Source organism: Spirosoma montaniterrae, assembly GCF_001988955.1.
GTDB classification, from domain to species: domain Bacteria; phylum Bacteroidota; class Bacteroidia; order Cytophagales; family Spirosomataceae; genus Spirosoma; species Spirosoma montaniterrae.
In genome coordinates, this window is record NZ_CP014263.1 from 3,242,206 (window position 1) to 3,299,691 (window position 57,486).

Here is a 57,486-nt window from a genome sequence, read left to right on the forward strand (position 1 = left end):
AACACTGGCGACGTGCGCGACAGGATGATTTTCGGCGTGCCGTTAACCATCTCCACACTTTTGATAACAGCCTTCACGGCCTCACCCTTGCGGTAGCGATCTTTCGGAATCTGCTCGGTGCGGGGCAGGCTCAATTCGTTGCCTTCGGGATCAACCAAAATGATTTCGTGCTTCAGCATCTGATATACTTCAGCACCGATCAAATCGCCAACCTGATCTTTGTATTTCTGGTACAGGAGTTCTTTCTCCATGTCCTTTATCCGCTGAATGAGCGTTTGGCGGGCCGTTTGCACCACACGCCGACCAAAATCTTCCAGCTTCACTTCTTCGGCTACCTGCTCCCCTACTTCAAAGTCGTCCTGAATTTTACGAGCTTCGGCAAGTGGAATTTTGTCATAATCCCAGATGTCTTCTGAGTTATCATCAACGATTTCACGGGTACGCCACATTTCGAGATCACCGCTCTCAGCATTGATGATTACGTCAAAATTCTCGTCGGTGCCGTATTTTTTACGAATCATTGTCCGGAAGACTTCTTCCAGAATAGAGATCATGGTAGGCCGATCAATATTCTTTGACCGGGCGAAATCGGCGAACGATTCGATCAATAATCCACTGGTCATTTTCTTAGTGTGCAGTTTACAGTCATCAGCCGGCAGTCATCAGTCAGTACTTGCAGTGCAGTTCTACACTGTCACTATATACTGAAAACTGGGAACGGCCTGCCGCCTACTGACGATTATTTAAAACTTATTTCTACGGTTGCCTTTTTAATCTGATCGTACCGAATGGGCGTAGGCCCACTCAGCACGGTAATGCCTGCTTCGGCATCTTTTTTCTGTTGAGTTTTCGAACGCGGTTCGGGCACTACCACCAGTACGATCTGCGTGTCATCGACCGATTCGAGCGTACCGCGCAACACGCTGCCATCGGTCAGATTTACAGCCAGTTGCCGGCCTATGTTTCGCACGAACTGGCGCGAAAACGTCAATGGAAAATCAACACCGGGCGACGATACTTCGAGCGTGAATGGCGCATCACCGAAAAAATTGATTTCGTCCATCTCGCTGCCAAGCCGACGGCTGATTTCAGCACACTCGTCAATAGTGATACCTGTATCGCTATCTACCAGTACTGTAACTTTGATGCGCCCACCCCTACGGCCAACTACCTGAATATCAACAATGTAAAATTGCCCATTGTTCAGATACGGCTGAAGGAGTTCGGTTACGCGTGCTTTATCATCCATAACATATAGCTAACAAAAAAGGGAGTGCGACTCCCTTTTTACATCAACGCTACATAGTAATTACCGCACAAAGGTATACATTTCATGACTACTTTGCAAGTACCTAACCGCATGGTTATATGGGCTTTCCGGCCATTAGACCGTACCTTTGCTTTTTCAGCAGATCATTTACCCCGGTCAACCATTCATGAGGTTATGACGATACGGACGCGAATTGGGCTTTTTATTGGTTATTTCTTTCGCTCTCTTTTCTGGTCGTTCAATTTATTACTGGTTCTTTACACAAGTCTGGCTTACTGGCTCTTACAGGAGTTACCGGTCGAACACTGGCTCGCTGGCATGGTTATGATTTCGCTGCCACTAATGTGGGTTATTAATTTTGTCTTCGTAATCTTCTGGCTCATCAGCCGTCCGTGGCGGGGGTGGCTGTCGGGGTTCATTCTTATTATAGGCATATGGCTGTTCGGCCCCCGAACGTTTGTCTGGCACAAAGCCACTGAACCTTCTTCCCAGTATAAGCCAATTCGGGTCTGGAGCTATAATTTACAATCGTTTGGCTTAGACAATCTCGAAGAACGGCGGCAGAGTTCGCCCCGCATTCGCCGAACCATGACGTTTCTGTTGCGACAGGACGCGCCCATTAAATGCTTTCAGGAATTTTATAATTCAACAGCTATTGCCGATTATGATTTGCTTCAGCGGCTAAAACGCAGTGGCTACAGCTATTCGGCCTTGCTACATCCTGAATATGCCCGTGAGAAAGAAGCTCCGGTAGGCGTGGCCATTTTTTCGATTTACCCGATTGTGAGCAGTGGTAGCGAGCCATTTTACGGGGTAAATGGTATTGTTTGGGCAAACATAAAAATTGGCAGCGATACCATTCGGGTCATCAACGTTCACCTTCATTCGATGGGCATTCGGGTGGGGCGCGTTCTTCGGCAGGAAGAAATAGCAGGTGTTAAACAGGAAACGCGCGGTGTGCTGAGTGCGCTCCGAACGGGCTTTATCCAACGTAAAGAACAGGTCAGGCGGGTTGAACACTACATTCGCGAGAGTCCATATCCGGTCATTGTTACCGGCGATTTTAACGATACGCCCTACAGCGTTGTGTACGAGCGGATGCGCCGGACGCTTCCTAACAGTTTTGAAGATGCCGGGCGTGGTTTTGGTTTTACCTATAATCGTGCCCCCGGTTTTATCCGTATCGATCACCAGTTTCACGACCCGAAACTACCCGCGCTCAACTTCGAGACGATCAACTACATCCGCTACTCCGACCATTACCCCATCATGGGAACATACGGGGTAAAATAGAGGGATAAGGTATAAGGAATAGAGTTATAAGGTTGGATAGTATGAGTACATAAAACCTTTCCAACCTTACAACTCTACTCCTTACTCCCCTCCCTACGGATGGGCGTTTACCCACATCTCGCCGTCGGTGAATATTTCTTTTTTCCAGATCGGCACCGTTTGTTTGATCGTGTCGATGATATAGCGGCAGGCGTCGAAGGCGTCGGCGCGGTGAGCAGTAGCAACGCCAATCAACACGGCCATTTCGCCAATCAGCAGCGTACCGGTTCGGTGAATGATTGTGTACCGCAGCAGGGGCCACCGGCGGTTAGCTTCATCGGCGATCTTACGCATTTCGCCAATTGCCATACGGTCGTAGGCTTCATATTCGAGTCGGTCAACAGGGCGGCTTTGCGTGCTGTTGCGAACGATGCCTAAGAAAAGGTCGATAGCACCAGCCTGATCGGTGTGTAAATATTTCAGGGCCGAAGCCACATCAATTGGGTCGGTAGTAAGCGCAATCATTGAATTAGCCGCCACTGACGGGGGGAATTAAAGCGATTTCGTCTTTGCTGTGTACTACTTGATCGGATTCGGCATATTCGCCGTTAACCGCTACTAATATCGAGCGAATACCACTCAGGTCGGGGTATTGCCGATAGAGTTGAGAGAGCAGATCGGCCACGCAGGCACCTTCTGGCAACGGCACCGAAACCGCCGATTGCCCCGTAATGTCGCGGGTAATGCCGAACAGAAGCACAGACGCAGTATCTTTCATAGGTCAAAGTAACGCTATATACGTTTAGCAAGCAATGCCGCCTGGTAGATGTTCTGACATTAAAAAAACCGGACTGTTTAGCAAACAGCCCGGCTCATGCATTATATACTGTTTACTTCGAGTTGTCTAACTTGCGCTCCGTCTTTTTCAGGTTACGCTCGGCCTTATTAAGCGACCGGTTAGTGCCATCCTTCACGTCTTCTTTCGTGTTTTCAGCCGCCCGCGACACTTTCCGACCGGCCCGCTTGGTGCCGTCTTTCACGTCTTCAGCCGTGTTCTCGGCGGCATTTGCCACCTTGCGGCTTGTTTTACGGGTTTCGCGACCGATTTTATCACCAGCCGCGTCGGCAGTGCGTCCCGCCTGACGAACAGTTTCTTTAGCGTTTTCTTTAGTGTCCTGTGCCGATGCGGCAGTCAATGAAAGGGCCAGCGCACAGGCCAGCATCATGATCGTTTTCATAACGTTGTTTTTGTGAATATACTCCAACAACGCCCGCAGCCAGTGGTTTGTTTAAAACGGCTTATTTGTGTTTGAACACTTTCACCTGATACACATAGTCCTGCATCCGCTTGATCTGCTGCTTGCGGGGCAAACGTGTGAGCGTACTTTTCCGGCTCAGCCGCAACGGTTGGCCCTTCAGCGAGTCGGGTGCAATGCCGTTCAACGTTTCGAGCAGATAAGCGGTTTTGATGGCAAAGCTAACGCCCTCCGACGTGGTTTGCTTACCGCTGATAATGCCGATTACGTTTCCTTTTTCATCTAAAAGTGGCCCGCCCGAATTACCAGGATTTACGCCGATAGCAATCTGATAAGCCGTTGAATCGCCCCGGTAGCCAGTGCCCGAACTCAGATAGCCTTCGCCATACACAATTTCTTCGCGCGGATAGCCCAGCGTAAATACCCGTTCGCCCAAATCGGTAGGTCGGGCGTCGAAACCGTAAGGTACAGGAGCCGTAGGCCGGAACGAGGCATCGTCGCAGAGTTGCAGAATAGCCAGATCGTGGGCCTGATCGGTATGTATGATTCGGGCTTTGTAGACCTCCCCTTTGGCACTCTGCACGTACACAGAATCGGCATCGCGAACGATGTGATTATTCGTTACAAAATAACCGTCGGAGGTTAGCAAAAAGCCCGACCCCGACACCTGCGCCGGATTCACGCTCAACGCCCGCCCACGCCCGCTGAAGTCGTTCAGCAATTTCCGCTGCGACGACTTAACGGCCTGAATTTCTTTGCTTAGCAAACTGTATTGCTGCTCCTGCTGCTGATGCCCCTGCTGGTAAGAGCGATACAGAAAAATAGAAGCAAACGTAGTAATGATCGCTGCCGACGCGGCTACGGCCAATGTTGTGCGGTAGGTTCGCCAGAGTGTTTTGATCTGCCCATCCTGCTCGTTCGAGTGGTACATACCCACTTCCTCGCGAACTGCGTTCATATCCAAACCGGCGTGAATAGCGGCCAGCTTCCGGCGAAACCGAATCCGTTCGCCATAAGCCCGCAATGCATGTTCTATGTCTCGCTCGTCTTCCATGTTTCAAAAAAGTTGTAGAGTTGGCTGGTACTTCCTTTCTACTTCACATTCGGTATTCCGAAAAGAACAGTTTCTTTAATCGCATCAGGCACTTGTACTTCTGCGTCTTGGCATTGTCGGCGTTGGTATAGCCAAACTTCTCGGTAATGTCCTGCATGCTTAGATGCCGGATGTAAAAATCTTCGAGCAGGGTTCGGCAAGGTTCGCCAAGCCGCTCGAGCGACTCGCCCATAAGGTCAAACTGCCGGTCACGTTCGTCGTGGTCGGTCAGGTCGTCGCTGATCTGGGCAACGGCGTCGGCATCGGTTGCGGGCGTATCCACGTCGCTAACCATATACCGGCTTTTATGGGCCAACTGCTTCAGCCACAAACGTCTACTCACCGAATAGATGTATGTTTTTAGCTGACAGTGCAGTTCGAGCGAACCTGACCGTACTTTCTCGTACAGCACCACCAACGCTTCCTGATAAATATCTTTGGCATCGTCTTCATTACCGCTATTAGTGGTAACAAGATGTAATATCATCGGGAAATACCGCCGGTACACCTGCGTCAGAGCTTCATCGGAGCCATTGGCCAAACCCGTCAGCAACGCATCGTCGGTCCATACGGGTCGCCTGCTATCGTTCATTACACTGGTTCATTTCTTAATACAAAAACCGCTGAAAACGTAACCCAAAAAAAAATTAAAAATTGTTGGGTTACCTTTTTCTCGATAGGGTATTAACGTTGACATTAATCATTTTTTCACCGCTAAACAAAAACATTCCAAAACTATGAAAGCAATCACGAAATCTGCCTTCTTTTTCATGGCTATGATCGCCCTGGCTACGTCTTGCAGCTCGAAGAAAACCGAAACCGAAACCACGACTACGACCGAATCGACCATGACGGCTGACTCGTCTTCGTCGATGGCTACCGATTCTACGATGGCTACGGATTCGGCTTCGACCATGTCGGCTGATAGCGCGAAGTAATTTTTGCTAAGGCACAACTGCCGGTAGTAATTACCGACAACGCTATAAACGTATTGAAGCCCCGCTAAGCAATTAGCAGGGCTTTTTTATGTAACAACCAAACCGTTCGCTACATTTCACCGCAAGCCGGCACTTAGTCGGTTCATGGCTCCTGACGGTGCAACACGCTCATAAAGAATACTGTACACAGCATTCGTAATTGGCATATCGACGTTGAACCGCTGGTTAATGGCATGAATGCTTTTTACAGCATAATATCCTTCGGCAATCATGTTCATCTCAGCCTGCGCCGACTGAATAGTATAGCCCCGCCCAATGAGCGTGCCAAAGGTGCGGTTGCGGCTAAAGGGCGAATAAGCCGTTACAAGCAAATCGCCGAGATAAGCTGAGCCGCTCAGGTCGCGGTGTTTAGGGTAAATAGCGTCCACAAATCGCCGAATTTCCTGCATAGCGTTCGATACCAGCACCGCCTGAAAATTATCGCCGTAGCCCAGCCCACGCGTAATACCCGACGCCAAAGCCACGATATTTTTCATTACGGCACAGTATTCAACGCCGTATATGTCGTCGCCGGGGGTAGTTTGCACAAACCGGCATCGAAGCAGGTCCGACACGGCCTCAGCGCAGGCGGCATCCTGCGAGGCAATGGTCAGGTACGATTGTTTCTCAAGAGCTACTTCTTCCGCATGGCATGGCCCGGCAATAACGGCTATCTGACTCGGCGATACGTTGTATTGCTCGCTCACCCAATCCGTAACTAATTGATTCGTAGCGGGAATCATACCCTTAATGGCCGATATGATTCGCTTCTCAGCGAAGTGTTCAGGTGTCAAACCCGTGAGGGCATCGGCCACAAAAGCAGCCGGAACAGCCAGCACAATGTAATCTGTATCTTTAACGGCATCGCGGATTTTGGTACAGACTTTTACCTTTTTGGGATTGATCTGTACGTCACTAAGGTAACTGGGATTGTGGTTGAACTGCTTGATATGGGCGGCATCTGTTTCTTTGCGGAGCCACCATTTAATAGCAACGTTGTTTTCAGACAGGATTTTGATGAGCGCGGTGGCCCAGCTTCCCCCGCCGACCATTGTGATGCGCGTTGGTTGAGTTAGTTTCATACCGCCAAATAACGCAAAAAACAGCGTTTGAGTTAACGCTGTTCATTGGCTGTGGGGTATCACTGAAGCATTACAACAACGTCATAACGCCCCTTCCAGCCTGAAAACCCAGGCGCGTTAACAATTCAGATTACTCCTCTTTTTCTTCGTTCTTCTTTTTGGCCTTGTTCGGGTCACGTTTGGTAACGAGGTCGCCATCTTTCAGCTTCTTCGATACGGCAATGAATGGCCCCGAAATAATCTGTTCGCCCGGTTTCAGGCCCGATACGATTTCGATGTTTTCAAAATCGCTGATACCCGTTTTCACTTCGCGTTGCGTGGCTTTGCCGCCTACGTTTATGAAGACGATTTCTTTTGCTTTTTCTTTCTTCTCTGCCTGATCAGCCGGTTTTTCGTCAACTGTGCCGCTCGGACGATCTTCGGTTTCGGGTACGGCTTCTATGTTTTCGCCCCGCGTTGTAACGGCGGCTATTGGCACGGCCATAACGCCCGTTTTGCGGTCAGTGATGATTTCAACAGAGGCTGTCATGCCGGGCTTGAACGGGTATCCCTTCTTGTCTTTCTGCGCCAGTAAATCGCTGTACGAGTTGTTCAGGATTTTCACTTTTACTTCAAACTCGGTCACGGCATCGGTCGATAGCGCGGCTGCCGCACCCGACGAACTTGTGAGACCATTAGCCGTATTGGCAATTTCGTACACAACGCCTTTGAACTTACGCCCGGCTGTGGTGTACGAATCGACCTCAATATCAGCCGTATCGCCGAGATTGACGCGTACAATATCGTTCTCGTTCACATTTACGCGTACCTCCATGTTTTGCAGATTTGCGATACGCATAATTTCTGTACCGGCCATCTGCGACGTACCCACCACGCGTTCGCCCAATTCGACATTGAGTTTCGATACAGTGCCATTAACTGGCGCGTAGATGGTGGTTTTACGCAGGTTTTCGTTGGCATCGCGCAGGTTAGCTTCGGCACTCTGAATACTGAACTGAGCCGCCCGGACGTTGGCCTGAGCCGCTTCAACTTCCTGTTTGGCAACGTTGAAGTTGGCTTCGCTCGTTTCCAGATCAGCCGACGACACCACTTTGTCGGCAAAGAGTTTTTTATTCCGGTCGTAATCTGCTCTGGCCCGAATCAGCCGCGCATTCGACTGTGATACCGACGCCTTCGACTGCTCGTATTGCGCCCGGCTCTGGTTAACGGCGGCTTTGGCCCGCGCCACAACCGACTCATAGTTGTCGGGTCGGATACGTACCAGCAACTGCCCGGCTTTCACCGGATCGCCTTCATTGACATACAGACCAATGATTTCGCCCGATACGTCGGGGCTGATTTTCACTTCTACCTGCGGCTGCACGCGCCCCGACGCACTCACCCGCTCGGTAATGTCGATGCGTTTGACCGAGGCAAAATCGACTTCGGTTGTTTTGGGTTTACCAATCATGCCTGTCTGCTTGGCAGCCACAAGTCCACCTACGAGCAGTATGATTACGCCCCCCAATATCCACCAAATGCGGTTTGATTTCTTCTTCATGGTAATGATTGAATGGTTGACTGGTTGACTGGTTGACTGAGTCTGGCACCCAAATTCAATCAGTCAACCAGTCAGTCATTCATTAAAATGTAAGCGGTTTATTCTGATAAAAGTCTAAAATTTTCGTTCTGAACACGTAATCGTATTTAGCCTGTACCAAACTGGCCCGAGCGCGGTCGAGGTTGGTTTTGGCAATGTTGTAATCAGTTGAATTAAGTGCCCCTGCATTAAACCGGCTTTCGGCGGCTTTGAAAGCCAGGTCCAGTTGTTCTACCTGCACCTGCGTAGCCCGATACCGATTGGCCCCAGCCCGTAAATTGGTATAGGCTGTTTCGATCTGCTGCCGAAGCTGCAAACGAGCGTTGGCCGCTGCAACTTCCGAATTTTGCTGTTGTAGTGTCGCGTTGATAATTCGGTTGCGTACCTGCGACCGGTTGTAGATCGGGATTTGTAGATTGAGTGCTACAGAGCGGTTCATGTTGTTACGCAATTGCTCTGTAAACGTATAATCTTCTGTGCGAAAACCATCCTGCGTGAGAAAAATCTGTTGCGGTACACCGTTGAATACAATCGTCTGCGGAATTTGTATCGTGGTGCCGTCGGCAATACGGCGTTGCTGCCCAAAATTAGAATAAATTGTACTAACACCGGCATTAAGTGTCAATGTTGGTTGCAGGCTGGCGCGGGCTACCTTCACACCAAGCGCATCGCTCTGAACCCGCAAATCGGCGGCTTTCACATCGGGCAAAAAGCCCTGTGCCGTTTCGTACACCTGCTGCGTGGTTGCTCCGTAGTTGTCAAAAGCCGGGTCGGGTACAGGAATCGGCTCAACCTCGAATGTGCCAACAACGCCGTTGATCGGTACGTTCATGGCTTGTAACAGAGCTACTTTCGCCACGTCGATGTTGTTTTGGGCGTTCACAATTGCCAGCTCGTCGTTAGCAATCTGTGCCCGAATATCGAACAGGTTCGATTCGGCTACTGATCCGGCATTTACCAGCCGTTGTGTACGGTCTAACTGCGCCCGCGACACTTCGGCCTGCCGCTGCGCTACCACAAACTGCTCCTGCGCTGTCAGCACGTTGAGGTAGTTCTGCACCACCGTCAGAATCACGTTGTTCTGCGTAGCACCCAGTGCCTGCTGATTCGACTGCCGCAACAAGTCATTTTGCCTGATGGTATTCTGCAACGCCATACCGTTGTAGAGCGTCACCTGCGAATTGAGCTGAAAATTATTTGACAGGATGCTGCGCTCAACGAAGGCGTTGGTTACTGGGTTGACGTTAAATCCGGAACTGAAGTTCTGCGAGGCAAAACCACCCACGTTGGGCAGACGGTTAAGTTTCGACTGCCGGAGTTGTAGCTCACTGCCCTGTAGCTGAATCTGACTCTGCCGAATGGTCAGGTTGTTTTGCAGAGCCACGTCGATGCTTTGCTGAAGACCCAGTTTTTGTGGATTCGGAACGGTTGTACCCGCGCCGGGCGACACAGCCGCTGGCGTATTCTGCGCCTGAAGACTTGTTAGAGTCGCCCCCAGCAGACTACCAATGATTCCGATTCGTAAAAAAAGCAAACGCTGCATGGTCATTCTATTTGATGGTTCAATGTTACGAACTTACCTTCGGTGCGGCTATCGTTTTGGGATAAACGGCGCAAAGCAAGCATGTTTCTGGTCTATAATTCGGATGTTCTCCACGAAGATGCGTTTCGGCTATCGGTTCAGGACCGGGCATTTCAATACGGCGATGGGCTATTTGAAACCATCCGGTACGAGACCAACAAACTCTGGTTCTGGCCCGATCACATCGACCGGCTCACAACCGGCATGGCTGCTCTGCGCATCGATCAGCCCACAGGATTCAGCGCAGAAGCACTCCATCAGTTTGTTAATCAGCTACTTCAGAAAAATAAATTAGTCGACCAGTCCGCCCGCGTAAAAATTCAGGTCTGGCGGCAACCGGGTGGTTTTTACACACCTACGCTGAACCGGGCTAACCTGCTGATTACGACTCAACCCGCTGGTGACTTTTTAATCACTGAAAAGACAAAAATAGGGATTTATGACACGTTTCGTTTAGTAGAATCGCCAATTTCTCGTTATAAAACGTTAAATTCGTTACCATACATTCTTGCCAGTATCTATAAGACAGAAAATGGCTTCGACGACTGTTTGCTACTCGATCAGGCGGGCTACGTTGCCGAGTGTGTAGCGTCTAATGTGTTCTGGCTCCAGAACGACCAACTCTATACGCCCTCGCTCGAAACGGGTTGCGTCAATGGCATACTGCGTCGGCAAGTGCTACGACTTTGGCCTGAAACACAAGAAGTTCTGGCCCGTTCAGAAACGTTGCATGCGGCTCAGGCCATTTTTTGCTGCAACGTCAACGGCATTCAATGGCTCCGGCAACTTGAAGGCATTGGACATTTCCCCAATGAACATCCCACTGCCGAACGCTTGTTTTGGCAACTACTCGAACCGCTCCGGCAACAGGTATAGCGACCACCGGGGTAGGCGTTACAGGGTTGTTGTCAACTGCCCACTGTTTTCTAACCAGCCATCTTTTAACCGAACAATGCGCGAACCATATTCGGCATTGGTTTCGGAGTGTGTTACCTGCACGATTGTGACCCCGTCTTTCTGATTCAGTTCACGGAATAACTCCATAATATCGCGGGCCTGATCGGAGTGCAGATTGCCGGTGGGTTCGTCGGCAAAGATAACGCTGGGTTGGGCCGCCAACGCCCGCGCAATGCCCACCAACTGCTGCTGACCACCCGAAAGCTGGGCCGGGAACAAGTCTTTTTTGGCGACGATATTGAACCGGTCGAGAAGCTCGGCCACGCGGCTTTTGCGTTCCGAACCGCCGACGCCTTTGTAGAGCAGGGGTGTTTCGATATTTTCGTAAACCGTCAGCTCGTCAATCAGGTGATATGCCTGAAATACAAAGCCAATTTGCGTGCGGTGAAGTTCGGTGCGTCGTTTTTCGCTCAATTTCTGCACGGGCTGTTCCTCAAAAAGATACTCGCCCTCCGATGGCTCTTCGAGCAGGCCGAGAATGTGTAGCAGCGTACTTTTGCCCGAACCGCTCGGTCCCATAATCGACACAAACTCGCCCGGCGCAATGTCGAGGTTTATGTTACGCAGTACGTAAGTCCGTCCAAATCCTGCCGGGTAGTATTTGGCGACGTTGCGGAGTTGAATCATAATTAATTAGTTTTGAGATGTCTTACCAAAATTATTGTGTTATGTATGTTCCTGGCAGCACCGACGATTTGATTTTTCATGAAGACATGGCTGTTTATGGGCCAAAGGATCATCAGCGAATCATTTCTAAACTAAACGCCCGGCTCGGCCCCAAATACTATGACGAAAAGAGTATAAGTCTTGAACCTCTGCCCGAAACCATGCTTGACGAAGGGCAGGCCAGTCCAACCCCCGATGTGATTCTCTTCGACAATACGACAAAAACTACTCCGATCATCATTGAAATCTGCCATACTGAGGGTTTAAAAAAAGACATAAGAAAAGTCATACGACTCGTTGATGAAGACGAATACGGCATCGAGGAAGCCTTCGTTTATGACTACAAAACTGAAAAGTGGCTTCGCTATCGCAAAGGTGATGGTGGCCTGATGACCGAATCATCCTTTTCTGACATACTGAACCTTGACCTCAATCCGCTTATTCAATAAGTATTGTTCAACAGCCGTGCCATTGTGATTACTGCCTGATTATCAGTAGCCAATTTACAAGACTAATTTAGTGAGAGTCCGCTACCGGACAGTTTGTTGTTCAAAATCGGACATTTTTAGCCAGACAATGCAACCCGTTCTTAACTTCCTTCATCTTCTTGTACAAAACTAACTTCCTACCCAATGAAAACGCTTGCTTTACTACTTGTTCTGTTCGTATCTCCTTTTACGACCGCCAATGATGACTGGAAAACCGACCGCCCGGTTTCGGGCTTTTCGGGCCTGAGCGTTAGTAGTGGCATTGATGTGTATCTGACCCAGGGTAACTCCGAAAAATTGACCATCGAAGCCAAAGGTTTCGATGAAGACGAAGTGATTTCGGAAGTCCGAAACGGCGTACTGAAACTGTACATCGACCGCCGGGGCATTATGAACTGGAATTTTGGTCGTAATACATACGTAAAAGCGTATCTGACCTTCAAACAGTTAAACAACCTCAGGGCATCGGGCGGGGCCGACGTATTCGGGCAGGGAATGCTATCGTTCCGCGACTTGAACGTAGAAGCATCAGGCGGTTCAGATATTAAACTGAGCCTGAAAGCCAATGAACTGAACGCAGAAGCCTCGGGCGGGGCCGACCTGATTCTCGACGGTTCGGCGCGGTCGCTCAACGCCAGCGGTTCGGGCGGGGCCGATCTGGATGCCCGAAAATTGGTTGTTGAAGTAGGGAACGCCAACTCGTCGGGCGGGTCCGACGTCTATATTCATGCTACTCGTGAACTAAGCATGAAAGCCTCGGGCGGGTCCGACATTCATTATTACGGCCCGGCCAAAGTGCTCGCCAAAAGCGAATCGGGCGGCTCGGATATTACCCGGAGAAATTAATTCATACCGAAAAGTGAAAAGTGAAAAGTGAAAAGTGCGTTCTTCGCAGTGCCATAGCCATTTTTCACTTTTCACTTTTCATTTCGTTTTGACACCTACCATTGGCATTCTGGGCGGGGGGCAGTTGGGCCTGATGCTCCTGCAAGCATCTATCGACTGGAATCTGTGCGTTCACGTACTCGACCCCGACGCCGACGCACCCTGCCGCCACCTTTGTACGCAGTTTACGGTTGGTTCGCTGACCGATTATGATACCGTGTATCGGTTCGGGCGGGCTGTTGACGTGCTGACGATTGAAATTGAGCGCGTCAACGTCGATGCGCTCGAAGCCCTCGAACGCGAAGGCAAGCGCGTGTATCCGCAACCGTCGGTAATTCGGACCATTCAGGATAAGCGGCTGCAAAAACAGTTCTACCGCGCCCACAATCTGCCCACCGCCGATTTCATCCTGACCGACAACCGTGCTGACGTAGCACAGGTGGCTGCCGATTTTTTCCCGGCTTTTCACAAACTCGGTCGAGATGGGTACGATGGGCGGGGCGTTCAGCGTATTCGGTCGGTTGCCGACGCTGAAAAAGCCTTCGACGCGCCGGGCGTACTGGAGCAAGCCGTTGATTTCGAAAAAGAATTAGCTGTAATCGTTGCCCGCAATGAGCGGGGCGAGGTGCAGACCTTCCCAACGGTTGAGATGGTGTTTCACCCCGAACACAACTTAGTCGAGTATTTGTTTGCCCCCGCCGACATTTCACCTACTGTTGAACAACGGGCGCAGGAAATAGCCCGCCAAACTGCCGATGCATTCGGCATTGTGGGTCTGCTGGCCGTTGAATTATTTTTGGATAAACAGGGCAATGTTCTGATTAATGAAGTAGCTCCGCGCCCACACAACAGCGGTCATCATACCATTCGGGCCAACGTAACCTCGCAGTTTGAGCAGCACTGGCGGGCTATTCTGAACCTGCCACTGGGCAACACCAGTGCCTACCAGCCTGCCGCGATGGTGAACCTGCTGGGCGAAGACGGACACACCGGCCCGGCGGTGTATGAGGGGCTGGATACGCTGCTGGCTCTATCGGGCGTCTTCCCGTTTCTCTACGGCAAAGCCATAACAAAACCCTTCCGCAAAATGGGCCACGTTACGGTGATGGATACCGACCTGGAGCGGCTTCGCGAGAAAGTAGCGCAGGTGAAAGCAGGTATTCGCGTCATTACCTGAATGTCTAAAAATTGAAAATCACATCCATTTCGAACGACAAATCAGGGAAAAGGATCGATGTGGCACGGCTTCCTTTCTCGTACACGTCGGTTTCTTCGTACCGCCCGTCGCGCAGGGCATAGGCGTAAATTTCGGCACTTTTCGGTACGACAATCCAGTACTCGCGCACCCCCGCCGATTCATAGAGGTCAAATTTTTCGTTGAAATCCTTCTTTTGCGTAGAGGGCGACGCGATTTCAATTACCCAGTCGGGCGGCCCTACGCAACCTAATTCGTCAATCTTGGCCGGGTCGCAGATGACGCAAATATCGGGTTGCACAACTGTATGAACTTTGTTATTAAATCCCGGCTCATAGTCAGGGTTTGGCAGGCGCACATCGAATGGAGCAACAAAAACTTCGCAGGTTCGCTCCTCAAAATGGTTGAGCAAGTCATGCAACAGTCGCATCCCAATCCGCTGATGGGCCGAGCGGGGCGCAGGCGACATATTGTAAATCTTACCCTTAATAAGTTCGACGCTTTGCTCAAAACGCCATTTCAGGTAGTCGGCGTAGGTGTACGTGCCGTTTGGGTCGAGTTGCGATAAGTCAGTAATCATAACCAAATAACAGGTTGCCAGTCAAAATTACGAAAGAGTTGCCGGAAACAGCTTGCTAATAAAAATATTCATCGTAATATTGCGATATGGGATTAACCAAGACTGAAATTTTCACCGATCATCAGAATCGCGTAGCCGACCTTGCCAAGGCTTTTGCCCACCCGGCGCGGATAGCTATTCTGCAACTGCTCGCCGAGCGAAAAGCCTGTATCTGTGGCGATTTGGTTGATGAGTTACCGCTGGCGCAGGCTACTGTTTCACAGCATCTGAAAGAGTTAAAACGGATTGGTATCATTAAAGGCGATATTGACCCGCCCCGCGTTTGCTACTGCATCAACGAACCTGTCTGGAATGAAGCACGTAGACTGTTCGGGCAAGTGTTCGACGTGTACATAGCTGATAAACAGTGCTGTTAAAAAATTTGCTTTGTTTAATCGTAATATTACAATAAACCAATAAACTCATGACAACATCCGAAGATTTAAAGGCCATCGTGCGGCAGAAATATGGCGAAATTGCTCAACAGACCGACGCACAGGGCGTTGCTGTTGACTGCGGCTGCGGGCCGTCGTCGTGCTGCGGACCAGCAAACACCGATGCGTCGTACAGCATTTTGATGAACGACGAATACAGCACCGTGAACGGCTACGTAGCCGAAGCCGATTTGGGTTTAGGCTGCGGTTTGCCCACCGAATTTGCCCGAATCAAACCCGGCGACGTGGTAGCTGACCTCGGTTCGGGCGCAGGAAACGACTGTTTTGTGGCCCGCGCCGAAACGGGAGAAACCGGACGCGTTATCGGTCTCGACATGACACCCGCCATGATCGACCGCGCCCGACAAAATGCAAAAGCACTTGGTTTTCAGAATGTTGAATTCGTTTACGGCGATATTGAAGACATGCCTCTGCCCGATAATCTTGCCGATGTGGTGGTGAGTAACTGCGTCATGAATCTCGTTCCCGACAAAACCAAAGCGTTTGCTGAGACCTATCGCATTCTGAAACCAGGTGGTCATTTCAGCATTTCCGACATTGTGCTGCTGGGCGAACTACCCGACGGTTTGCAGCGCGACGCCGAACTCTACGCGGGTTGTGTATCGGGAGCTATTCAGCAGGAAGCTTATCTGAGCATTGTGGCCGAAGCAGGTTTTCAGAACATCCTGATTCAGAAACAGAAAGAAATCAATCTGCCGAATGAGTTGCTGCTCAACTACCTGACACTTGACGAATTACGGGCGTATAAACAGGCCAAACGTGGCATTTTCAGCATAACTGTATTCGCGCAAAAGCCTGTCCAATGAAAATTGCCCTTTTCTCCGACATTCATGCCAACTTACCGGCCTTAGAAGCTGTTCTGGCCGACATGGACCGCCGTTGTCCCGATGCCGTGTACTGCCTCGGCGATCTGGTTGGCTACAACGTCTGGCCCAATGAAGTGATTAATACCATTCGTCGGCGGGGCATTCCAACCATCGCCGGCAATTACGACTACGGCATCGGGCGGCACAGCGACGATTGCGGCTGTGCCTATCGCGAAGAAGATGAAAAGGCGATGGGTAAGGTATCTATCAGCTATACGAATTCGGTGGTAGGCCCGAGCGAGCGGCAGTATCTGCGTACACTACCTACGCATATCCGGGTTGAGTTTGAATTGGACAACAATCCTGAACACTTGTGGACCCAGCAAACGCCCTTTTCGCTGCTGTTGGTGCATGGAAGCCCGCGCAAAGTGAATGAATACCTGTTTGCCGACCGTCCCGACCGGAGTTTGGGCCGGGTACTGGAAGGGGCCAACGCCGATATTCTGTGTTTTGGTCACACGCACAAGCCGTATCATAAGGTAGTCAGTGCCGAAGCCGAAGGGCAGGAAACCTACTGGCGTCATGCCATCAATATTGGCTCAGTGGGCAAACCCAAAGATGGCGACCCCCGCGCCTGTTACGTGTTGCTGACGATTGACGAAATGGCCCGGCCTGGATTGGCCGGGCCTGGCTCGAAAGAGGACGTTCAGGTTGAGTTTATTCGGGTTGAGTATGACGTGGAGAAGGCAGCTAAAGCCATTGAGAACAGCGAGTTGCCTAACCCCTATGCCGATATGTTGCGCACAGCCTAAACGTGATTTCTGTTTGGGACGGGTGAGAAGTTGGCCTGTTTTGGTGTTATATTGTTGTACCAAGGTCTCCTCACCCGTTTCATTCACCCGATGCTGCAAAAAACACGGGGCATTGCCCTCAGCTATATTCGTTACCGCGAAACGTCGATTATTTCCCGCGTCTACACCGAAGAATTTGGCCTGCAAAGCTACATCGTCAACGGGGTGCGGTCGGCCAAAAGCAAAAACAACCGCATCGCTCTGTTTCAGCCACTTACGCTGCTCGATATGGTTGTGTACTACAAAAATGACCGCGACTTGCACCGGCTGTCGGAAGTAAAAACGCTGCATCCCTTTCAGAGTCTGCCGTTTGAGGTTGCCAAATCGACTATTGCCATGTTTGTGACAGAGTTGCTGAACAAGGTATTGAAAGAAGAAGCTGGCAGCCCGGTGCTGTTTCGGTTTTTAGTCGATTCAATTTTATTTCTGGAAGAATCCCGCAGCAACTACGAGAACTTCCATCTCGCGTTTTTGCTGAAGCTGTCGTTTTTTCTGGGCTTCGGCCCCGAATCGGCACTTGAGTTTGAGAGCCAGCTTCGCGAGAACTCGTATCCGTTTCTGCCTGATAATCAAACCGAAACGGCCCTGAACACGCTGCTCCGGCAACCACTCGGTACGCCCGCACCGCTCACCCGTGCCGGTCGTAACGAACTACTCGATGCGCTGGTTGTCTACTACCAGATTCACATCGATACCATCGGCGAAGTTAAGTCGTTGCCCGTACTCCGCGAAGTGCTGGGCTAACTTTCGTAAAACTTCACGCCCCGCTCACGCAAAAATGCCTTAATCACGTCCACGTGAACGCATTGACCGACGTTGAGAAACGGATAGTTCGATACACGGCTCCGGCGACCGTTGACCAACACTTCGCGGTCTTCAATGTCGAAACCCAAGTGCAAATGGCGGGTTGCAGACTGCATTCCGTAGATGACGCCGTTGACGTCGAACAGCGGACCGCCACTTTGTCCACGCAAACCGGGCGTACTCATCTCGATAGCCGTAATGCTGTTGTTTTCGCTCAGAAGCCGCGTCACGATACCGTCGATTGGAAAGCGGGGCGAGTTGACACGGCCTTCCGATGTCCACTCAATATCATCGATGGCGGAGTTGTAGCGAAAATTCGTAAACTCAGGAAATGGATAGCCAAGCCGACACAGGCTCCTACCGGCTTTTACGCGGCTGGTGTCTTTGAGAAATGTAGCATAGCCCCGATATAATGCCCGATTGTATCCCTCGAACCGCAGCAGAGCCAAATCCTGCGTGGGGTGCATGTCGATATTCAGTTTCTGAAACTGATCGACGCAGCTTACAAAGTTATTGCGAACCCGAATCAGCGTATCGGGTTTGAGTTTGAATCGTTCTTCGAGCTGACCAATGCGCCGGGCCGCGTCTTTTTCCTGAAGCACCGACCGGCGGGCACCCTGAAAATTTCGGTAGTTCTGGTGAATGTTGTCGGCCTGAGCAATCAGTTCGGCAACGTGTTTGCACGTGATGGCACAGCCCAGTTCATTTACAAAAAACAGCGTGGCACTGCCGGGTATAATTTCATCATGGCCATAAAGCCGGACGATGGAATGTAGAGGACGGGTAAACGAATCAACACGCTCAATAGCGTCGACAAACATAAGATTCAGGGGGTAAGTACAGCAGGTATAATGCATTGCAAATATCGACCCAATGCACGACTTTCCCCACTGTCGGGCGGAACCTGACCAGCTTATTTTCGGGACAGCGAATCGCGAATGCCGAGCGCACCCGGAGCCGTTGAATCGGCGGTTTGGCCGTTGGCATCCTGAATACTGCGCCGGGTAGCCGCCGACGTATCTTCAACCGCGTTCGATTCTGCGCGGGCAGTGCTATCGGTATTAATGCCGTCTGTGCTGCTCTGGTTCTGGGTGAACTTCTGCACAATCAGGGCAATAATCAGCACGGCAATAGCAATCATGGCCCAGCGTAACCAACGCACGTTCTCGCGCTGCCGGTCGCCTTCGGGACTTTTCGGAATATTAGGATTAACAATGGTGCCGCTGAAATTGTCGGCTCCCTGTACCTCAGTTTGTGGCCCGGCGGGCGTAACGAGTTCATCGAAACCGAGCAGGCTGCGCACGCTGTTCAGGTTATCGGGCAGTGCTTTTCGGAATTCGGACGCCTGCCCCAACAATAAAGTTTCGAGATTATGAGCAGTTAATCCCTGCTCCTGTTCCTGACGACCCAGCACACCCATCAGAACAGCCCCTGCCAGATTCATGATCATAGTGACTGATTGCGGCTTTGTTCCACTATAAGTAGCAAGCAATTCAGGAACCCGCTGTGTTTGTTCACCAAAAATGTGTTCAACAAACAAATTTCCGGCGGCTGTCGTCTGGGCCAGCTCAGGCGACCCTGTCAAAACCTGCGTAATGTCGAAAGGAGTTTTGCCGTAATCGTTGGTATCTAAAAAAGCGATTGTCGATGAAGGTCCGCCTGTTGTTTGCATGTGCCGGGTAAGACCGCCCAGCAGCGTGGGTAACGATGCATTTACGGCTTTCAGCGTATTGGCAGGCGATTCGCCCAGCGTTTGGCTGAGTTGATCGATAACAGAAGGAGTAAACTGCTCCCGAAGCAGTGGTAACAAATGAACGGCCATGTCGATAACGTTGAGAAAACAACGTATAAACCGTTCAAAAGGAGAAAGGGTTTAAGGGAGAAAGGGGGTAAGGGTGTAGGGGGTAAAAGGAGTAAGGTTGGAAAGGGATTCTAAATAAGAACACCTTTCCAACCTTACTCCTTTTACCCCCTACACCCTCTCTTTTACAATTGGGGAATCCGCAGCACCTGATCAGGATAGATCAGGTCGGGGTCTTTAAGCATCGGCTTGTTGGCTTCGAATATCACACCGAATTTCATTGCATCGCCGTATACTTCTTTCGCGATTTTCGACAGCGTATCGCCCGATTTGACGGTGTAGAACTTCCCGGCAGGAGTTGGCTCGGCCACATCCAACTGATTGTCTACAGCCGAAACGCCTTCTACGTTACCAACAGCGAGGGCGATTTTCTCGGCGTCTTCCTGCGATTTTACCGAACCCGTCAGCGTAACCGTATCGCCTTTTGTCTTGATGGTCAGCGCGTTGTAGGCAAGACCCAGTTGCTTTACGTGATCGAGCAGGGCCTGCGCCCGGAGCGGCTCAACTTTCTCGGCCTGAACGGGATCAGCCGGAGCTTCCTGTTCTTTTTTGAAAATTTTCTCGCCTACGCCCTTAAAAAATGATAAAAGACCCATTGGTTTCGTTTGATTTTTAGATGGAACATGCATTCGGAAACGGGCAGCAAGTACGCCAACGTTTTCGTTCTATACAACCTAATCTTTGTTAGAGGGGTTTTATTGAACCGAAAACGATTGACAACTTCTTCATATAAACACCCGCCAGTTCTTTCCTTAGACTGTGGTTTCACCAACAGGTATCAGATTCAGTTCATTTTTTTATTGTTAATTTTCTCAATACATGCGATTTGTTCAGTACGCGTTCATCGCGTTTTTATCAAGTTCGGTTTCAGCGTTCGCGCAGGGTTCATTCGAAGGGGGCATCAAAGGCGGGGGTACGTTTACGCACGGTTACACAACTATTCCGGCCATTCCGCTGTCGGCTACGGCATCGACTCCGCAACTAAATAATAAAAGCAATGGCATAGGCACGGGCTATTTGTTCGGCCTGTGGGGCCGCAAAAACTTTGACTCGTTTTACCTTCAGGTCGAACTATCTTACAGTTCTTTCTTATTGAAGCAAAAAACCGACCTGTCTATTACAGCCGAGCAGGCGTTTGTGCTGGCAGGTCAGGTGCGTCCGTCGATTATTCCGGCCCAAACCCCAACGGCGGTGAATATTGTGTCGGAATCAACACTTCGGGCAGTGAACGTACCGATTCTGTTCGGCAAGAAATGGGCTGACGGCAAAATACGGGCATTTGCGGGGCCAAACCTGCTCTTCACAGATAAAGCCATAGTCAACCGCGAGACAACGGCCAGCATTAACAGCCTGTCGGTGTCGGCAACGACTGAAACGAATTTAAAGGAACCAAATCCGCAAAATCCAGCCGAAACCGCGCTGGAAGTAAAACCTTTCACCTATGCCATTGAAGCGGGTGTGGGCTATACGTTCCTGCGTCGGCTCGATCTCGATGTTCGCTATGCCCTGCCGATTGGCGGTATCTACGAGAATACCAACATCACGGGTTATTTAGGCATTGCCACCGTAGCGTTGGGCATAAAACTCTTTTGACGGTCAGGGTTCTGCCACTAAAGCATACCCGGTGCCAGCCTGCCGGAGCCGGTAACGCTTCATTGTGTTACCACCGGTAGGCTCGGCATTGACGTCGCCCGAGCGGTACACAGGATACCGACGACAGAGAATATCCTGTTCTACCCACAGGCTATCGTGTCCCATATAGCCAACGTCGTCGGGAAGCCGCCAGTTTGGGAGCGCAATGTCAGCTTTTCGTTCGGGCAGGAACTGCCATGCATATACGCGTCCAAAAGACCCGGAGCCTGTACTCTGCGAATAAGCATAAACTTCGGGAAACCGATTACCGTCTAAATCCGCTACGTCGGCCCCTACAATTGGCCCTTCCACCCGAGTTTGGAAAGTTGTCAGCAGCAATTGTCCGCGATAGGCCCGTACAGTCAGCACGTGAGCCTTGCCAGTGTCGGGGCTTGTTAGTGTGAAGCTATAGATATTATAGCGTAACGACTTGCTAAAGACAGGACGTGACGAAAGCAGAAACTCTGCGGGTTGTTGAAACAGACGCAGATTACCAGTTGATGGACTTATGTATCCGCTCACGCCTGTAATCAGCAATCCAGTCAACAACCCATACCATGCTTTTCCACTCATTGGTTTCGTGTGCTTGTGCGCCCACTCATAACGACACGAAACAAGAAATAGTTGATAACGGTCAGCTATAGAAAAGCTTCACCAATAGAGGTCAGATTCTGCAATGCGGGCAGCATTTCAATGGCTTTGGGCGTTAATCCGTATTCAACGCGTGGCGGTACTTCTTTGAAGGACTTCTTCTCGACCACGCCTAAATCCACTAAAGCCTTTAGCTCCTGGATCAACACTTTCTCGCTAACATCGGGAATCATCCGACGCAGTTCGCCATACCGACGTGGCTCCGTACCAAGCTGATAAATAATAAACAGGCGCCACTTCCCACAGATAATATCCAATGTTTTTTTAAGTGCCGGATGCGCGTTGTCTGTCAATGACTGAGTTTTTTTGGGTTCGTTCATACCAAGGATGCCCCTAACCAATTGGTGGGCAACTGACTGATTAATAGATTGTTGCGTTAATATGAGCAAATATAAATATTTGTATGATACACAACATACAAATACTATTTACTCTACATTATAGTAAGTAACAGCAAATCAATTAAATGGCTAATAATCAGCCATTATAATGATTGAAAAAAACAAACGTTGCGTTAAATTTGTACTCATACAAGTTACGAATAACGCTATTTCTTATGTAGAAACACTAAAAATAGCTGTATAGCTGATTAAAGTTAGGTAATGGTAAATACCTACCCTAAATCAATACATATTGCCGGTTCGTATTTTTACCCCCAATAGCACCATCTCATTGAAAACACTGCTTGTTATAGCTGGGCCAACAGCCGTTGGTAAAACTGTGTCCTGCATCGAATTAGCTAAACAACTTCGAACAGATGTCGTTTCGGCTGACTCTCGGCAGCTCTACCGCGAATTAACTATCGGCACAGCTAAGCCATCGTTACAGGAAATGGATGGCGTCAGGCATCACTTCATCGATTCGCACAGTATTACAGACCCTGTCAATGCCGGACGATATGAACGCGAGTGCCTTGCGCTGCTTAATACGTTATTCTACGATAAAGACGTAGTTATATTATCAGGTGGCACGGGCCTATACATCAATGCCGTTTGTTTTGGCTTGGATGACATGCCCCCCGTTGACCCGGTTTTGCGACAGCAATTAGTTCAGCGTTGGCAGCAGGAAGGTTTGGAATCACTCCAAAACGAACTGCGTCGGTTAGACCCTGCCTACGCGCAAACGGCTGATCTGCAAAACCCAGTCCGGGTAACGCGGGCACTCGAAGTTTGTCTGGAAACCGGAAAGCCCTATTCGTCGTTTCGGCGTCAACAACCCGCCGAACGCCCATTTCGGTCCGTATTTGTGGCACTCGACCGCCCCCGCAACGAGTTGTATGCCCGCATCGACGCCCGAGTAGATGCCATGCTGACAGCCGGGTTGGTCGAGGAAGTGCGTTCACTGTACAACTATCGACATCTGCCATCTCTGCAAACGGTTGGCTATCAGGAAGTTTTTCCATACATAGATAACGAATACGACTACGACGAGATGGTACGACTGCTCAAACGCAACTCGCGCCGATATGCCAAACGCCAGCTAACCTGGTTTCGGAATCAGGGCGAATACACGTGGGTGAAGCCCGACGAACTAATGACTATCGACTATTGCGCCCGATAGGCAAGAATACCACCCGTCAGGTTCCGAACGTTGGCAAAGCCGTTTTCTTCGAGCAGTTGCTGCGCTCGTGCGCTGCGGGCACCCGACCGGCAATGCACAATAATTTCTTCTTCCTGCAAACCGTCGAGTTCATCGAGCCGGTACGGTAAATCGCCCAATGGAATGAGCGTAGCCCCAATGTTGTCAGCTTCGTATTCATTCGGTTCGCGCACGTCGAACAAATTCAGTTTTTCGCCCTTATCGAGCCGCTCTTTCAATTCCTGTACAGTGATGTCCATATTTCGGTTACAGTTATCCGCCAACGCCGTCGGCAACGAGCGGCTAATTTACGACAGATCGAGTTAATGTTGAATCATTAGCTTCTGTACGGCTGTTTGCTGATTCGTTGACAGTCGAAGTACATAAAGCCCGTCGGGCAACTGGCTGAGGTCGGCGGTATGTTGGCCGCGCGTAGGTTCTATGACCAGCAATAACCGACCGTTCGGGTGAATTACTTCCAGCCGCGTCAGGTCCGGGTCGTCCCAGCGGATCAAGCCGGTGGATGGATTCGGATATGTCCGCAGCACGGGCAACGGTTCGGGTTCGGGAATGGCCGTAACGGGGCCAGCGTCGGTACCGCCCAGAATAGGCCGCAGCATCAGCGCACCCTGAAAATTCAGTTGGCTTGCCCTACCCGCATTCTGTTCCCAGATGGTGCCGCCATTATAAAAAATGGCATTACCAAACGGGCTGTTTTTGTCGAAGCCAATCCGGAACAGTGTTGTGTCGCTGGTGCTAATCTGCTGATAACCCACGTAAAACGTATCTCTCACAGCGATACCCCGGTCGAACAGAAACTCGGTGAATGCATTTCGATACGGCGGGTAGCGCGTGGTAAACGACTTTCGGTGAATTACGGCACCCGGACGCCCCCGGTCATTGCTGTACACGTTCAGAACAAATGCCTGCCCGGTCTGGTCGGTTTTGAACGGGACAACGGCCAGCCGAACGCCGGTCATAACATCGGGTTTGTTGAGAATAAATCGCACGGCCAACTGCTCGCGTGGGCCAACTTGCAATCCATATTCCCACGAGCCATCATCATAGGCATAATAATTGTCCAGCACAGCCACGCCCGAAATCGTATCGTTCTGCCGCAAGTCAACGCCAGGAATGGGTGGATTCTGCTGGTCGGTAGTGGTATTTACGTTAAACGTGTAGCGAAGTTGGGCGCGGGTAGCCGTACCAAATCCAGACACCGGAACCGGGCGGGCCACTTTCCGCTGCGAACTGAGCGATGGAATCAGGGTTGTGGGCGTAACGGGGTCTTGTTGAATGCTGCGGCCCGATACCTCGTCGCGTACCGAAAACTGGAACGTGGTGAAGTTGAAACCGTCTTCAAGGTTGTTGATATCAGTTATGACCGAGTCGGCGGTTTCGGCGGCTGGGTTTACCACGTACTGCGCCAGCGGCATGGCCGTATATCGCTTCAAAAAGGGGCTTACGGCCTGCCGGGCGGCAACGTCCTTCACAAATCGGTCGTTTATGCTACGGCCCCGGTTCAGGTACACGTAATCGACGTTCCAGGTATCGAACGGCCCCGACTCGCGGCCAAAACTCCGAAACCGAAAGGCGAAATTGGCGTGGAAGTATTTCGAATCGCTCACCCGGACAAACGCCTGCGGAAAGTTGTTGTTTACGCGCCCGCCCACCTGAAACCAAACCGTTTGCCAGTTGCCCGCTGCGTCGCGAAACTGCACCGTTAGCGAGTCGCCGGGTTGCCGCACAATAAGCGTAAAACTGCCGGGGGTTGTAGCCGTAGTGCTGCCGGGTGCCCGCAACGTATCAACCACCGGCGGGTCGGGCAGTTCGCCCAGACCTCTGCTTTGCCAGTAAAAGCTCAGATAGATCGAATCGCGGACACTCAGACCAGCCAGATTAATCGGCTGCGACGCAAGCGTGTCGGTATATCCCTGCGCCAGTTGGTTATTTTGGGTATAGGGCAACCCGTTGGCCCGCAGCCCATCGAACGAGGCAATACCGACGGTAGGCTGATTGATGCCCATCGAGTTGTTGATATATACTCCACTACCCGGCACCCACCGAGCGGGGTTCGGCAGGTCTAAGCCGGGTCGCCCCGCGCTGGTCGAGAAGTCATCGAAGAAAGGCAGACGCTGGGGCGTTTGTCCCAGCGCACCAAGTGGAATCAACCCTAACCAAACTACGTACAGCCCAATCCAGCGAAGGATGGGTCGGGCCGCAGTCTGTACTCGTAAAACAATGCTCATAAAACCCAGTGTGCCGACGACGGTTATTCCAGATCCGGCTCTACCGGCCCCACAACCCACAAATCCATTGTTTCGCCAATGCGGATTCGTTCGCCGGAGCGGGCTTCGGGGCGTTGCCGAACCACCGTGCCTACTTCTTTCTCAGGATCATCGACAGAGATAATCGTGCCAACTTTAAGGTTCGATCCCTGAATGGTGAGCCGGGCTTCGTCGAGCGGCTTACCTATAACGTCGGGAATGTCGAACATCATATTACCGAGGCCGTCGCCAATTTCAAGATCAATCTTCGCACCCTTCGGAACGGGGGTTCCGGGAGCGATTTCTTTGCCGTTATACAGTTGCCGCAACACCGAGTTTTTCGCTACGTCGGGTACGTAGGTGCGTTCGCCTTCTTCCAGCCCTACCGACTTGAGCATCAATGCCGCCGAGCGGTCGATCATGTCAACAAGTTTGGGCATGGGCACCATCGGAGCCACGCGTTTAGTGATGGTCACGTAGATTTTGCGCCCTTCCTTCACTTTGGCGTTGGCCTGCGGGTATTGCTGAATAACGGTTAGCGGCTGTGCGCCGGCCACAAACGTACAATCGCTGACCTCGTAGCGCAGGTCGCGGTCGTCTAAAGTGTTTCGCATCTCATCGAGGCTCAGCCGCGTTACGTCAGGTACGGTAATGGTTTGGCCGTGGTTGGTGGTCCAGGGCAGATACAGGAAGAAAAACGCCAGAAACAACGCGACCAGCAAGGCCACAATAATGCCAATATGAATCAGCAAATCAGAAACAGAGCGGGTGCTGATTTTCGCCATCGGTTCGTGAATAAGTGAATGGAGCGCGTCAAATTTACGGACTCAACGATAGCCGCCGAGCATTTTTTTGATGTATTTGCCCACAATATCGAATTCTAAGTTGACAACGTCGCCCACGTTGAGGTCGCGGAAGGTCGTGTACTCGTATGTGTACGGAATTATGGTGACGCGGAAACTATTCGATTCGGAATTAAAAACGGTTAAACTGACGCCATTGATACAAACCGACCCTTTTTCTACTGTTACGTTGCGGTTGGCGGGGTCGGCATCTATGTCGTCGTACTGAAAATCGAACAGCCAGCTTCCGTTCATGTCCTGCACGTTGGTACAAACGCCGGTCTGATCGACGTGGCCCTGCACAATATGCCCATCGAACCGACCATTGGCGGGCATGCAACGTTCGAGGTTGATCCGGTCGCCTACAACAACACCGCCTAAGTTAGTCTTCTTCAGGGTTTCATCGACCGCCGTAACGGTATAAACATCGTTTGACACGCTCGTTACGGTCAGGCAAACACCGTTATGACTCACGCTTTGATCAACTTTCAGCTCAGGCGTCAGCGACGATTCGATGGCGAAGGTCAGGTTTGTGCCTTCAGGAATAATGCCGACGACGCGGCCTGTGGTTTCTATAATTCCAGTGAACATGGGAAAACAGCAGTAAGGGGTAAAAGGGGGAGGGGTAAAAGGGGTAAGGTTGTAGGGAGTAAGGTGTAGGGGGGTAAGGTGTAGGGTGTAAGGTGTAATGTGTAAGGTGTAAGGTGTAAGGTGTAAGGTGTAAGGTTGGAAAGGGGTTGATACACAAAAACCTTTCCAACCTTACACCTTACCACCTTCCCCCCTGCTCCCTACAACAAACAACGAGCTGCCGAAGGGGGTTCGGGGCAGAAGTTTTTGTTCGACTTTAACGATGCGGTAGAGTGTTTCGTTGAGCCAGGGCGCGGGCAAATATACGTCCGATTGCGCGTTGGCTTCGGTTCGCCAGCCCATTTTCAATTGCAGGCTTTGCCACTGCCGCATCAACAGAATCAGGGGCGACAGTGCCAGACTCCAGTACGTTGCCCTCCCGATGCGTAACCCCGCCGGGGGCAAAAGTCGCTCAAAATTGGCTACTACAAACCGTCGGCTACTACCCACGGCCAAATCGTGCTGCCCCCGAAATACATTGAACGCATTATTATTGCTGATGAGCAGGCCACCCGGCTTCAGCCGATGCGCCAAAGCCGACAGGAGCCGGGTCAGAGCCGGATCATCGAAATAGCAGAATACATCGTTGCACACGATGGCATCGTAGTTCGTAGCAGGCTCAAAATCAGTTAGTTGGTTCAGGTCGAGTTGTGAAACGGCCAGCCCCCGCTCGTGGCAAAACGCTACGGCGTCTGCCGACCCGTCGAGACCGCGCAGATGTGTATATCCCTGCCGGTGCAGGTAGTTGAGCAGGCCGCCCGTGCCGCAGCCAAGATCGAGAATTGCTACGTTCCGGTTAGTTCCGAAATGAGTAGTCAACGCTTCAGCTACGCGCTCGTGCAAAATTTTATACCACCACAACCGGCCCTCAAGCCGAAACATTTTTTCGTATTCGTCAACGTTCATAAAGAGTGCCGCAACGGAGTTGAAAGAGCGAAAGAATGAACGAATGAAAGAGTGGCTAACCAGATGGCGTTCACTCTTTCATTCGTTCACTCTTTCGCTCTTTAATTATATAAGGAGGTAGCCCGCTGTAGGCCATAAATAATTTGCCGAGGTATTCGCCCAACACGCCCAGAAACAGCAGGTGCAGGCCCGTAGCAGTCAGTACCGCCCAGCCTACCACCGCCCAGCCGCGCACAACGAACACGCCCGCCAGCCAGCCAATGAGCCAGCCCAGCCCGAACAGCAGACAAAAGCCAAACAGCGCGGCTCCAAAGACCGTGAAACCGCGAATAGGCCAGAGCGAATAGCCAATGAATACGTTAAGAAACAGGGCTACAAGCTTGCGGGCCGTGTAGTTCGACTTGCCTTCCGTGCGGGGATTGTGCGGTACAAGGACGCTGCTAACGTTGCGCGTTACGCGAAAAATCAGCCCGTCGATATATGGATAAGGACCCCGGTACTTGATGATTTCATCGACCACGTCACGCCGAATCAGCTTAAAACTCGACAGATACAGATCGCGCGGTTTGCCAAGCGAATAAGTTGTGAGCGTGTTGACCAAATGGCTACCGAGGTTGCGAAACCAGTGATGTTGTTTCTGCGCGTATCGGCTATAAACAACGTCGGCCTGTTCGCGTTCAGCCGTTTCGAGCAACGTTAGTATAGCTTCGGGTGGGTTCTGGAAATCGTCGTCAATAATCGCAGTAAACTGTCCGTTCGTGTGCGCCAGGCCACACAACACGGCGTTAAATTCACCGAAATTTCGGCGCAGCGAGATGAACTGCACATTGGTATATTGGGCGGCAACAGCCTGACAAACAGCCTCCGAATTGTCGGGACTGCCGTCATTAACGAGCACAATTTCAAACGAATAAGCAGCCAAACAAGCCTGAAGCCGTTCGACCAGCGGCCCAATGGTCGTTTCGCTTTTATAAACCGGTATGACTACGGAAAGAAGCATTAATTGTTTCTATGATAAATTCTGCTTCTGCATCGGTCAGGGTTGGGTTGAGTGGCAGACTCACCACTTCGCGGTGCAGTTGTTCTGATATGGGAAGCGACAGGCTGGCAAATTGCGCATACGCCCGTTGTTGATGGGGCGGAATGGGGTAATGCACGTCAGTACCAATACCGTGCTCGTGCAGGTAGGCCCGTAGCTGGTCGCGCCGGGGGTGCCGGATCACGAACAAATGCCAGGCGTCCTGTTCAATCTGGTCTGCCGGGGGCAAACTGATGTCGGGGTGACGAATGCCGTTTAGGTAAAGCCGCGCCAACGCCCGACGCCGGTTATTTTCGGCATCTAAATGAGGCAGTTTGGCCGATAAAATGGCAGCCTGTAATTCGTCTAAACGGCTGTTGTAGCCAATGTAATCATTGACGTACTTCTGCCCCGAACCATAGTTACGCAACGCCCGAAGTCGTTCGGCCAGTTCGTCGTTATTGGTGGTAATGGCACCAGCATCGCCCAGTGCGCCGAGATTTTTACTGGGGTAAAAACTCCAGCCTGTGGCATCGGCCAGCCCGCCAACGCGGTTACTCTTATACGTAGCACCGTGCGCCTGAGCGGCATCGTCGAGTACCAGCAATGCATGTGCCTGAGCAATGGCCCGAATTGGCTCCATCTCGCAGCATCGGCCATACAGATGTACCGGCAAAATAGCGCGGGTTTGCGGTGTCAGAGCGGCTTCAACGTTCGCGGGGTCGAGCAGGTAGGTTTGCGGGTCAGGCTCAACAAACACAGGATTCAACCCGGACTGCGTAATGCTCAACACCGAAGCGATGTAGGCATTAGACGCCACAATGACCTCGCTCCCTGCCGGAAATGCCCACGCTTTCAGCACCAGCGTAAGAGCCTCCAGACCGTTGGCAACGCCAATACAATGGCCAACCCCGCAATAGGCAGCAAACTGTTTCTCGAATGCGCTGACTTCCTTACCCAGAATATACCACCCCGATTCGAGCACACGTGCTGTGGTCTCCTGAATTGCCTGTTGATGTGGCTTATTGACTTCCCGCAGATTCAGGAATGAAATCATGCTTCAATCAATGACTCGGAAAGCGCGTAGCGACAGTTCGGATAAGGTTCGTGGATATAATCGTCTTTATCGTACAACTGATTCGACACAACCAGCAGAATGGCATTATCGGTAAATTCATCCATCACGTGCCAGTCTTCGGGTTCGAGTAGCAGGCACTGCCGGGGGTTGGTCAGATGATACGTAGTTTCCTCTTTTCCATTATGGCAATAAATGCGACAGCTACCGCTAACACAAATGAGGGCGTTATAGGTATGATGATGTCGATGGCCTGCTCTGGCTTTCTGCCCAGCCTGATATATGTAAAATACGCGCTGGATCGTTCCGGGTAATATATTCTCCAGTACGGTAAGATTTCCATTGTCTGAAGAAAATGTTTTTAGCTCGTAAAGTCGTGCCATATACAAAGTGGAAATTGAGAGTTTTGGATGAGTAGGTGTTCGCTGAGTCAAAGATATTAAAACCGCGTTAAAAAGAAAGTTAGGCCAATAAGAAGTTTTGCGCCCAAATCATTACATTTTTGCAAAGTAACGATTGCTCTTAACTCACCGACTAACAAACTCGTTAGCAGTCAGATGTTTAACCCATCCATCTTTCAGAATGTTCAAAAACAAAGTACTATTACTCAGTTTGCTGGCTGTGTTTTGCGCGGTTCTGTACGTCACGTTTTTCAGCGAAACTGACACGAATACCGTATCAGTAGACCCGCAGCAGTATCGGCAGGAAGTTGAAACGAGCCGGGCTAAAAAGGATGCCTTTTTCAAGACTGGTGCCGACTCACCCCTTACCGATAAAAGCAAGTTTACCGGCCTGCTGTATTTTCCGCCCGATCCGGCTTATCGGGTGCTTGCCCGGCTCGAACCCTTTGCCGACAAAACCCAGAAACTCGTTGTACGCATGACCGACGGCAGCGAAGAAGTATATGAGAAATTCGCCCATGCGGTATTTAGCCTCAATGGCGAGGCCTGCCGTTTATTGATCGTTAAGTTAGGCGGCACCTACTCCATTCTGTTTCGCGATGCTACATCGGGTAAGGAGACTTACGGAGGGGGTCGCTACCTCGAACTCAATCCTGATCAACTTACCGATAGCGGTGCCCTGCTCGACTTCAACACAGCTTACAATCCGTATTGCGCCTACAATCACACGTATGCCTGCCCGCTTCCCCCCGCCGAAAATACGCTTAAGATTGCCGTAAAAGCCGGCGAACGATATGTTGATAAGTGATGAGTGATAAGTGATGAGTGATGAGTTTGCTGACGCCAGTATTGTGCTCCCGCGTCAGCAAACTCATCACTCATCACTCATCACTTATCACTCATCACTCATCGTTCATCACTATCTTTGCGTTTTTAGTTGAAATCGGATAGTATGGAAGTTTCCTATAAATGGCTGCAAGAGTACATTGATTTGCCCGAATCGCCCGAGGAGGTGGGTAAATACCTGACTGGGACGGGGTTGGAAGTGGAAGGAATCGAAAAAATCGACGCGATGCCGGGTGGTCTGGAGGGTGTCGTGATTGGCGAAGTACTCACCTGCACCAAACACCCCGACGCCGATAAACTTAGTTTGACTACAGTCGACGCAGGCACCGGCGAGCCACTCCCGATTGTGTGCGGTGCCCCAAACGTGGCTGCCGGGCAGAAAGTAGTGATCGCGCTGGTTGGTGCCACACTATACCCAACGGATGGAACACCCTTTCAAATAAAGAAGGCCAAAATTCGCGGGGCGGTTTCGGAAGGCATGATTTGCGCCGAAGACGAAATCGGGCTGGGGAAATCGCACGCGGGCATTATGGTACTCGATACCGACGTACCGAACGGAACGCCAGCCGCAACTTATTTTAAGCTTGAGTCTGATTACCGAATTGCTATCGGCCTCACGCCCAACCGCATCGATGCCGCTTCGCACGTTGGAGTAGCCCGCGACCTGAAAGCGGCCCTCAACCGTCCCCTGCGGATTCCTTCGGTTGATGCCTTCACCATAAGCGACACAAGTTTTACGCTCGACGTTCGGGTAGACGACCCGGCGGCCTGCCCACGCTATACGGGCCTGACCATCAGCAATCTAACTGTTGGCGAATCGCCCGATTGGCTGAAACAGCGGCTGTTGGCTATCGGCCTGACACCGATTAATAATGTGGTCGACGCAACAAATTACGTATGCCACGACCTCGGCCAACCCCTACACGCGTTCGACGCCGACAAGATCAGCGGGGGGCAGGTAGTTGTACAAACACTGCCTGAAGGTACGCCGTTTGTAACGCTCGACGGTGTTGAACGCAAACTGACGGCCACTGACCTGATGATCTGTGACGCCGAAAAACCGATGTGCATTGCGGGCGTTTTCGGGGGACAACATTCGGGCGTATCGGCGCAGACCACGCGCATTTTTCTGGAATCAGCTTATTTTTCGGCTACGTCGGTACGCAAAACGGCGCAGCACCACGGTCTCAAAACCGACGCATCGTTCCGGTTCGAGCGTGGCACCGACCCGAATATGCCAGTTTTCGCACTGAAACGGGCGGCTTTGCTCATTCAGGAAGTGGCCGGTGGCACCGTTACATCCGACATTACCGACCTCTACCCCACCCCTGTTGAGCCGTTCCGGGTGACAGTGCGCTACAAAAACATCGACCGGCTTATCGGCATTCAAATCGACCACGCCGAAATCCACCGAATTCTCGAAGCACTCGACATTACCGCCGACGACCGCACCGAACAGGGTTTTACGGCTATTGTGCCGCCCTATCGGGTCGATGTTACGCGGGAAGCCGATGTAATCGAGGAAATTCTGCGGATATACGGTTTAGACAACGTGCCTTTATCGCCCGTTTTGTCGGCAGATTCGCTGTCGGAATTTCCAAAAACCGACCCCGACCAGTGGCACAGCCGCGTTAGTCAGCTTCTGGCCGCTACGGGTTTTTACGAAACGGTAACGCTATCGCTCACGCGCCCGGCTTATCACGATGCCGTTCGGGCCACGCTGCCCGGCTCCGATGTAACGCTGCTCAATCCACTTAGCGACGAGTTGTCGGTGATGCGGCAAACGCTGCTGTTTTCGGCCCTCGAAACACTGGTGTATAATCTGAACCGGCGGCAGAAAGACTTGAAAACGTTTGAAATCGGCAAAACATATCACCGTCGGGAAGCCGAAGACGGGTCGGTGAAATACATCGAGCAAACGCGGCTGGGGCTGGCAATGGTTGGCAACAGGCAGTCGGAAAGCTGGTTGCAGAAAAGTCAGCCTGTGGCGTATCATGACCTGGCAATGGCCGTTCAGGGCGTACTGAACCTGTTCCGGGTTCGAGCCGTTGAAACGCAGCCTGCCGACGCAACGCTGTTTCAGTATGGCCTGACGTATGTGGTGAATAAAAAACCGCTGGTACATTTAGGGCTGGTTCAGCCTAAAATTGCCCGATTGGTCGATTTGAAACAACCCGTTTTCTACGCCGATTTTGACTGGAACGCGCTCATAAAACTAAGCGGTGGCAACGTGCGCTACGAAGAAGTGCCGCGTTTTCCCGACGTTCGGCGCGATCTTTCGCTGGTCTTGGACAACGGTGTTTCATTCGAGCAAATCAGCAGGCTGGCGCATCAGACCGAACGCAAACTGCTGCGGTCGTTAAATGTATTCGACACCTACGAGGGTCAAAATCTGGGAGCGGGTAAAAAGTCGTACTCGGTTAGCTTTACCTTACAGGATGCTACGCAGACGCTGACCGACGCAGTCATCGACAAAACCATGCAGCGGCTCATGGACGCATTTGAGCGCGAACTGGGGGCTGTAATTAGAAAGTAACTTGACTTCCATAGCTGAATGAGTCGTTTTCCGAGTGCCAGTTCAACCCGTTATTCAAACAGGACTATTGTGGTTAGTGAACACCAAATTATCGCGTTGGTTGAGCAACTCGAACACAAAATTGAGTTGCTTAAAGACACGCACGAGGAAGCCAAACAACGCATTACGGCTCTGGAAGAAGAAAACGCCAAACTCAGAAATGAGCTTAAAGAGCAACAGACAAAAGCCAGAGAGTTACGAAAAAAACAAGACAATTCTGAGAAAAATGCACCAAAGTCAGAAGATTTTGGTAAACTTGTACAAAACAATCTGTCTTCGACAGATACGAATGCCGAATTAAAAAGACAACTCGACGAGTATATCCGGGAATTGGAACGGTGTATTGCTCATTTGAGTAGTTTGTCATAAACCCAAATTGGCTCCAGGGGCCACACCCCACCTGAGCCGACCGCAGCGATGGAAGAATTGCCAGTTCGCGTAAAAATCGCCGACCGAACCTACAGGCTCTTCGTAGAGAAGGACTCGGAGACCACTGTGCGCGAAGCCGCTAAACTGATTCAGGAGGAACTGAAACGATATCGGGAAATGGGCATCAGCGACACACAGGAAGCCCTGGCTATGGTTGCCTTCGACTGCTTAGTCACTAAGCTCAGAGGAGAAAAACAAGTGCAACGATTACAACAAATGGTATTTGACAAAATAACTCAATTAGACAAAGTCGTTTCTCCAGTTATTTCGAGTTAGTGTTAGTGAAAAATGAAGAATTGTTGATAGATACATGGAATTGCTTTCACTTTTCACTTTTAACTTTTTTTCGGGCAAACGTATCAGGACAGGTTGACGGATTTATTTGTTCACCTCTAACGATATTCGTCCAATGACCACCACAAGCTGGTTAATGCTCTTTCTTGACAATATTGTCATGCTGGGCATTGGCATATTTGTCGGCAGAAAACTGCTGGCCCGAACGTTTGGCAAACGGCAGCAGGAAGCCGAAGAACAAGCCGCCATCATCCTGAAAAATGCAGAGGCTCAGGCCGAAACGATTAAAAAAGACAGAATGCTTGAGGCTAAAGAGAAGTATCTGAAGCTGAAAGCCGAATTTGAAGAAAGTACAAACCAAAAACGCAACCTGCTGCAACAGAATGAAAATAAACTGAAGCAGCGCGAACAACAACTTAACCAGCAGGCCGAGCAGCAACGCACCCGCGATCAGGAACTGAATCAGCTCCGCAACGAGATCAATCAGCAGAAAAATAGCCTGCAACAACAAATCGACGCCCTCAACAAACGGCGCGAAGACGTTGACCGGCGGCAACAGGAAGCCGACCGGATGCTGGCCGATCAGGTGGCGCAACTCGAAAAAATTGCGGGTCTGTCTGCCGATCAGGCCCGTGAACAACTCATCGACAACCTCAAGGCTGAAGCCGAAACACGGGCATCGTCCTATATCAAGAGTATCGTTGAAGAAGCCAAACTGACTGCCACCAAAGAAGCTAAAAAGGTAGTAATCGAGACCATTCAGCGTACCGCCACCGAACACGCCATCGAAAACTGCGTGTCGGTCTTCAACATTGAATCTGACGATGTAAAAGGTAAAGTAATTGGCCGCGAAGGGCGCAACATCCGCGCGCTCGAAGCCGCAACGGGCGTCGAAATTATTGTAGACGACACGCCCGAAGCCATTATTATTTCGGGATTCGACCCCGTTCGGCGCGAGATTGCCCGGCTCAGTTTGCATCGGCTTGTGCAGGATGGCCGCATTCACCCCGCCCGCATCGAAGAAATCGTGACGAAAACCCGCAAGAACATCGAAGATGAGATTGTGGAGATTGGCGAGCGCACGGTAATCGATCTGGGCATTCACGGGCTGCACCCCGAACTGATTAAGATGGTAGGACGGATGCGCTTCCGGTCGAGTTACGGGCAGAACCTGCTGCAACACAGCCGCGAAGTGGCAAAACTCTGCGCCACGATGGCCGCCGAGCTGGGCCTGAACGCTAAACTTGCCAAACGCGCCGGGTTGCTTCACGACATTGGCAAAGTGTGGCCCGAAGAAGCCGAATTGCCCCACGCCATTCTGGGCATGGAACTGGCGAAGAAATACAAGGAAAACCCCGAGGTTATCAACGCTATAGGTGCGCACCACGACGAAATCGAAATGACAAGCATGATTTCGCCTATCGTGCAGGTTTGCGACGCCGTATCAGGGTCGCGGCCCGGTGCCCGGCGCGAGATGATGGAGTCGTATATCAAACGGCTGAAAGAACTGGAAGAACTGGCGGGCAACTTCCCCGGCGTTACCAAGTGCTACGCCATTCAGGCCGGTCGCGAACTGCGGATTATGGTCGATGCAGACCATGTTTCCGACGAGCGGGCCGCTACGCTCAGCTACGAGATTTCGCAGAAGATCGAGAAAGAAATGCAGTACCCCGGTCAGATTAAAGTAACCGTCATTCGCGAAATGCGGGCCGTTGCCTACGCGAAATAGTTTTTTTTTAAGGGGAACACGGCTAATACGGATGCGTCGGATTTACACAGATTTGTTTTTTATCCGTGTAGATCCGTCGCATCCGTATTAGCCGTGTTCCATCTCTTTCTGTGAACTATGGATTTTCTGACAATTACGTTGCTTTTGCTTGTTGGTGCGGGCGGGGGTGTGGCCGTAGCCAATGCCCTTCGTAAGCGTACCGGCACAACCGATGTACAGCGCGATTCGGTGTTGCTGCTCGAGCGTATCGAAAAAGTGTTTAAAGTCGTAATGGCTGAGGGGTTTTTCTCGGAAATTTATAACTACCAGGATCAGAAGAAGATTCTATACGTGCTGAACGACCCAAAGAAAGCAATGGTCATTGCCAAATCGAAAGTACTGGTTGGCTTCGACTTTGCGAAGGTGCGTTTTCGTACACCCTCAGAAGGTGAGAAACGGCTTGTGATCGAATACTTTCCGGAGCCGGAAGTGCTTTCCATCGATACCGATTACAAGTTCTACGACATTCAATCAGGCTACCTGAACCACTTCAACAGCGAAGATTACACCAAAATTTTAGACGAGGCCAAGCAGTCTATGAACGAGCGGGCGTTACAAAGCGATTTGCCCAAAATTGCCAACAATCAGATTCAGTACATGATGTATCAGTTGGCGTCGTCGATGGGGTGGCATCTGCAACTCCCCGAAGCGCACCAAAAGCAGTTGGAAGCCCTAAAAGAAAAAGCCGAAAATGACAGACGCCTGACGTCGGGGGATGATACTTAGCCAGTTAAAATCGACCATTCCCTCCTTTTTTCAGACTGAGCAATAGATTTTGTTCGTTTGTAGTGCATGAAAAAACTGTACCTGCTTCTTTGTCTCCTGCCTTTCTTCGCTAACAGTCAGGCATTGGAAGAAACCGCCACCGACGCCTGCCGGTCGGCTAAGGTGCGGGCGTTTGGGCGGCTTGCCAGCAACCCACGGGCACGGGTAGCCTACCCCGGCGATGCCGCCATCGACATAACGTATTACGGTCTCGACCTGCGCCTGACCCACACGCCCAACTACCTGCGCGGAGCCGCCACCATTCGATTCAAAAACACGTCGGCCAGTCTGAGCAGCTTTTATTTCGATTGTAATCCACAACTTACTGTCGATTCGGTGGTGAATGCGGGGCGTCGGCTGGCGTTTGTGCGCGGCACCGACCGTGTTACCATCACGCCCACGCAACCGCTCAGCAGCGGACAGACGTTGGCGGTAACGATCTATTATCAGGGCAACCCGGCCAGCCAAAGCGGGTTCGGCAGTTTTGCATTCAGTACACACGGTCCCACCAATACGCCCGTAATCTGGAGCCTGAGCGAACCCTACGGAGCCAGCGACTGGTTTCCGTGCAAAGACACCCCCGCCGACAAAGCCGATTCGTCGGCGGTCAGCATTACGGCAGACAAACAGTTTGTTTCGGTATCCAACGGCGTACTGCTTGGCACCGCCGACAACCCCGACGGCACCCGGACCTATCGCTGGCGCAACAGCTACCCCATTGCTCAGTACCTGATCTCGATTGCCATGACCAATTACGAACGGTACGACACGCCGTTTACGTATGACGGTCAGACGATGCCCGTCGTACATTACATTTACCCCGAAACGCTGCCCAACATCCGTCCCAACCTCGACCGCACCACCGACATGCTGCGGGTGTTTTCTAACCTGTTTGGGCCGTATCCATTTCTGCGCGAAAAATACGGTCATGCCCAGTTTGGCTGGGGCGGTGGCATGGAACACCAGACTATTTCCTCAATGGGTGGCTGGACAACCGGCCTCATTGCGCACGAACTGGCACACCAGTGGTTTGGCAATAAAATTACCTGTCGTGACTGGCAGAGCATTTGGCTCAATGAAGGCTTTGCGTCGTATGCCGAGGCCCTGTACCCCGAAGCCGTGAGCGGCCCAGCGGCTTACTCGGCCACTATGAACAGCTTTCTGAATAGTGCCCGCAATGCCCGTGGCACGCTGTATGTGCAGGATATTACCAGCGTAAACAGTATTTTCAACAGTAATCGCACCTATGCCAAAGGAACTACCGTGCTGCATATGCTGCGGTGGGTATTGGGCGACAATCTGTTTTTTCAAACCCTGCGGGCTTACGCAGCCTCGCCGACGGTAGCTTACGGAACCGCCGTTACGGAAGACTTCCAGGCAATTGCGCAACAGGTTTCGAGTCGAAATCTGGACTATTTTTTTAAACAGTGGATTTTTGGTGAAGGCTATCCCACCTACCGCGCTACGGTTTCGCCCGGTGCATCGGCCAGTACGGTTAGCGTGCGGCTCGAACAGCGCAATACCATAGCCACCAACCCGGCTTCGTTTACTATGCCCGTTCAACTCCGCATTCAGTCGGCAGCGGGCGACACGACCGTAACTGTCCTCAACGACCTCGCCGACCAAACCTTTGTTGTGCCCACGCGCGGCCCAGTAACAGGTGTTGTTGTTGACCCAAACAACCGAATTTTAAAGGCAACGGACCCAACCGTTTTGCCCGGCGTTGTAACGGCCATACCCGAACCCCTTTCGGCCAGCCTGAATGCCTACCCAAATCCAGCCGCCGAAACGCTGACCGTTGAGTTTACAACCAGTTCAGCCGGACCCATTACGCTGTCGCTCAGCAATGTACTGGGTCAGCGGGTTCTGACAAAAGATGAACGTTTACCGGCAGGCAGGCACACGCGCACGCTCACTTTACGCGGACTGTCGGCGGGGCAGTATACGCTGCGGGTCGATACTGAAGCCGGGCCGCAAAGCCGGGTAGTTCTGGTACGCTAACGGCTTTCGTGAGCATGAAAAAATTGCTTGTTATTCTGCTATTCGCAACGAGTACGGCCTTTGCCCAGAGTGAAATAGGCATCAGTGGTTTCAATCACCTGGCATTACAGGTGAAAGATATTCCGGTCAGCGCAGCTTTTTATCGCAACGTAATGGGTCTGAAGCCAGTGCCAGTACCCGATAATCTGAAGGCCATCCGGGCGTGGTTCGATTTGGGCAACGGCCAGATGATTCACCTGCTCAACGGGCGCACCGAACCGATTGTACACGACAAAAACGGCAGCCACATCGCCCTGTTTGTACAGAATATTGGCAACTCGGAAGCTTTTCTGAAGGCAAACAACATTCCGTATCATCGGCAGGTGCGCTTCGATGGCGTTGTTCAGATTTACTTCTCTGACCCCGATGGTTATCTGTTTGAACTAAACGAAAATTCAAAACAAGCCAGCAAACAGTAAAAAAAGGCCGGGTCTCACTGCCCGGCCTTTTTTACTTACTTTTTAATAATCTTCCTTGTTTGCAGTTGCCCATCGGCTTCGGTCTGGATAATGTACAGGCCCGGTGGCTGTGTAGTCAGATCAATCTGGCGGTTGAGACGGGGTTCGGCCTGCGGGTCGTTCCACTGCTCGATTATGTTACCCTGCGGGCCGAGTACACGGCCTCTTGTACGGGCGGGAGTGGGCAGTTCCATCTCGATTTGCGTTGGGCCTTCGGTTGGATTGGGCCGAACGCGCAGTTCAGGTTTGCGCTCCTCAGCTATAAACCGTTCGGGACGGGCTGGTTTGCTCAGTTCAATCCCGGCAGGAGAGGCTGCTACGTTTCGGTCAGCCGAACTAAGCGTCGTTACAACCGCTGTCTCGGCAGCTTTGCGTCCACTTCCGGTGCCAATCCGCAGGCTGGTTTGAGCCGTGCAACCGAGGGGCGTACCCGAGCCAATCGTAACCGAATACAGACCCGCCGAGGTAGCCGCCAATGTGCGCGAAGCCACGCCCGTAACGGTTGCCCCATCTTTTGCCCAGGCAAAGGTTGGATACTGGTAGTTCGAGCAATTGGCAGTCAGCACAACCGACTGCGTTGGCGAAACAGTTGAGCCGGTGGCTGTAATCGAGACAATAGGTGATGCTTTTATAAAGTACAGATTTTCTTTGGAGTACGTTTTCTTACCATCGGCGTCGGTGGCTTCGATGGAGAAATTACCCGAGTAGTCCGTCGTCAGCATATCATTGTTGAGTGCGTAGGTGCCGATGGCCGCAGGCAGTGCGGCTACGGGCGCACCATTGCGGAGCCATCGGTAGGTATACGGAGCCTTACCACCCGACACGGCAGCGGTATACGAAACAGGCGTACCCGCGCAGAGTTCGGCACCGTTGCGAGCACCCAGCGTGGCCGCAACGTTCAGCACCACCGCTTTGTCGTCGTACAGATACGTACCAGTTGCCGAGCATGAATTGGCGTCTGTTACCTTGAGTGTGTACGTGCCGTATCGGGGTGTTGCTACATTGTTGGCTACCTCATCGAGCCAGGCCGTTGCCGGGTAGCGGACACCACTGGCCGCGTTGAAACTGGTAGCCGCTGATGCCTGCGAAATGCCCCCGTCAGCCGCCGTGCGTTCCCACGTTCCGCTATAATAGCCAGAACCACCATTGATTGGATAACCGCCCGTTACAACCGCTACCAGTTCGCGCCGACCGTCAGTGTTCGATAACTTCGGAATCTGCGAAACGGTTGGGTTGCTATAGTACACCTGCCACGTGTCGGAAGCCGTACAGCCGTCGGCGGTGCCACGCAGCGTAAGCGCGTATTGCCCTTGCTGCCGCAGTTTGAGTGAATCTGAAGTGCCGCTTTGCAGGGCGGTGCTGTCGCGTAGCCACGTCTTGTTTTTGTAATAGATACGCGAAATTTCGCCCGCGCCTGAGCCATAACCAACCAACCGCTCCCGCAGCGTCACGACCGAATCTTTGGTGGGACAATAACCGAGGTCTTTAGTGTTGAAATTGGTAGAGGCCCGTGTGCGGCTTTCGTAGGCAATCAGGCACCGGCGGGGTGTGGCTTTCGGGTCGACGGCGATGAGCGGACCGTTCGTTGCGCGTGCAATTATCTTGCCGTTCAGATAACCAAAGAAATTGCCATCGCGCGAGATGTCGGCGAAGTTATTAACATCGGCCACGAACCGGATGCTGTCGGGCGCGGGCGACGAGAGCCGGATAAGAAAACTACCGTTGCTGCCGTATAAATCGTTGCCATTCGCCATCAGGGTGCCAACGCCATACGGAAAGCCATTGGCCTGCCCGATTTGCGTGGTGCCGGCTGCTGTCGAATCTAATCGCCAGACATCAACTTTATAATGAACGTTCTGCTTTTTACTGTCCTTGTTGCCCACGTAGCCAACTAAGTACAGTTTGTCGTCAACGGTAGTAATATTACCACCAAACTCATTCGTATTCAGGTTTTTGATAACCTGTTTGGTGCGGCCATCAGTCATCCAGAGCTGTGTTACACCGATGGGCGTTTTGCGACTGGTAAACATTACCTTGCCGCCCAAACCGGGCCGTTTGCCATCGGGCGTCAACTGCCGCCACGAAAAATAATTCATTCCCTCCTCTAATGCCTGAAGCTTGTTGGTCTGCGCGTTATAGGTATGAACCGCATATCGATTGTAATTCGCACTGGTCGAATCGGCAGCAGCCGTTATGAACAACATTCCGTTTGGCGTCTGTATCCAATTGTTAAACGACTCGGAGCCTTTCTCGTATCGGTTAACATTATTGGCGAATGCGACTGTAGATTCAAACCGCTGTACGCGCTGCACACTGTCAGTTGCAAGATCGACACGCCAGAGTTCATTACTGTTTTTGCCCGATTGCTGATACGGAATTTCATCGTAGGCCCGCAACCAAAGACTGCCCGACGTTTGTCCAATACCATAAACATACTGATAGCGCGTTCCGGTGGCGGGCTTTGCTATCGTGATGGTTTTGAGCGCAGTCACTTTGGCCGTGGCCGAGTCGCGCCGAAAAACCGTGTAGGTATATTGCTTAGCATCGCCCCCTTCGACGGCATACCACAACCCCTGCCGGGTCGCACCCAGCACGTTAATGTATCCTTCCACGCTGGAAATCAATGGTGTAACGCTCTGCCCATTATCCTGCACCAAACTATAATTCCACTTTCCTTTATTGTTGAAGTACGTCTGAATGTAGGTACGCCCGTCTACAACAATGGGTGGGTATCGGTTAGCAACCATATACTTGGTTGTCTGAAAATTCATGTCGCGCGTACCAGCAGCAGTGCCATCGGTTTCAAACACGTAGTCGCGGATGTTGCTCGTCCAGAACAGTAGTTTATTACCTTTAGTGGTGAACGTTGGCGAGTAATATGCCTGATAATTTTCGGAGCCGCCGTTAGTGCCGCCGAAGTAGCCATCCGACAGTATATCGAACTGCGAACCGCTACTCATCGGCCCGGCAATCAGGTCTGAAACCATTTGCGTACCGGCGTCGGTGCCGTTCGATTTCCAGAGTTCGATACCGTTGGTGCCATTATCAGCCCAGAAATAAAGTGTGTTAGTAGCTGTATGCACAAAAGGCCGGAACGCTCGCAACGCATTCTTTACGCGCTGCGCCGAAAAGGTGTAAGTCGTAGTTACGTAATCTCGTCCGAAATAATAAAAGCTGGAATCAGATACAAACGCGCTGGCCCGACCGGGCCGAATGTCTTTCACGAGATTTGTGCCTGCGGGGGTGCCGTTGCTGCGCCAGAGTTCGTAGCCGGTGCGGCCATCGTCGGCAAGGTAGTACATGAATCCGTTCATGATTGCCATACCACCAAAGTTGTTGGGATCGATAACATCGACCGTGCGGGCCGAGAGGGTGTCGGTGCGCTGGGCGGTGGCTGAGGTCAGAGCCAGCAGCCCCAGCAGTCCGGCGAACAGAATACTGCGCCAAACAGGTTGGGAAAGTTGTTTCATGAAGTAGCTGGTGCGGATTAGTTTAAACACCGTTACGAATATAGATAAACATCAATTTTGCCGCACTTGGTAAACTGCTGTTTTTGAAGTGATTAAAGCTTAATTTACTAAGCGGATATTCGTAAAACCGTATGATAAAATAGGCTTGCTTATGCGAACACCGCTCCTTGTCATGCCAAATTACTTATACTTAAACCCTTTTTCACAAACGCACATGACCGTTTAATCAACCTACAGACTTTGCTATCGCATGAAAGGGACATTTCGCTAACTTTAATGGTTTGATTATACGAAAACGGTAAAACCATTAGTTCTCTGTTTGCGTACCTTCCTTCAAACCAGCCGTAACCTTCATGAATTTACCTGATATACGTTTGGGGTCCGAACAGTCGCGTCCCATTAGTTCTCCTCCCCCCAACGAAACTCAGTCTCCAACTGCATGGCAGCAGGTACTGGCGCACGCCGTCGACGGATTAGTAGGCTTGATTGCCGTTCGCGAAAACAATGACCCAGCCGGAAATATCATTGACTTTCGCTATGATTTCATCAATGAAGTAGCCCTGCGCGATACGTTTCGGCGCAACCCTGCCAACCGACACGACATTCGGAGCAGGCTGCTGACTGAATTTTTTCCGTCGATTCGTGAATCGCCGATCTGGCAAACGTATGTCAACGTTGTTGAAACAAAACAGGCCAGCCGGGTCGAGCAGCATTACAACCTCGACGAACGCGATATATGGGTTATTCAGTCAGCCGCGCCCTATGGCACTGACGGGCTGCTGCTGTCGTATGCCGAAACCAGCGATCTGCACCATGCCGCCCGCCGACTGGCCCGGCAAACCAATCTGCTCAATGGTGTATTGAATACTTCGCCCAATGCCATTGTGGTATTTGAAACGGTTCGGAACGAGCGTAACCAGGCCGTTGATTTTCGCGTTGCGCTGGCAAACCCGATGTTTGAAACGCTGACCGGGCGCGACAGTGCTTATTTTCTCAACTTATCGATCAACGAAATTTATCCCATTGGCCCAAACCGGCTGCAACGACTTCGTGACCTGCTCGAAACCGGCCACTTAATTCATTTCGATGAGTTTATGCCCGCCATCAGCCGCTGGCTCGATATTACGCTAACGCGCCTGAACGACGGATTTGTGGCTACTATTCAGGATGTTACTACCGAAAAGCAAGTGCGGCAACAACTCGAAGCTACGGTTCATGAGCTGCACCGCTCGAATCAGAATCTGGAGCAGTTTGCCTACGTTGCCAGTCATGATTTGCAGGAACCGCTACGCAAAATTGTCTCGTTTGGCGATGTGCTGAACGATCAGTTTGCCGACAGCATGAGCGAATCGGCTGCTGATTTGATTCGGCGTATGCAGCGGTCAGCGGGCCGGATGCGCTCGTTAGTACAGGACCTGCTGACCTACGCCCGGCTGTCGGGCCACGCCGACTCGTTTGGCCTGATTGACTTAAATTCGCTGGTAGTCTCGGTTATCGATGATCTTGAATTCACCATTCACGACCGACGGGCTATCATTGAGGTCGAAACGCTGCCCGCCGTCTGGGGCGACGCGGCCCTGCTGCGCCAGTTGATTCAGAATTTGCTTAGTAACGCGCTCAAGTTTCATCCGCCCAAACGCGATGCCTCAACGGTGGTGCCACGCGTAGTTGTGCGAGGGTGTGTTGCTGCCGAAGATGCGCTGCCTGCCGAATTAGCCAATACCGACGCTTCGCAGGCTGGCCGACGATATGCCATGATCGAGGTAGAAGATAATGGTATTGGCTTCGATGAGAAATATTTAGATCGAATTTTTACGATTTTCCAGCAATTACACGGGCGTATGGACTACGGCGGAACCGGCATGGGGCTGGCAATCTGTAAAAAAGTTATCGACATCCACAAGGGCCATATTTCGGCCACCAGCAAAATGGGTTCCGGGGCTACGTTTGTTCTCTATCTGCCTATGCAATAAGTAGTTAGAATTACTTACCGCACCCATTACCTCATTTATTGAGATGGTCGGTAACAAAGCTATCCGTTGGGAGTTTCTGTATGTGTACCGCAGACAGGTGATCTTGCCTTCACCTGCCTGCCTTATAACTCCCTGACAACGTTTATGAAACTTACTGACTCAACGCCCTCAACACCCGAAACAACTCAACTTGTCTATCATACAGCCGGTAAACCCAAAACTCCCCTTGCGTCTTCCGCTGGCAATGCCCGCGACCTGATTTGTTTCTCACACCTGCGCTGGAACTTCGTGTATCAGCGACCACAGCACTTGCTCAGCCGGGCAGCTCAACAGTACCGGGTCTGGTTTCTGGAAGAACCTATCTGGGCCGACCAGCTTTATTTGAATGAACAACACCAATCAGATTCACTGACCGTGTTGGTGCCACACCTGCCCCACGGCACTACGCCCGATCAGGCTGTGGTGTTACAGCGTCAGCTATTGGACGAATTTATCCAGCAAAAACGTATCGTAGACTTCGTTGCCTGGTATTATACGCCGATGTCTTTGTTGTTCAGCGATCACCTGCAACCACAATTGACGGTCTATGACTGCATGGACGAGTTGTCGGCGTTTTGGGGAGCACCTCCGCATTTACTCGAACAGGAGCGCAAACTGCTCGACCGCGCCGATATGGTCTTTACGGGCGGCTACAGCCTGTACGAAGCCAAACAAAAGCGGCATCGGCAGGTGTTTGCATTTCCGAGCAGTATCGACTTTGCTCACTTTTCTGCTGCCCGCCGTCCGCAGCCCGACCCGGCAGATCAGCGTGCGCTGGCAAACCCACGTATTGGCTTTAGTGGCGTTATCGACGAACGGTTTGATTACCAATTGCTGACCGAACTTGCACAACGTCGGCCCGACTGGCAGTTTGTTTTGATTGGCCCGACGGTTAAAATTGACCCTGCGCTGTTGCCGCAAAGACCCAACGTGCATTATCTGGGTATGAAAAACTACAAGGAACTGCCTGTCTATTTTGCCAATTGGGACGTAGCCATGCTGCCCTTCGCCCGCAACGAATCGACCCGATTTATCAGTCCGACCAAAACGCCCGAATACCTGGCGGCTGGCCTGCCGGTTGTGTCAACGTCGATTCGCGACGTGGTGCGTACATACGGTACCAGCGACTTCGTGCAAATTGCCGACACAGCGCAGGCGTTTGAAGCTGCCATCGACCGTGCTCTGCGTGGTAATCACCCCGAACACTGGGCCGACATCGATACTTTTCTGTCTGAAAACTCGTGGGACCACACCTGGGCTTCGATGAATCGAATCATGACCACCCAACTGAGCATGGCAATCGAACAATAAAAAAAAGACCGGGATTAGCAACCCGGTCTTTTTTTTATTCGCCCCGTGGCACCACCATCACAACATCTTCTTTCTCAACAACGACCTGCCCTTCGGCCAGACCTTTGGGCTTGCGCACGTATTTTTTGGGCGTTACCGTAACCGGACACAGACTGTCGGTCCGGCGTTTGGAATACCAGGCGGCTAATTCGGCGGCCCGCTCGATTACATTTTTCGGAAAGGTTTTGCCAGCCTGATACTTGATCAGCACATGCGAACCCGGCACGTCGCGGGCGTGAAGCCACAGGTCTTCCTTGTAGCTGAATTTCTGCGTCAGTAAATCATTGTTTTTGGCATTTCGGCCTATTAGTATGCGAAACTGATCTATCAGTACCTCTTTGAAAAGCGCGGTAACGTCGCCAGTTGCATCATTACTGGCCCGGCTCTCGGTCAGGTTGTGTTGTTTGGTATACCGGCGCAGTTCTTTCAGCGTCTGAAGCGCGTCTACGTCACGCCGATACTGGTCGATCTGACGAATTTCGGCTTCACGCTGCGCAATCTGCTGTGTCAGATGTTCTTCCTCTATTTTCTCGTTTTTGGCTTTCCGATAGAAATTCTCAGCATTTTTCTGCGGGCTGAGATCGGGCTTTAGTTTTAACGTTACGGGCTGATCGCGGTAGAAGTCGTATAAGGTTATCCGTTCGGGCGAGCGCGTACCGGGCGACTCAGGTATTTCGTGCAGATTTGCCATCAGAACGTGGCCCATTTCTTCGTGCGAGATGCCTTCTTCGCGGGCAATCAGCCGTTGCATGTTCACATCGATCAACGCCTGCGCCCGTTTCTGCCGCTTGTCGAGCAGCCGGAGTAAATTGGCTTTTTCGCGCTCAAACGTACTCAGGCCATTGAACGACGTATAAAACCGATTAGCCGCTTCAACTGGCTCAGCCATTTCCCGAATCACCTCGCCCAGCGGCAGCAGGCTTAGCGTTGGCTTGTGGTCGAACCGCGTAAGGTAATATGTAGGGCTTTCAAGCTGTTGAAGCGTTTCCTGAATTAGCGGCCACATATCCGCCCGTTCTGCCATACCACGCTTCTCCCGCTCCTGATTCAGATACGCATTGACTACTTTACCAAACGTTGGAAGCAGTCGCCTGTGGTCAAATCCCGCCTGCTGGTAAGCCATATAAGACTGGTCGATGGGGCGATCAAACTGGCTAAACTGTAATTGCCTGTCGGTCAGCAAATTGTTGTTAAATAAATCAACAAGTTGATCGCCAGAGAAGGCAAGCAGGTTGGGGCGGTTGCCAAAAAATTTGAACACCAGTGCGAAGTCATCGTCGAGCAAAATTGCCAGCCCCCGCTCATTCAGAAACACCCGAACGCTTCTCACCCGTCGGCCTTCTTCCCCGATGACCTCGGCAAACAGATCGGCACTATTGTGGCGGGCACGTTGTACGGTTTCGGGAAAATACAGGCCCGAAAAGTCGGGGCGAAGTGTGGCTTTAACGTAAAATGGCCGGTAGTAATTGGTTTTCCCTTTGGCCTGCGCAAACACCAGCACTACCTCATCGCGGTCCTGACTGAAGCACTCCATAAAGCGTAAGTCTGTCAGGCGCGGAGCAAGTGCCGGGGCAAGCTGACGCAGAAAATAATAATTCGTATGCATGGGGCGTAAAAGTACGCAGTATGCCCGGTTATGTGCTGCGTTCACGTATTGTGATACGTATCCAATTCTACATCGGCTACTTTTCCAATAAATAATTCGCTTTTGATAGCCCGAAACCAGTATAAATACAATAAAACCTCTTTATAACATTGTTTTCTCAAATTTTTTGCAATTGTTAAATTAACTTTCAAACCAACCTATTTATTCATGAAAGCATTGCTTTACAGATTCTTAGGAGCCGGTTTTGTGGGCATTTTTCTACTCTTCTGTAGTATAAATGCTCAGGCTCAGGATCGCCGGGTGACAGGCAAAATTACAGGTGCTGATGGCCCTGTTCCCGGTGCTAACGTATTGTTGAAGGGTAGTCAAACGGGTACATCAACCGATGCAAACGGCGATTTCACCATCAACGTTCGGGGGGCAAACCCAACGCTGGTAATCTCGGCCATCGGCTTCAAAGGGCAGGAAATTGCGTTAGGCAACCGCTCTACCGTTAACGTAACCCTCGAAGACGATGCAACTGCCCTCAACGAGGTGGTTGTAACGGGGTATACCACCGACAGCAAGCGGGGTACTACCGGGGCCGTATCGACCGTGAAAGCCCGCGACCTGGTTGCCATTCCATCGGGAAACGTGGCCCAGCAGTTGCAGGGCCGGGTAGCCGGTCTGACCGTAATCACGAACGGGCAACCGGGCACCAACAGCCAGATTCGGGTGCGGGGCTTCGGAGCTTTCGGTGGTAATGAGCCGCTCTACGTTGTTGACGGCGTACCCATCGGTAACGTGCAGAACAACATCGACTTTGTGGCACCCGACGACATTGCCGACCTGACCGTACTGAAAGATGCTGCTTCGGCTTCGATCTACGGTGCTCGCGCGGCCAACGGCGTTATCGTCCTGACAACCAAGAAAGGAAGCCGCAAAGCCCGCAAGCTTCAAGTATCCTACGATGGTCAGTACGGCGTCACGGATCCGGGCCGGGGGCAGGAGATGCTGAAGCCCACCGAATTTGCCGAATGGACCTGGAATGCGTTTCGCAACTCAGGCTTGAAACCCGGCGATGCAGGCTGGACGCACCCGCAGTTTGGCAGCGGCCCAACGCCGGTTATTCCAGACTACATCAACGTGGGCGGTACACCGGGTGTGGTGGGTACGGTTAACCTCGAAGCCGAACGGGCCAAGTACAACGTGAACCCGGCTTTAGGGCCTATTTATCAGGTGGTTCGGGCCAACAAAGCGGGCACCGACTGGTATGATGAAGTCACGAATGCAGCCCCGGTACAACGGCATGGCCTGAGTTTTGCGGGTGGTTCTGAAACCAGCCGTTTCTACATCGGTTTGAGTGCGCAGGATCAGAAAGGTATTTTGATTGCCAACAGCTTTAAACGTTACACCTTTCGAGCCAACACCGAGTTCGACTTGTCGAAGCGCGTTCGTTTTGGTGAAAACTTCCAGGTAACATACCTGCAACGGTTAGGGCAAACCGGGGGCGACCTCGGAACCGGTGTTGCTGCCGATGAGAATGAAATTCTGGCTGCCTTCCGTATGCCGACTATTATTCCGGTGTATGACGAATTTGGCGGATACGCCGGTACGGCAGCCAAAGGCTTCAACAACCCCCGTAACCCGGTGGCAAACCGGCAGGGCCTGCTCAACAACCGCAACTTCGACGCCAGCGCGTTCGGCAATCTCTATGTTGAATATGACCCCATTGACAACCTGACGCTCCGCAGCAGCATTGGTGGGCAGTATTTAAGCTTCTCAGGGTTCAATTACGGTCGTTTGCAGTACGAAAACTCAGAAAACAACTCCAGTTTCAGCTACGGCGAGTTTGGTGGTAACTCGCTGGGTTGGGTGCTTACGAACACAGCCAATTATAAACGGCGATTTGGCATACACGATGTGAACGTGATTGTGGGTCAGGAAGCCTTAAACACAGGAGCAGGTCGGGGGTGGAACGGCAGCGGTCTGAACCCTTTCTCGACCGACCCTGATTACGTGACGCTGAGTACGGTTTCGGCAACAGGTCGAGTCGTAAACAGCGGCCTCGGGCGGGGTGTTACGTTCAACTCGCTGTTTGCACGGGCGGTGTATTCATTTAACGACAAGTATATTGTGACGGGCGTAATTCGGCGAGACGGATCGAGCCGTTTCGGTGCTAACAACCGTTATGGGGTATTCCCGGCAGCTTCGGCAGCGTGGCGCGTATCGTCGGAGCCGTTTATGAAGAACATTCCATGGGTAACAGACCTGAAAGTACGCGGGGGCTACGGCATCATGGGGAACTCGAACAACGTGAACCCCAACAATCAGTTCAGCCTGTACGCGGCCAACATTGGTGCTTCATCGTATGACATCAACGGCAGCAACTCCAGCGCGGCAGAAGGCTTCTTCCGCTCGCGGATTGGCAACCCGGATGCTAAATGGGAAACCTCGATTACAAGCAACCTCGGCGTCGATGGGTCATTCTTCAACAATCGCTTAGAAGTAATCTTCGACATCTGGCGGAAAGATACCCGCGACCTGCTGTTCCAGCAACCCATTCCAGACGTAATCGGTACGTTTGCCAGCGCACCATCGGTGAATATCGGCAAGATGCGTAACCAGGGCATCGATATTCAGGTAATCACGCGCGGTAAAATTGGCAGCGAAGTAGGCTACGAGGCCAATGTGGTAGGTAGCTTCCTGAGCAACAAGATTGTGGCCCTGTCGCCGGGCCTGGATTACATCACCTACATCAACCCAGGATTCCGGGGCATTAACCCTATTCGGAACCAGATTGGTTACTCAATTTCGTCGTTCTACGGCTACCAGACGCTGGGCCTGTTCCAGAGTCAGGCTGAAGTCGATGCCGCGCCCAAACAGGAGGGTGCCGCGCCGGGCCGGTTCCGCTTTGCCGATATCAACGGCGATGGCAAGATTGACCCTACCGACCGGACGTACCTCGGCAGCCCGGTTCCGAAGTTCAGCGGTGGGCTTAACCTGCGTTTCACCTACAAAGGCTTCGATATAGAAACGTATAGCGCGGCTTTCCTCGGTAACAAAATCTGGAATCAGTCGAAGTGGTTTACTGATTTCTTCCCTTCGTTTGAAGGAGCCGCCATCAGTGCCCGTGTTCGCAATTCGTGGACACCGCAAAACACCGGTGCTACTATCCCCATTTTCGAGCGGGCGTCGAACTTTAGCACCAACACGCAGGGTAACTCGTATTACGTAGAAGATGGCTCGTATTTCCGGATGCAAAACCTGCAAATCGGCTATACGCTGCCCGCTACTATCCTGGGTAAAATTGGTCTGCAACGCGCACGGGTATTTATATCGACCAACAACCTGTTCACGATCACCAAATACCAGGGTCTCGACCCCGGTGTAGGTGGTAACGCCGACACCAACTTCGGTATCGACGTGGGTAACTACCCCGTTACGCGGCAAGTATTGGGCGGTCTGAGCATTGGCCTGTAAACAATTTTGTTGAACTGGCGGTTGGCGAACCAATGCACTTGTTATCAAGCCATTACCGTTAACCGTCAGTACAAACCAACTTATTCAAACACAAAACGAACTATGAATATCACTATCAGGAAAGTAGCGGCAGGAACTGCCGCCACGTTAACGCTTATGATTGTGGGCGTTGCCTGTCAGGACAAATTTCTGGAAGTGCCGCCTACGGGTCAGTTGAGTAACGCACAGTTAGCATCAAAGGCCGGTATTGAAGGCTCGCTGATTGCCACTTACTCAATGCTCAACGGTCGGGGCGACCGGCTGGCTTCGGTAGCCAACTGGGTATGGGGCGGCATTCGCGGGGGCGACGCCAACAAAGGTACTGACCCCGGCGATTTCTCGTCCATCAACCCAATTCAGCGGTTTGAGACGATCTCAACCGGCGACGTTGCGGGTACGTGGCAGCGGAAATATGAAGGCATCAGCCGGGCCAACGCCACGTTGCGGTTGCTGGCTTCGGCTGGTTCCGACGTGTCGGCTGCCGAAAAAACCCGCATCACCGCAGAGACCCGCTTTTTGCGCGGCCTGTACTATTTCGACCTGAAGCGGTTGTATAATAATACGCCTTACATTGACGAGACGGTCGATTACGGCACGGGTATCGAGAAAGTAAACAACAGCGCAGACCTCTGGCCGAAGATTGAAGCCGACGTGAAGTTTGCTTACGATAACCTGCCCGAAACGATGAATGCCGTTGGTCGGGTCAACAAATGGGCCGCAGCGTCGATGCTGGGGAAGGTGTATCTGTATCAGAAGAAATACGCTGAAGCAAAAGCCCTGTTCGATCTGGTTATCGCCAATGGCAAAACGTCGAACGGCAAAAAGTATGGCTTGGTGCCACGCTACGCCGATCTGTTCAAGGCATCGAACGATAACAACGAAGAGTCGATTTTTGCCAGTCAGGCAGCGGCCAACACGGGCAACGTAAATAATGCCAACCCGGAGTTTGACCTGAACTTCCCGTATAACACCGGCCCGAATGGCCCCGGCAACTGCTGCGGCTTCAACCAGCCAAGCTTCGAGTATGCCAACTCGTTCCGTACCGATGCCACCGGCCTGCCCCTGCTCGACGGTTCGTATAACACGGGTGCCAACCAGTTGAAAACCGATATGGGCGTTACGTCGAAAACCGACTTCACACCCGACGCCGGCAACCTCGACCCACGCATCGACCACACGATTGGTCGTCGTGGTATTCCGTACTTAGACTGGATGGATCACCCCGGTCAGGACTGGATTCGGAATCAGCCGAACGGTGGCCCCTACTCGCCGAAGAAGTTTACGTACTACAAGTCGGACCGGGGTTCATTGCAGGATAACTCGTCGTGGACACCGGGCTACACGGCTCTTAACTTCCCGATCATCCGTTACGCCGATGTGTTGCTGATGGCGGCTGAGTGCGAAATTGAGGTAGGATCGCTGGTGAAAGCCCGTGAATACGTCAATCTGGTTCGGGCGCGGGCCGCCAATCCGGCAGGTTTCGTAACGCGGGCCAACGGCGCACCGGCGGCCAAGTACGTAATCGCCGAATATCCGGCATCCGTATTTGCCAGCAAAGCGTCGGCAACAACCGCGCTCCGCTTCGAGCGTCGGCTTGAATTGGGCGACGAAGGCCACCGCTTCTTCGACCTCGTTCGCTGGGGCGTTGCGGCACAGGTACTCAACGCCTATCTGGCTTATGAAGGTGCATCGAGCCGTTTGCCGACAACGCTGGGCGGTTCTACGTTTACTGCTGGTCAGGATGAGTACCTGCCCATTCCGCAGGCACAGATCGACCTTCAGGGTAAAGAAGTGCTGAAACAGAATCCGGGGTATTGATAAACACCCCCATTTTCAAGGCCGCTTCCGAACGTTCGGAAGCGGCCTTTTTTGTGTCAAACATTTAGAAAATAGAGCGGTTATAGTCTACAAATCAACTCAACAAACGTTATGGCTAACAACAAAACCACAAACCAGCCCGGCTCGAACGATAGTCAGCCGCAGGGCGAACAAACGCGTAATCACGACGCCCGCGATACGGGCAAAAACCGGCCCAATGGCGAGAAAACCATGACCAACGCCAATAAAAGCAAACAGGGTTCAGCCGACGATTTCAGCCAGATGAGCAAAGCCGAATTGGCCGACGAGCGCGGGGGTCACGGTCGTTCGGGCCACAGCGATAGCCGGAATGGAAGCCGGAAGAAATAGGGATGAGTGATGAGTGATGAACGATGAGTGATGAGTTTGCTGACGCCAGTGTCTTATAGGTGCGTCAGCAAACTCATCACTCATCGTTCATCACTCATCACCTACCACTATGGTTATAGCTGAGCTTCGGCAGGAACACAAAGATATTCTGGCCTACTGGCAACGCCACGCGCCTGACCCAACCAATGGCGGCTTTTACGGGCGCGTCGATTATCAGAACCGCCCCGACCCTACCGCCGATAAAGGCATTGTGCTGAACGCCCGCATTCTATGGACGTTTTCAGCCGCCCTGCACCACACCCAACACGACGACTACCGCGCCGTTGCCGACCGGGCGTTCGACTACATACGTACTTATTTCATTGACCCGCAATACGGCGGTGTTTATTGGTCGGTCGATTACAAAGGCCAGCCCAAACAACCCCTCAAACAACTTTACGGGCAAGCGTTCGCGCTCTATGGCCTGAGCGAATATGCCCGCGCCACCGGCTCGGCGGCTGCGCTCGATCTGGCAAAAACACAGTTTCAAACGATGGTCAAGCGTGCGTATGACCCGGTGCGGGGCGGTTTTCGCGAAGCCTTCGCCCGCGACTGGTCTACGGCGACCGATTATATTCTGAGCAAACCTGCCAACCGGGAAACCAAGACCATGAACACACACCTCCACATTCTGGAGGCTTTTACGTGCCTGTACCGCGTTTGGCCCGACGCGTCGGTGGCGACACAGATGCGCGGCATGATTGGGTCGTTTCTCGACCACATCGTTGATCCGAAAACCTACCGGATGAACCTCTTCATGGACGACGACTGGCGGGTTCGGCGCACGGCTACGTCTTACGGTCACGACATTGAAGCGTCGTGGCTACTGCCCGAAGCCGCCGACCTGCTGGCCGAACGCAACCCTGCCGACAAGCCCCTGCAAAAACGAGTGCGTGACGTGGCCGTTCGGATGGCGCGGGCTGCTTCTGCCGGGCTGGAACCCGACGGCGGCATGAATTACGAATTCGAGCCGGAAACCGGTCATTTGAACCGTGAACGGTCGTGGTGGGTCATGGCCGAAGCAATGGTCGGCTATCTGAACGCTTATCAGCTTACGCGCGAACAACAGTTTTTAGACAAGTCACTGGCGAGTTGGACATTCATTAAAAAGTATTTGCTCGACACCAAAAATGGCGAGTGGTTCAGTGGCGTTACCGCCGACCACCGGGTGCTGGGCACCGAGAAAATAAGCATGTGGAAATGTCCGTATCACAACAGCCGCGCCTGTTTAGAAATGCTCGACCGGCTGGAACAGCTACGGTAAACTGAACAACTATACATAGGTTCTGATAGGTTTCTACTATAAAAATGACGTATAAATGAATGGTTTAGCTTATTGATGACGGGCTGCGACAGCTATACCTTTGATACAGGCAAAAGACCAAATTTCTTGTGCACGGAAAGCTGGCTTTTGCCTTTCTCCAAACGCCCCAACGGGTTTCATCAACAACCATAATCAATTCAAAAGTCATGAAAAAGAAACTTCAGGACCTTGCTGATGCACTGCTCTCGAAAGAACAGATTAGAACGGTCAAAGGCGGCACTACCTGGTACTGCAACTGTTATGGAACCTTTACAGGCTTCCCTTCGCAACCCGGGCCGCATCCGGGCTGTACGGTGCTCTGCGGACCTCCTCCGGGCAGTGGTGGTGGCGGGTCAGGCTGTAGCGATACGCTGCCGGGTTTGCCTCCCTGCAAACCTTGAGCCCCTGCAAGCCTTACGCTTGTGTATATGTATAACATAGTCTGGTACTGGCAGCGATTCACTAAGCCTGCCAGTACCATTTTAATTCATTGGCCCTATTAGCCCTTATCAACTGATGAAAACGGCTTTATTTTTGATGCTGCCTGCGCCCAGCCATTATACGCCCTGTTTTGGGCTGGCAAATGATCTGAAACAGCAGGGCTACAGGGTTGTGTTTGCCGGTACGCCTGCACTGGCAGCACTTGTTCAGGAAAGTGGATTCGCGTTCGCTAATTTTGAGTATATGACAGCGTATGAAACACTTACGTTGAAGGCTTTTGCAGGTACGCTGTTAAAATCGGCTGTCGACCGACGTTTCTGGCGCGGACGTTACCGGGAATTTCTTCAGGGCATTGCGGCTGCACGGCATTTGTATCTTACTGAACAGCCCGACATACTTTATCTGGATGAACACCTAAATCATTATTATCCTTATTTCGCTACGTATACTGACGCAGTTTATCTTATCAATACAAAATTATCGACGCGCCGAAACGCGCACATTCCTCCGCTCAATGCCGGCTATATAGCCCGCGCCGGTTGGTTGAGTTCATTGTACTCAAATTATCTCTGGACGCGTCAGCAAGTCATTAAGTGGGGTTATCATCTGATAAATACCGCAGCTTTCCTCGGGAGAACGGATACCTATTTCCATAATTGCTACATACAACGTTTAGCGAGTACCGTTCGAGCCAGCCGCCAATCGGCTATGTATAGCTACGATGCCCTGCCCGGCGTTAAAACGCTCATTCTGATGAGCGATGTCTTCGAATATCCCTGGATGCGGCACCTTCCCGATGAAGCCGTTTTGCACTATTGGAATCAGCCACTCCAGACGGCTGACGAACTAACGACGGCCCTTATTGCCTGGAAGCAACCCGATAAATCGTTGATTTACTGCAGTGTCGGCACATTGGCGGGTTCGAGTGCGCAGCGTTATATGCGTTTTATTCAGCAGGTTATTGACGCCTTTGGGGGGTCATCAGCCCATCAGGTCATTATTTCAACAGGCCGCTCCTTTTCTGAAGAATTTGTGAGTACATCAGCTATCCCTGCCAATATTCGTTTAGTCAGCCACGTCGACCAGCAAGCTTTGCTGCCTTACTGTGACCTGATGATTACACACGGCGGTTTAAATTCTGTGAAAGAGAGCATTGCTGCTGCTGTACCGATGCTGGGCATTGCCAATCCTGCCGACAAGCACAAAGACACGCCAGGCAACATAGCCCGCATTGTTTATCACCAAATTGGCCTTCGTTGCCATATCAACGACGATGCAGCCCTGATTCGCCTGCGGGCTGAGACCATTCTGACAGACCCAACATTTAAACTCAATGTTAATCGCATGAGAGAAGATATCAATAAACAAAGCGTATCAAAAATGATTAAAATTCTAACATAGGTGATACTAATACACTCATTCTCGATATGAGACATATCATAAGTCACTAATATATTTTTATTCATGTAAAACTTTTTCATAAGTAAATAGTATTATTGCAATAAATCCTACCTAAGATTCGCTGCGCTATGTTTACCCATCTTATTCCGCCTGGTGGTATCCTCATCGCCAAACAAGATATGTTATTGTGTGAAACATTGAAAGAATCATTACAAGCGCGTCGGCTTCATGTACGAGGTTGTATTACCGACGGTCGTGAAGCCCTTCGGCTTATTCAGCATCAGCATCCCAGTATTGCCATTT

At 51.6% G+C, this 57,486-nt stretch carries 56 protein-coding genes (2 of these 56 cut by a window edge); 29 read left to right on the plus strand and 27 right to left on the minus strand.

The features are described 5' to 3' along the window. Positions 1-623, minus strand: the 5' portion of a protein-coding gene (gene nusA / locus AWR27_RS14020; RefSeq protein ID WP_077131738.1) for a transcription termination factor NusA. The gene continues 622 nt to the left of window position 1, outside the view; the window shows 623 of its 1,245 coding nt (coding positions 1-623); it begins with the start codon at positions 621-623; its stop codon lies beyond the left edge, outside the window. Between the two features lie 116 nt (positions 624-739). Then, positions 740-1,249, minus strand: coding sequence for a ribosome maturation factor RimP (locus AWR27_RS14025; protein ID WP_077131739.1), 510 nt, complete (start codon positions 1,247-1,249; stop codon positions 740-742). Positions 1,250-1,444: 195 nt separating this feature from the next. On the opposite strand from AWR27_RS14025, the gene AWR27_RS14030 reads away from it, so the two are divergent. Continuing rightward, complete coding sequence (locus AWR27_RS14030) at positions 1,445-2,563, plus strand: endonuclease/exonuclease/phosphatase family protein (protein ID WP_077131740.1); 1,119 nt, start codon at positions 1,445-1,447, stop codon at positions 2,561-2,563. A gap of 93 nt (positions 2,564-2,656) precedes the next feature. Here AWR27_RS14030 and AWR27_RS14035 read toward each other — a convergent pair whose 3' ends face one another. From AWR27_RS14035 to AWR27_RS14055, 5 genes are all read right to left on the minus strand, one after another. Further along, positions 2,657-3,067, minus strand: a complete 411-nt coding sequence (locus tag AWR27_RS14035; protein WP_077131741.1) for a molybdenum cofactor biosynthesis protein MoaE — start codon at positions 3,065-3,067, stop codon at positions 2,657-2,659. A 4-nt stretch (positions 3,068-3,071) separates the two neighbouring features. Continuing rightward, entirely contained in the window at positions 3,072-3,320 is a 249-nt protein-coding gene (locus AWR27_RS14040) for a MoaD/ThiS family protein (RefSeq protein ID WP_077131742.1), read from the minus strand. A 112-nt stretch (positions 3,321-3,432) separates the two neighbouring features. Further along, positions 3,433-3,780, minus strand: coding sequence for a hypothetical protein (locus tag AWR27_RS14045; RefSeq protein WP_077133996.1), 348 nt, complete (start codon positions 3,778-3,780; stop codon positions 3,433-3,435). A gap of 61 nt (positions 3,781-3,841) precedes the next feature. Then, complete coding sequence (locus AWR27_RS14050; protein ID WP_077131743.1) at positions 3,842-4,852, minus strand: S1C family serine protease; 1,011 nt, start codon at positions 4,850-4,852, stop codon at positions 3,842-3,844. A gap of 43 nt (positions 4,853-4,895) precedes the next feature. Further along, positions 4,896-5,483, minus strand: a complete 588-nt coding sequence (locus AWR27_RS14055) for an RNA polymerase sigma factor (protein WP_077131744.1) — start codon at positions 5,481-5,483, stop codon at positions 4,896-4,898. A 145-nt stretch (positions 5,484-5,628) separates the two neighbouring features. Here AWR27_RS14055 and AWR27_RS25525 point away from each other — a divergent pair, with 145 nt between their 5' ends. Further along, positions 5,629-5,829: a hypothetical protein gene (locus tag AWR27_RS25525; RefSeq protein ID WP_198045000.1), complete on the plus strand. Its 201-nt coding sequence runs from the start codon at positions 5,629-5,631 to the stop codon at positions 5,827-5,829. A gap of 116 nt (positions 5,830-5,945) precedes the next feature. On the opposite strand, the gene AWR27_RS14065 is transcribed toward AWR27_RS25525, so the two are convergent. From AWR27_RS14065 to AWR27_RS14075, 3 genes are all read right to left on the minus strand, one after another. Beyond that, positions 5,946-6,950, minus strand: a complete 1,005-nt coding sequence (locus tag AWR27_RS14065; protein WP_077131746.1) for an NAD(P)H-dependent glycerol-3-phosphate dehydrogenase — start codon at positions 6,948-6,950, stop codon at positions 5,946-5,948. Positions 6,951-7,080: 130 nt separating this feature from the next. Further along, the gene (locus AWR27_RS14070) at positions 7,081-8,490 is read right to left on the minus strand and encodes an efflux RND transporter periplasmic adaptor subunit (RefSeq protein ID WP_077131747.1); all 1,410 of its coding nucleotides are present in this window, start codon (positions 8,488-8,490) and stop codon (positions 7,081-7,083) included. 82 nt (positions 8,491-8,572) lie between these two features. Next, complete coding sequence (locus AWR27_RS14075) at positions 8,573-10,072, minus strand: TolC family protein (RefSeq protein ID WP_232325834.1); 1,500 nt, start codon at positions 10,070-10,072, stop codon at positions 8,573-8,575. Positions 10,073-10,153: 81 nt separating this feature from the next. Between AWR27_RS14075 and AWR27_RS14080 the strand changes: the two genes are divergently transcribed. Then, complete coding sequence (locus AWR27_RS14080; RefSeq protein WP_077131749.1) at positions 10,154-10,987, plus strand: aminotransferase class IV; 834 nt, start codon at positions 10,154-10,156, stop codon at positions 10,985-10,987. An 18-nt stretch (positions 10,988-11,005) separates the two neighbouring features. On the opposite strand, the gene AWR27_RS14085 is transcribed toward AWR27_RS14080, so the two are convergent. Next, positions 11,006-11,695 carry an ABC transporter ATP-binding protein gene (locus AWR27_RS14085; protein ID WP_077131750.1) on the minus strand — a complete coding sequence of 230 codons (690 nt, stop codon included), beginning with the start codon at positions 11,693-11,695 and terminating at the stop codon, positions 11,006-11,008. Positions 11,696-11,736: 41 nt separating this feature from the next. On the opposite strand from AWR27_RS14085, the gene AWR27_RS14090 reads away from it, so the two are divergent. The 3 genes from AWR27_RS14090 (at position 11,737) to AWR27_RS14100 (ending at position 14,284) form a co-directional block, all read left to right on the plus strand. After that, positions 11,737-12,183 (plus strand): hypothetical protein, encoded by a 447-nt coding sequence (locus tag AWR27_RS14090; RefSeq protein WP_077131751.1) that lies wholly within the window; start codon positions 11,737-11,739, stop codon positions 12,181-12,183. A 183-nt stretch (positions 12,184-12,366) separates the two neighbouring features. Continuing rightward, a complete protein-coding gene (locus AWR27_RS14095; RefSeq protein ID WP_077131752.1) occupies positions 12,367-13,068 on the plus strand; it encodes a head GIN domain-containing protein in 702 nt (233 codons plus the stop codon). A gap of 88 nt (positions 13,069-13,156) precedes the next feature. Then, positions 13,157-14,284: a 5-(carboxyamino)imidazole ribonucleotide synthase gene (locus tag AWR27_RS14100; protein WP_077131753.1), complete on the plus strand. Its 1,128-nt coding sequence runs from the start codon at positions 13,157-13,159 to the stop codon at positions 14,282-14,284. Between the two features lie 4 nt (positions 14,285-14,288). On the opposite strand, the gene AWR27_RS14105 is transcribed toward AWR27_RS14100, so the two are convergent. Next, positions 14,289-14,882, minus strand: coding sequence for a Uma2 family endonuclease (locus AWR27_RS14105; protein ID WP_077131754.1), 594 nt, complete (start codon positions 14,880-14,882; stop codon positions 14,289-14,291). 86 nt (positions 14,883-14,968) lie between these two features. On the opposite strand from AWR27_RS14105, the gene AWR27_RS14110 reads away from it, so the two are divergent. The 4 genes from AWR27_RS14110 to recO all read left to right on the plus strand — a co-directional run bounded on the left by AWR27_RS14110 (position 14,969) and on the right by recO (position 17,777). Then, entirely contained in the window at positions 14,969-15,298 is a 330-nt protein-coding gene (locus AWR27_RS14110; protein WP_077131755.1) for an ArsR/SmtB family transcription factor, read from the plus strand. Between the two features lie 47 nt (positions 15,299-15,345). Next, on the plus strand, positions 15,346-16,182 hold the full coding sequence (locus tag AWR27_RS14115) for an arsenite methyltransferase (RefSeq protein WP_077131756.1): 837 nt from the start codon (positions 15,346-15,348) through the stop codon (positions 16,180-16,182). After that, the gene (locus tag AWR27_RS14120; RefSeq protein WP_077131757.1) at positions 16,179-16,994 is read left to right on the plus strand and encodes a metallophosphoesterase family protein; all 816 of its coding nucleotides are present in this window, start codon (positions 16,179-16,181) and stop codon (positions 16,992-16,994) included. The genes AWR27_RS14115 and AWR27_RS14120 overlap by 4 nt, the downstream gene beginning before the upstream one ends. A 90-nt stretch (positions 16,995-17,084) precedes the next feature. Continuing rightward, the gene (gene recO / locus AWR27_RS14125; RefSeq protein ID WP_077131758.1) at positions 17,085-17,777 is read left to right on the plus strand and encodes a DNA repair protein RecO; all 693 of its coding nucleotides are present in this window, start codon (positions 17,085-17,087) and stop codon (positions 17,775-17,777) included. Here recO and AWR27_RS14130 read toward each other — a convergent pair. From AWR27_RS14130 to lysM, 3 genes are all read right to left on the minus strand, one after another. Further along, the gene (locus AWR27_RS14130) at positions 17,774-18,658 is read right to left on the minus strand and encodes a S1 family peptidase (protein ID WP_077131759.1); all 885 of its coding nucleotides are present in this window, start codon (positions 18,656-18,658) and stop codon (positions 17,774-17,776) included. The two genes, recO and AWR27_RS14130, sit on opposite strands and share 4 nt — an antisense overlap. A 92-nt stretch (positions 18,659-18,750) precedes the next feature. Beyond that, entirely contained in the window at positions 18,751-19,659 is a 909-nt protein-coding gene (locus tag AWR27_RS14135; RefSeq protein WP_077131760.1) for a DUF937 domain-containing protein, read from the minus strand. A gap of 164 nt (positions 19,660-19,823) precedes the next feature. After that, positions 19,824-20,294, minus strand: coding sequence for a peptidoglycan-binding protein LysM (gene lysM / locus AWR27_RS14140; protein WP_077131761.1), 471 nt, complete (start codon positions 20,292-20,294; stop codon positions 19,824-19,826). A 223-nt stretch (positions 20,295-20,517) separates the two neighbouring features. Between lysM and AWR27_RS14145 the strand changes: the two genes are divergently transcribed. Next, positions 20,518-21,291 (plus strand): outer membrane beta-barrel protein, encoded by a 774-nt coding sequence (locus AWR27_RS14145; protein WP_077131762.1) that lies wholly within the window; start codon positions 20,518-20,520, stop codon positions 21,289-21,291. 3 nt (positions 21,292-21,294) lie between these two features. Here the strand turns inward: AWR27_RS14145 and AWR27_RS14150 are convergent, their stop codons facing one another. Continuing rightward, positions 21,295-21,903 carry a hypothetical protein gene (locus AWR27_RS14150; protein WP_077131763.1) on the minus strand — a complete coding sequence of 203 codons (609 nt, stop codon included), beginning with the start codon at positions 21,901-21,903 and terminating at the stop codon, positions 21,295-21,297. A gap of 65 nt (positions 21,904-21,968) precedes the next feature. After that, a complete protein-coding gene (locus AWR27_RS14155) occupies positions 21,969-22,301 on the minus strand; it encodes a winged helix-turn-helix transcriptional regulator (protein WP_077131764.1) in 333 nt (110 codons plus the stop codon). Positions 22,302-22,653: 352 nt separating this feature from the next. On the opposite strand from AWR27_RS14155, the gene miaA reads away from it, so the two are divergent. Next, a complete protein-coding gene (gene miaA / locus AWR27_RS14160; protein WP_083733005.1) occupies positions 22,654-23,541 on the plus strand; it encodes a tRNA (adenosine(37)-N6)-dimethylallyltransferase MiaA in 888 nt (295 codons plus the stop codon). On the opposite strand, the gene AWR27_RS14165 is transcribed toward miaA, so the two are convergent. The 8 genes from AWR27_RS14165 to AWR27_RS14200 all read right to left on the minus strand — a co-directional run bounded on the left by AWR27_RS14165 (position 23,526) and on the right by AWR27_RS14200 (position 30,680). Further along, positions 23,526-23,819: a rhodanese-like domain-containing protein gene (locus tag AWR27_RS14165; protein WP_077131765.1), complete on the minus strand. Its 294-nt coding sequence runs from the start codon at positions 23,817-23,819 to the stop codon at positions 23,526-23,528. The two genes, miaA and AWR27_RS14165, sit on opposite strands and share 16 nt — an antisense overlap. Positions 23,820-23,882: 63 nt before the next feature. Beyond that, the gene (locus AWR27_RS14170) at positions 23,883-25,808 is read right to left on the minus strand and encodes a T9SS type A sorting domain-containing protein (protein ID WP_077131766.1); all 1,926 of its coding nucleotides are present in this window, start codon (positions 25,806-25,808) and stop codon (positions 23,883-23,885) included. 23 nt (positions 25,809-25,831) lie between these two features. Further along, the gene (locus tag AWR27_RS14175; protein WP_077131767.1) at positions 25,832-26,611 is read right to left on the minus strand and encodes a PASTA domain-containing protein; all 780 of its coding nucleotides are present in this window, start codon (positions 26,609-26,611) and stop codon (positions 25,832-25,834) included. Positions 26,612-26,653: 42 nt separating this feature from the next. Then, positions 26,654-27,259, minus strand: a complete 606-nt coding sequence (locus AWR27_RS14180; RefSeq protein ID WP_077131768.1) for a riboflavin synthase — start codon at positions 27,257-27,259, stop codon at positions 26,654-26,656. 171 nt (positions 27,260-27,430) lie between these two features. Next, positions 27,431-28,204 carry a class I SAM-dependent DNA methyltransferase gene (locus tag AWR27_RS14185; protein ID WP_077131769.1) on the minus strand — a complete coding sequence of 258 codons (774 nt, stop codon included), beginning with the start codon at positions 28,202-28,204 and terminating at the stop codon, positions 27,431-27,433. 70 nt (positions 28,205-28,274) lie between these two features. Then, positions 28,275-29,204: a glycosyltransferase family 2 protein gene (locus AWR27_RS14190; RefSeq protein ID WP_077131770.1), complete on the minus strand. Its 930-nt coding sequence runs from the start codon at positions 29,202-29,204 to the stop codon at positions 28,275-28,277. Further along, a complete protein-coding gene (locus AWR27_RS14195) occupies positions 29,173-30,279 on the minus strand; it encodes a DegT/DnrJ/EryC1/StrS family aminotransferase (protein ID WP_077131771.1) in 1,107 nt (368 codons plus the stop codon). The genes AWR27_RS14190 and AWR27_RS14195 overlap by 32 nt, the downstream gene beginning before the upstream one ends. Then, the gene (locus AWR27_RS14200; protein ID WP_077131772.1) at positions 30,276-30,680 is read right to left on the minus strand and encodes a sugar 3,4-ketoisomerase; all 405 of its coding nucleotides are present in this window, start codon (positions 30,678-30,680) and stop codon (positions 30,276-30,278) included. The genes AWR27_RS14195 and AWR27_RS14200 overlap by 4 nt, the downstream gene beginning before the upstream one ends. A 199-nt stretch (positions 30,681-30,879) precedes the next feature. Between AWR27_RS14200 and AWR27_RS14205 the strand changes: the two genes are divergently transcribed. The 8 genes from AWR27_RS14205 to AWR27_RS14240 all read left to right on the plus strand — a co-directional run bounded on the left by AWR27_RS14205 (position 30,880) and on the right by AWR27_RS14240 (position 39,834). Beyond that, a complete protein-coding gene (locus AWR27_RS14205) occupies positions 30,880-31,506 on the plus strand; it encodes a DUF1684 domain-containing protein (RefSeq protein WP_077131773.1) in 627 nt (208 codons plus the stop codon). Positions 31,507-31,650: 144 nt separating this feature from the next. Further along, the gene (gene pheT, locus AWR27_RS14210; RefSeq protein ID WP_077131774.1) at positions 31,651-34,080 is read left to right on the plus strand and encodes a phenylalanine--tRNA ligase subunit beta; all 2,430 of its coding nucleotides are present in this window, start codon (positions 31,651-31,653) and stop codon (positions 34,078-34,080) included. Between the two features lie 18 nt (positions 34,081-34,098). Beyond that, positions 34,099-34,488 carry a med21 domain-containing protein gene (locus tag AWR27_RS14215; protein WP_232325835.1) on the plus strand — a complete coding sequence of 130 codons (390 nt, stop codon included), beginning with the start codon at positions 34,099-34,101 and terminating at the stop codon, positions 34,486-34,488. Positions 34,489-34,536: 48 nt separating this feature from the next. Continuing rightward, a complete protein-coding gene (locus AWR27_RS14220) occupies positions 34,537-34,824 on the plus strand; it encodes a cell division protein ZapA (protein ID WP_077131776.1) in 288 nt (95 codons plus the stop codon). Between the two features lie 133 nt (positions 34,825-34,957). After that, positions 34,958-36,571, plus strand: coding sequence for a ribonuclease Y (gene rny / locus AWR27_RS14225; protein ID WP_077131777.1), 1,614 nt, complete (start codon positions 34,958-34,960; stop codon positions 36,569-36,571). Positions 36,572-36,688: 117 nt separating this feature from the next. Continuing rightward, a complete protein-coding gene (locus AWR27_RS14230; protein ID WP_077131778.1) occupies positions 36,689-37,336 on the plus strand; it encodes a DUF4230 domain-containing protein in 648 nt (215 codons plus the stop codon). A 66-nt stretch (positions 37,337-37,402) separates the two neighbouring features. Then, complete coding sequence (locus tag AWR27_RS14235; protein WP_077131779.1) at positions 37,403-39,376, plus strand: M1 family aminopeptidase; 1,974 nt, start codon at positions 37,403-37,405, stop codon at positions 39,374-39,376. 14 nt (positions 39,377-39,390) lie between these two features. After that, the gene (locus AWR27_RS14240) at positions 39,391-39,834 is read left to right on the plus strand and encodes a VOC family protein (RefSeq protein WP_077131780.1); all 444 of its coding nucleotides are present in this window, start codon (positions 39,391-39,393) and stop codon (positions 39,832-39,834) included. A 35-nt stretch (positions 39,835-39,869) separates the two neighbouring features. On the opposite strand, the gene AWR27_RS14245 is transcribed toward AWR27_RS14240, so the two are convergent. Beyond that, positions 39,870-43,343: a hypothetical protein gene (locus AWR27_RS14245; protein ID WP_157579213.1), complete on the minus strand. Its 3,474-nt coding sequence runs from the start codon at positions 43,341-43,343 to the stop codon at positions 39,870-39,872. A gap of 353 nt (positions 43,344-43,696) precedes the next feature. On the opposite strand from AWR27_RS14245, the gene AWR27_RS14250 reads away from it, so the two are divergent. Together AWR27_RS14250 and AWR27_RS14255 are read left to right on the plus strand one after the other, a co-directional pair. After that, positions 43,697-45,316: a sensor histidine kinase gene (locus AWR27_RS14250; RefSeq protein WP_077131782.1), complete on the plus strand. Its 1,620-nt coding sequence runs from the start codon at positions 43,697-43,699 to the stop codon at positions 45,314-45,316. Between the two features lie 144 nt (positions 45,317-45,460). Further along, positions 45,461-46,666, plus strand: a complete 1,206-nt coding sequence (locus AWR27_RS14255) for a glycosyltransferase family 1 protein (protein WP_077131783.1) — start codon at positions 45,461-45,463, stop codon at positions 46,664-46,666. A 34-nt stretch (positions 46,667-46,700) separates the two neighbouring features. Here AWR27_RS14255 and AWR27_RS14260 read toward each other — a convergent pair whose 3' ends face one another. Continuing rightward, positions 46,701-48,311 carry an NFACT RNA binding domain-containing protein gene (locus AWR27_RS14260; RefSeq protein ID WP_077131784.1) on the minus strand — a complete coding sequence of 537 codons (1,611 nt, stop codon included), beginning with the start codon at positions 48,309-48,311 and terminating at the stop codon, positions 46,701-46,703. A 207-nt stretch (positions 48,312-48,518) separates the two neighbouring features. Between AWR27_RS14260 and AWR27_RS14265 the strand changes: the two genes are divergently transcribed. The 7 genes from AWR27_RS14265 to AWR27_RS14295 all read left to right on the plus strand — a co-directional run. After that, positions 48,519-51,773: a SusC/RagA family TonB-linked outer membrane protein gene (locus AWR27_RS14265; RefSeq protein WP_077131785.1), complete on the plus strand. Its 3,255-nt coding sequence runs from the start codon at positions 48,519-48,521 to the stop codon at positions 51,771-51,773. A gap of 102 nt (positions 51,774-51,875) precedes the next feature. Next, complete coding sequence (locus AWR27_RS14270; protein WP_077131786.1) at positions 51,876-53,630, plus strand: RagB/SusD family nutrient uptake outer membrane protein; 1,755 nt, start codon at positions 51,876-51,878, stop codon at positions 53,628-53,630. A 111-nt stretch (positions 53,631-53,741) separates the two neighbouring features. After that, entirely contained in the window at positions 53,742-53,999 is a 258-nt protein-coding gene (locus AWR27_RS14275; protein ID WP_077131787.1) for a hypothetical protein, read from the plus strand. Between the two features lie 109 nt (positions 54,000-54,108). After that, the gene (locus tag AWR27_RS14280; protein WP_077131788.1) at positions 54,109-55,302 is read left to right on the plus strand and encodes an AGE family epimerase/isomerase; all 1,194 of its coding nucleotides are present in this window, start codon (positions 54,109-54,111) and stop codon (positions 55,300-55,302) included. A gap of 206 nt (positions 55,303-55,508) precedes the next feature. After that, positions 55,509-55,742 carry a TIGR04149 family rSAM-modified RiPP gene (locus tag AWR27_RS25300; protein WP_077131789.1) on the plus strand — a complete coding sequence of 78 codons (234 nt, stop codon included), beginning with the start codon at positions 55,509-55,511 and terminating at the stop codon, positions 55,740-55,742. Between the two features lie 115 nt (positions 55,743-55,857). Continuing rightward, positions 55,858-57,183: a nucleotide disphospho-sugar-binding domain-containing protein gene (locus AWR27_RS14290; RefSeq protein ID WP_077131790.1), complete on the plus strand. Its 1,326-nt coding sequence runs from the start codon at positions 55,858-55,860 to the stop codon at positions 57,181-57,183. Positions 57,184-57,311: 128 nt separating this feature from the next. Beyond that, positions 57,312-57,486: the beginning of a response regulator gene (locus tag AWR27_RS14295; protein ID WP_077131791.1), read on the plus strand. Its footprint extends 491 nt past the window's final position; the window shows 175 of its 666 coding nt (coding positions 1-175); the start codon lies at positions 57,312-57,314; its stop codon lies off the right edge, out of view.

Bases quoted from the DNA above. Each gene is read 5' to 3' on its own strand.
- AWR27_RS14025 (WP_077131739.1), bottom strand. From the start codon at position 1,249: ATGGATGATAAAGCACGCGTAACCGAACTCCTTCAGCCGTATCTGAAC.
- AWR27_RS14030 (WP_077131740.1), top strand. From the start codon at position 1,445: ATGACGATACGGACGCGAATTGGGCTTTTTATTGGTTATTTCTTTCGC.
- AWR27_RS14035 (WP_077131741.1), bottom strand. From the start codon at position 3,067: ATGATTGCGCTTACTACCGACCCAATTGATGTGGCTTCGGCCCTGAAA.
- AWR27_RS14040 (WP_077131742.1), bottom strand. From the start codon at position 3,320: ATGAAAGATACTGCGTCTGTGCTTCTGTTCGGCATTACCCGCGACATT.
- AWR27_RS14045 (WP_077133996.1), bottom strand. From the start codon at position 3,780: ATGAAAACGATCATGATGCTGGCCTGTGCGCTGGCCCTTTCATTGACT.
- AWR27_RS14050 (WP_077131743.1), bottom strand. From the start codon at position 4,852: ATGGAAGACGAGCGAGACATAGAACATGCATTGCGGGCTTATGGCGAA.
- AWR27_RS14055 (WP_077131744.1), bottom strand. From the start codon at position 5,483: ATGAACGATAGCAGGCGACCCGTATGGACCGACGATGCGTTGCTGACG.
- AWR27_RS25525 (WP_198045000.1), top strand. From the start codon at position 5,629: ATGAAAGCAATCACGAAATCTGCCTTCTTTTTCATGGCTATGATCGCC.
- AWR27_RS14065 (WP_077131746.1), bottom strand. From the start codon at position 6,950: ATGAAACTAACTCAACCAACGCGCATCACAATGGTCGGCGGGGGAAGC.
- AWR27_RS14070 (WP_077131747.1), bottom strand. From the start codon at position 8,490: ATGAAGAAGAAATCAAACCGCATTTGGTGGATATTGGGGGGCGTAATC.
- AWR27_RS14075 (WP_232325834.1), bottom strand. From the start codon at position 10,072: ATGCAGCGTTTGCTTTTTTTACGAATCGGAATCATTGGTAGTCTGCTG.
- AWR27_RS14080 (WP_077131749.1), top strand. From the start codon at position 10,154: ATGTTTCTGGTCTATAATTCGGATGTTCTCCACGAAGATGCGTTTCGG.
- AWR27_RS14085 (WP_077131750.1), bottom strand. From the start codon at position 11,695: ATGATTCAACTCCGCAACGTCGCCAAATACTACCCGGCAGGATTTGGA.
- AWR27_RS14090 (WP_077131751.1), top strand. From the start codon at position 11,737: ATGTATGTTCCTGGCAGCACCGACGATTTGATTTTTCATGAAGACATG.
- AWR27_RS14095 (WP_077131752.1), top strand. From the start codon at position 12,367: ATGAAAACGCTTGCTTTACTACTTGTTCTGTTCGTATCTCCTTTTACG.
- AWR27_RS14105 (WP_077131754.1), bottom strand. From the start codon at position 14,882: ATGATTACTGACTTATCGCAACTCGACCCAAACGGCACGTACACCTAC.
- AWR27_RS14110 (WP_077131755.1), top strand. From the start codon at position 14,969: ATGGGATTAACCAAGACTGAAATTTTCACCGATCATCAGAATCGCGTA.
- AWR27_RS14115 (WP_077131756.1), top strand. From the start codon at position 15,346: ATGACAACATCCGAAGATTTAAAGGCCATCGTGCGGCAGAAATATGGC.
- AWR27_RS14120 (WP_077131757.1), top strand. From the start codon at position 16,179: ATGAAAATTGCCCTTTTCTCCGACATTCATGCCAACTTACCGGCCTTA.
- recO (WP_077131758.1), top strand. From the start codon at position 17,085: ATGCTGCAAAAAACACGGGGCATTGCCCTCAGCTATATTCGTTACCGC.
- AWR27_RS14130 (WP_077131759.1), bottom strand. From the start codon at position 18,658: ATGTTTGTCGACGCTATTGAGCGTGTTGATTCGTTTACCCGTCCTCTA.
- AWR27_RS14135 (WP_077131760.1), bottom strand. From the start codon at position 19,659: ATGGCCGTTCATTTGTTACCACTGCTTCGGGAGCAGTTTACTCCTTCT.
- lysM (WP_077131761.1), bottom strand. From the start codon at position 20,294: ATGGGTCTTTTATCATTTTTTAAGGGCGTAGGCGAGAAAATTTTCAAA.
- AWR27_RS14145 (WP_077131762.1), top strand. From the start codon at position 20,518: ATGCGATTTGTTCAGTACGCGTTCATCGCGTTTTTATCAAGTTCGGTT.
- AWR27_RS14150 (WP_077131763.1), bottom strand. From the start codon at position 21,903: ATGAGTGGAAAAGCATGGTATGGGTTGTTGACTGGATTGCTGATTACA.
- AWR27_RS14155 (WP_077131764.1), bottom strand. From the start codon at position 22,301: ATGAACGAACCCAAAAAAACTCAGTCATTGACAGACAACGCGCATCCG.
- AWR27_RS14165 (WP_077131765.1), bottom strand. From the start codon at position 23,819: ATGGACATCACTGTACAGGAATTGAAAGAGCGGCTCGATAAGGGCGAA.
- AWR27_RS14170 (WP_077131766.1), bottom strand. From the start codon at position 25,808: ATGAGCATTGTTTTACGAGTACAGACTGCGGCCCGACCCATCCTTCGC.
- AWR27_RS14175 (WP_077131767.1), bottom strand. From the start codon at position 26,611: ATGGCGAAAATCAGCACCCGCTCTGTTTCTGATTTGCTGATTCATATT.
- AWR27_RS14180 (WP_077131768.1), bottom strand. From the start codon at position 27,259: ATGTTCACTGGAATTATAGAAACCACAGGCCGCGTCGTCGGCATTATT.
- AWR27_RS14185 (WP_077131769.1), bottom strand. From the start codon at position 28,204: ATGAACGTTGACGAATACGAAAAAATGTTTCGGCTTGAGGGCCGGTTG.
- AWR27_RS14190 (WP_077131770.1), bottom strand. From the start codon at position 29,204: ATGCTTCTTTCCGTAGTCATACCGGTTTATAAAAGCGAAACGACCATT.
- AWR27_RS14195 (WP_077131771.1), bottom strand. From the start codon at position 30,279: ATGATTTCATTCCTGAATCTGCGGGAAGTCAATAAGCCACATCAACAG.
- AWR27_RS14200 (WP_077131772.1), bottom strand. From the start codon at position 30,680: ATGGCACGACTTTACGAGCTAAAAACATTTTCTTCAGACAATGGAAAT.
- AWR27_RS14205 (WP_077131773.1), top strand. From the start codon at position 30,880: ATGTTCAAAAACAAAGTACTATTACTCAGTTTGCTGGCTGTGTTTTGC.
- pheT (WP_077131774.1), top strand. From the start codon at position 31,651: ATGGAAGTTTCCTATAAATGGCTGCAAGAGTACATTGATTTGCCCGAA.
- AWR27_RS14215 (WP_232325835.1), top strand. From the start codon at position 34,099: ATGAGTCGTTTTCCGAGTGCCAGTTCAACCCGTTATTCAAACAGGACT.
- AWR27_RS14220 (WP_077131776.1), top strand. From the start codon at position 34,537: ATGGAAGAATTGCCAGTTCGCGTAAAAATCGCCGACCGAACCTACAGG.
- rny (WP_077131777.1), top strand. From the start codon at position 34,958: ATGACCACCACAAGCTGGTTAATGCTCTTTCTTGACAATATTGTCATG.
- AWR27_RS14230 (WP_077131778.1), top strand. From the start codon at position 36,689: ATGGATTTTCTGACAATTACGTTGCTTTTGCTTGTTGGTGCGGGCGGG.
- AWR27_RS14235 (WP_077131779.1), top strand. From the start codon at position 37,403: ATGAAAAAACTGTACCTGCTTCTTTGTCTCCTGCCTTTCTTCGCTAAC.
- AWR27_RS14240 (WP_077131780.1), top strand. From the start codon at position 39,391: ATGAAAAAATTGCTTGTTATTCTGCTATTCGCAACGAGTACGGCCTTT.
- AWR27_RS14245 (WP_157579213.1), bottom strand. From the start codon at position 43,343: ATGAAACAACTTTCCCAACCTGTTTGGCGCAGTATTCTGTTCGCCGGA.
- AWR27_RS14250 (WP_077131782.1), top strand. From the start codon at position 43,697: ATGAATTTACCTGATATACGTTTGGGGTCCGAACAGTCGCGTCCCATT.
- AWR27_RS14255 (WP_077131783.1), top strand. From the start codon at position 45,461: ATGAAACTTACTGACTCAACGCCCTCAACACCCGAAACAACTCAACTT.
- AWR27_RS14260 (WP_077131784.1), bottom strand. From the start codon at position 48,311: ATGCATACGAATTATTATTTTCTGCGTCAGCTTGCCCCGGCACTTGCT.
- AWR27_RS14265 (WP_077131785.1), top strand. From the start codon at position 48,519: ATGAAAGCATTGCTTTACAGATTCTTAGGAGCCGGTTTTGTGGGCATT.
- AWR27_RS14270 (WP_077131786.1), top strand. From the start codon at position 51,876: ATGAATATCACTATCAGGAAAGTAGCGGCAGGAACTGCCGCCACGTTA.
- AWR27_RS14275 (WP_077131787.1), top strand. From the start codon at position 53,742: ATGGCTAACAACAAAACCACAAACCAGCCCGGCTCGAACGATAGTCAG.
- AWR27_RS14280 (WP_077131788.1), top strand. From the start codon at position 54,109: ATGGTTATAGCTGAGCTTCGGCAGGAACACAAAGATATTCTGGCCTAC.
- AWR27_RS25300 (WP_077131789.1), top strand. From the start codon at position 55,509: ATGAAAAAGAAACTTCAGGACCTTGCTGATGCACTGCTCTCGAAAGAA.
- AWR27_RS14290 (WP_077131790.1), top strand. From the start codon at position 55,858: ATGAAAACGGCTTTATTTTTGATGCTGCCTGCGCCCAGCCATTATACG.